Here is a 52,541-nt window from a genome sequence, read left to right on the forward strand (position 1 = left end):
CCAGCTCATCACTCCTCCGACACCTGCCGCACGGGCGCTGTGCGCCCCTGGTGCGCGATGATCTTCGACCAGGCATCCTCTACTGCGCTGTGCGCGTCTGGCGCGAGATGCGCGTACCGCTGCGTCGTCGCGAACGACGCGTGACCGAGCAACTTCTGGACGTCGTACAGCGGCACGCCCGCCTGGACCAACCAGGAGGCCGCCGTGTGCCGACAATCATGGGGGTTATAGGTGGGCACCGGTTGAAGCCGCTCCCCCTCCGGAAGCTGCCGGTTCTTCTCCGCGATGTCATCGTTGGCCTGCGTGATCGCACCGTTCCAGGTCCGCCACCAGTTGCTACCGCTCACCGTCGGATACTCTCCCCCTCGGCGACGTCGCGCGACGAACACCCACGCATCACGGGCCCGGCCCTCCAGCAGCGGCGCCAGCATGTCCAGGACATGCCGCGGCACCGGCACCTCGCGCCGGCTGCTGGAGCTCTTCGGGTACGGCTTCCACTTGCCCGCCTGGGTGATCGCCCCACGAATCTGGATACGGCCGCGTAGCCAGTCGATCGGGTTGCCCGTCTCGTCGTCGCGTTCCGCGCCAGCGACGCCCGCGGCCTCGCCCCACCGCAGGCCGGTGTGAACCATCAGCTCGGTCATGGCGGCGTGGCCCGCTGGAAGGTACGACTGGATGGTGGTCACATGCTCGCGGGTGAACCAGGCCGGGGCCTTGGGCGGGGTCGGCGGCAGGTCGATCTTCTGGCACGGCGACACCGGAGCGAGACCCTCGATCACCGCGTCTCCCATCAGGGCGACGAGCAGGTTGTAGGCGTGACGGATCGCGTGTGGACCGACACCGTTCTTCTGCAGGGTCCGCACCCAGGACTGGACGTCGATCCGGCCGATGTCACCCAGCCGCCATTCCCGCCAGTGCGGCTCCACGTGCAGCCGCCACGCTGTTTCGTCGTGGCGGCGTGTCTCGTCCTCCACGACCCGAGCGGCCGACCATCGGCTGTGCCACTCGGCCAAGGTGACCCGGCCGGCGCGCGGGTCGATCCGGTGTCCTTTGGCGATCAGCGCTTCTTGTTCGGTCGCCCACTGCTGCACGACTTTCTTCAGCTTGTCGCTCTTAGTGACGCGTTTGCCGGAGGGCAGCCGCACAGACGCCTGCCATAGCCCGGACGGCAACTTTCGGAAGGAGGGCATGGGGCCTTCCAGGGGATTGGGGGAATGGGGGTCAGCGGCGGAAGTGCCTCATGAGACGCGTCGCCGCCTCGCTCAATCCGACCGCAGCAGCGCGGCGGATCAGCTCGCCAGGCACCAGAATGTGCACGACCTGGTGGACGAACTCCGCAGCCACGAGTTGACCACCGGAGACCTCTCGGACCCGATGAATCTTGCATTCGAGCGCGGGTAACGCCTGGGGAGCGTCGAGCCGGGTGAACGGCTGGAGGATATCGGTGCCGACGCGACCGAGCTCCTCGGCCAGGAACTTGTCCATCTCCGGCTCAGGTACCCCAGCGATGATCAGGCCATCGGGTCGTAGTCGAATCGCCGGCCCGTACGGCAGTCGCTCGGGATGCATGAGTCGGTATTGAACCGTTCCAGACATGTCGCGCTCACTTCGCACCTCTCTACGCCGAATGGGGCACTAATCCGGGGAGAGGTGAGTATTACGCATGTCAATTACTCGGATGCATATAAAACAGACATTCGGATAGAGGGTTCTAACCTTTCGGCTAGTCCTCTTCGTCGAGCTCCCGGGCCCATTGCTCAGCCCAGCGCACGACCTTCGCGCGGTCAGCCGCAGTCAGGCCGGGCGGCACAGGCACGATCACGTGATCCCCGCTGCCCACCTGTACGTCCACCGTCTCGGCCGAAAAGCCGAGCCACTGCTGAGCGGCCATCAGCTGGAGCTGCTGCAGCGGGGCACTCATGCCGGCGGCCAGGGCGCGCAGTCTCCACAGCTCGGGGGCGCGGTTCATGTCCCCCTCGGCGAGCATGGAGAGCCACGGCCGTTTCAGGTCGAACCCCGTCTCGGGGTCCACGCAGCGTTTCGCGAGGGCGCGAAGGCTGTCGCCTTCCTGCGCCTTCTTCCGTTGCAAGTAGTCCCACACGAACGCGCTCAGTGGGTATCTGGCGTCGTCTGGCCGCGCCATCTCGGATTGCGGCGGCATTAGTGTTGTCGCCCTCCCATAACCCTCGCCTGGCCATGACGGAGCGTTACCGCTGGTCAATCATCAGCCACAGCCCAACATGCAGTGCATACACCCTCGCGCAGGTGACAACAATACTGCGCTACGGAACTCCTCCTCTCTAGTGAGGTTTCCGCAATTCCCGCCTTGGACTGGACAGCCACCACGAAGGGCGCCTATGGTGGCTGAATAATCAGCCACCATCCCCCAGGACCCTCCAGGAGCACCCGCACATGGCACGACCGCCCGGCATGGCCCTCCGCTCCCCCGAGCGACTGGAGTTGGCCATGGCGGGCCAGCACAACAAGTCCAGCTTGGCCCGGAAAGTCGGCATCACCAGGTCATATCTGGTGATGATCGCCGGAGGTCAGCGCACCTGCAGTCCGGATACCGCCGACGCGATCGCCGCAGCCCTGCACGTCCGAACCGATCTTCTTTTTACGCCCGCAATGGCTGATGATTCAGCCGCCACAACCCCGAAGGGGGAGTAAGTGCCCAAGCCCAAGCCGAAGGAGCCGAGCGACACCGCGCTCCTCACCATCCCCGAGACCGCCACCGAGCTACGCGTCGGCGACAACACCGTCTACCGGATGATCGCGCGCGGCGACCTCACCGCCGTGGACATCTCCGCCCCGGGCGCCCGGAAGTCCAAGACCCGCGTCCCCCGCGAGTCGATCCACGCCTACCTCAAGCGGCTCACCCCCGCCGCCAGCACCCGCTGACAGCACAACGCCCCCGGCCGGGCGAGACGGCACGGGGGCGCGGAAACCCGAATCCCGAAGGAAGGGAACCATGTCCAACCCTAGCAAGATCACACAGGCGGAGTCGCTGCTGACGCCCGCCGAGGTCGCCACGATCTTCCGCGTCGACCCCAAGACCGTCACCCGCTGGGCCAAGGCCGGACGGCTCACGTCCATCCGCACCCTCGGCGGCCACCGCCGCTACCGCGAGGCCGAGGTCCGCGCGCTGCTCTGCGGCACCGACACCCTCCAGGGCAAGCAGCCGGCGCCCGTTCCGGTCCGCGACGGCAAGCTCGACCCGCTGACCGAGGCCGAGTACCGCGCCTCGCAGGCCGACTACGACGGCACCGGGGCGGGTGTCTGATGAGCGACCGCGCCGAGTACATCAAGGGCCTGCGCGCCCTGGCGGACATCCTCGAAGCGCACCCGGAGCTGCCCCTGCCGTACGAGGGCGACGACGCCTCACTGAACTTCATCGAGGGCAACGCCGAGGAGGAGCGCCGTGGTGCTGCGGTGTTCGCCCGCGTCATGCCCGGCACGGTCCGCAAGGAGCCGCGGGGCGAGTACTTCGACCTGTTCGCCGAGATCCACGGCGTGAGGGTGCAGTGGATCGCGCGCCGCGAGAACGTCTGCGAGCGCGTGGTCACCGGCACCCGCGAGGTCGAGATCGAGGAGCCCGACCCGGACGCCCTCGCCGCCGTACCGAAGGTGAAGCGAACCGTGGTCGTCGAGGACGTGGAGTGGCAGTGCCACCCGATCCTCGCCGGGGCCGGTGAGAGCCGATGACCGGCATCCGCACCCGCCAGCCCACCGGCCGCGTCCCTTGGCCCCTCATCCTCGTCGAGGGGGCCGAGAAGTCTGGCAAGTCCTGGGCCGCCGCCACCCTCAGCGCCTCTGAGAAGGTCGGTCAGACCTACTGGATCGACCTCGGCGAGGGTGCCGCCGACGAGTACGGCGCCGTCCCCGGCGCCCGCTACCTCGTGGTCGAACACGACGGCACGTGGGCCAGCATCATGGGCCAGATCCGCGCCGTCCGCGACGAGGCCGCCCGCGCCGCCCAGGCCGGGGAGCCGCCGGTCGTGCTGGTGATCGACTCCATGACGGCCGAGTGGGAACTGTTGAAGGACTGGGCCGCCAACCGGGCCAGGACCTCGGCGGTCAACCAGAAGCGGCTCAAGGAGGACCCGAACGCTGAGGTCAGCGTCCCCATGAACTTGTGGAACGACGCGACCGCCCGGCACCGCCGCCTGATGACGACGCTGATGACCTTCCCCGGCATCGTCGTCGTCACCGCGCGCGGCAAGGAAGTCGCGGCGATGGACGCCAAGGGCTCCCCCATCCCCGGCACCCGGGAGTACAAGGTCGAGGGGCACAAGACGCTGCCCTTCGACGCGACCGTCTGGATTCGGCTGGCCCGCGACGCCGACGCCCGAGTGATCGGCGCCCGTTCCGTCCACGCGGGCGTCCGGCCTGGCCGGGACGCGGCCAAGCCGCTCCCGCAGGACTGGACCCTGGAGTGGCTCGTCTTCGAGGGCCTGAAGTGCGGCGACGGGTCGCACGCCCGGCAGCTCACCCAGCCGAAGGCCGGGGCCGAGTCGCCCGAGCTCGACGAGCTGTCCGAGATCGCGGTCGAGCTGCTCGGCCGGGCCGAGGACACCGCGACCACCGAGCAGCTCACCACGGTGTGGAAGGCGACCGGGGGCGCGCTCAAGGCCGGGCAGATCAGCCAGGCCGAGGCCGACCACATCGCCCGCCGCATCAAGACCCTGGCCGACGAGCTCGGGGCGGGTGAGGCCGCGTGACGCCGAAGGAGCAGGCGCTGCGCCTGGTCGTCATCCGGGTCCTGAAGGACATCCTCGGCGCGGCCGACGACACCGACCGCGCCGGGGTACGCACGGACTGGACGGTGGGAGACCGCCTCACCGCGACACTCGCGGCCGAGCCCGTGGGTGCCGTGCAGCTCCGCAAGGGCACCATCCGCCCGCAGGTCACGGACGCGGGAGCGTTCGAGGCGTGGGTGATGGCCAACCGGCCCGACGAATGGGAGACGGTCACCACGACCGTCACCCGTGTCCGGCCCGCGTACGTCACCGCGGTACTCGCCGCCGCGAAGAAGACCGGCGTCGCCGTCACGAAGGACGGCGAGGAGATCCCCGGCATCACCGTGGCGGCCGGAGACCCGACCGTCGCGGTGACCCTCACAGAGGACGCGGCGGAGCTGGTGGCCGAGGCGTGGCAGTCGGGCGAGCTGTGGGAGATCGTCGGGTCCCTGCTGCCCGCTCTGGAGGCCGCGCCCGCGGCCGGGGGTGAGTCGTCATGACGATCGCCCCCGCGCCGTACGCGCTCATCACGCCCGAGGGGGACCTGACCATCGGCGACCAGGCCGTGGACTTCCGCGACCTGCTCGGCCCGGAGGGCGCTGCCCGCGTCCCGCTCCGCAGCTACGCCAGCGTGCGCGGGGAATGGGCGGGCTGGGTCAACGACTGCTCCCTGCTCAACGGCATGCCCCACAACGTGGTCGGCTCGCTCGTGCTGCTCGGGTTCGGCGGGGTCGCCCAGCCGTACGCCGGCCCGGTCGTGCTCACCGGCTGGGAGTGGGGATACGGCAGCGAGCTCCGGCCGCTCCGGGTCGAGCAGATCGACGCGATCCGCGCCCTTCACGCCGACGCACGCCGCGCCGCCGACCTGGACGACAGCCCGTCGCCCACGCCCGGCTGGGTCGTGGAGGCGCGGAAGGTCGCGGCCGAGATCCGCGCCATGCCGACCCCGGGGATCACGTTCGGGGTGATCTCGTGACGGGCCCGGAGCACTACCGCGAGGCCGAGCGCTGCGCCAAGCATGCTGAGGGCCTGTTCGGCGAGTACGTCGAGGCTCACGGCGAGGACGGCAGCACGCCGGGCGTGGAGCTCATCCGCCGCCAGGCCGAGCACTGCCGCGAGATGGGCGTGCTGCACGCGACGCTCGCCCAGGCCGCCGCCACCGCTCTCAACGACCACGAGCACGCTGCCGACGACGGTGTGAACGTCGGCGGGATGCCCATCGGCGACTACAGAGCGTGGCGCGAGGTCGCCGGGGTGAAGCCCGATGGCGGCTGACGTCCGCGCCAAGGCCCTCGCGTACATCCGCGAGGGCCGGGTCCTCGTCACCACCGTCGCCACGCCGCCGGACGCCCGCTACCCGTGCCTGGTCGTCGCGACCGTCCAGGGCCACATGCAGCGCTACCAGGTGGTCCGCCACCCGGAGAGCGGCTGGTCCTGCGACTGCTGGCGTACCGAGCCGTGCGCGCACCTGGCGGCCGTGGCGATCTCCTGCGGAGCCCCCGGCTACGCCGCCCGCACCCCCACCCGCCCCGAGAACAGGGAGAACACGTGAGCGAGTACGACGCCGCCGATGACGCCGAGCGCGACTACTGGCAGGAGTACAAGGACGAGCAGCTCATGGGGCCGCCCCGGGAGGAGCCCGACGAGCCCGAGCTCGACCCGCTCGACCTGGACGAGGTTGAGCGCCTCTACAACCAGGCGATGGAGGCCGCGGACCACGACGCGGACACCAAGCTCATGGACGAGATCGTCCCCCGGTTGATCGGCGAACTGCGCTACGCCCGCGTCTCCCTCGACCAACTCCGTGAGGAGCACGCCCGCGCGACGCACGTCCACGAGTACGCCATCACCGAGGGCGACGAGCCGCCGACCGAGGACACGCCCCGGGTGACCGTCGAGCGCGCCGACTACGTGCACGACCACCCCAAGGCCGGCCGCGCGTGGGGGCGCACCATCTCCACCTCGCCGTGGGAGCCGCACGTCGCCCCGCCGTTCTGACCGCCCCCCGACCAGATGAAACCGGCCGCCCGCCGATGGCGCGGCGGGCGGCCCCCGACCAGCGAAGGAGCTGGACATGCACGACCCTACCGGCGCCCCGGAGACCTTCGAGGTCACCGGCCGCCTCAACCTCAAAGGCGCCGCCGAGTTCCTCGGCATCCGGCACCAGATGACCGGCAAGCCCGTCGCTACCCTGCGCGTCCTCGGCGTCGACCTCGACTTCACCGACACGGCCGAGGCCGACCGGTTCGCGCAGGCGGCGATGGTCATGGCCAACCAGCTGCACATCGCCCACGACCGCAACGAGATCGCCCGCGAGCCGCAGGCCGGAGACCCGGCATGAGCGAGATCCCCGCCGAGGCGTACCCCGTCGCCGTCTACAGCGCCCACAAGCACACCACCCCCGACGCCGTCCGCACGGAGGCCACCGAGACCGCGATCTGCATGTGGATCGACGGGCTGATGATCGGCGTCCCGCTCAACGCCGACGACACCCGCCTGAACGCCGCGATCAACACCGCGTACACGATCTCCCAGAACAGCGAGCGGTTCGCTGCGCTCGTCCGGGCCGAACTGGAGCGCCGCGACCGCGTCCGCAAGGCCGAGCCCACCGCCGCCGCACTCCGCGCCGCCGAGCACCCCCACGACCAGACCGCCGAGACGGAGGCCACCGATGCCTGACCTCGACCTCGCCGACCAGTTCCCGCCCTACAGCCGCATCCGCGGACACCGAGGCGGCGGCACCGTCGAGGACATCGGCACCCTCCGCGGGCAGCCCGTCGTCTACGTCGCCTGGGACCGCTCCAGCCTTGACCAGCCCCTCTCGAAGGAGGCCGTCGTCCCCTCGCAGCTCCTCCCGGAGGCGTGATGCGACGCCGACTCCCGCACGCCGAGCTCCTGGAGAAGCGCGTCCAGTTGCCTGGCGGCGCGTACCCCGACAGCTACACGGCCCGCCCCGACCCCACGGACGAGCTGCTCGCCGCGATGCACGACGAGCTGTGGCCGCGCGAGGAGTGGACCGACGTCGAGGACTGCCCGCGGCTCGACCTGTTCCCGTACGAGACGTACAGCGTGGCCCGGGGCGCGCTGCGCCGGCACCGCCGCGAGGGCGGCCTGTTCCGGCACGTGTTCTACCGGGTCCACGAGTGCCCGTGCAGCGCGTACCACGTCGGCCCGTGGTTCCTCGGGGCAAGGCCGTGACGACCACCAACCGCGCCGGGTCGTACCCGGCCACCGAGCGGCGGCGGTTCCGGAGGGGAAGCCGGGCCGCCGCTCTGGCGCACGCCGTACTGCTGGCACTCGCGGGTCTCGGTACGGCGTGCGCCCCCTCCCCCACCCCAGACCACCCGGTGGTCGTCCGGACTTGGACGCCGGAGACGCCGTTCATCAGCTTCACCCCGATCCCCACGGAGGAACCGTGAGCACCCACCCGATCTACCGGGACGGCGAGACGGTCCGCGTGACCGTCACCGGCACCATCAGCGGCGGTGAGGTGTCCCTCGCCGGGCACACCTTCCTGCCGCTCGACGACCCGAACCTGCCCGTCACCGTCGAGCGCATCGACCCCGCAGACGGCACACCGAAGCCCGGCCAGATCTGGGCCGACAGCGACGGCAGCGAGTACTACGTCACCAGGCCCCACAGCCGCATCGGCAGACCGGCTATCTACCTGACCGACGTGATCGGCAACACCTGGCAGTGGCGGGACATCCACGCCGGGCCCAGCGGGCCGATCACCCTCGTCCGCGACGTCACCTCGATTACCGGCGAGGACGCGCGATGACGACCACCACGTACGCCTACGTGCCATTCCCGGCGCCCACGCCCGCCGACCCGTGCGACACCTGCGGCGGCCAGGGCGTCACCGGCGACCGCTACGAGATGCCCACCGACACCGGGCAGCGCCTGCTCGTCGAGGTGTTCTGCCCGGCCTGCAAGGGCTGCGGAAACGGCAGCCACGAGCAGTGCAAGCACGGGGCGCACGCCGACGACGAGTTCGAGCTGGGCGACGTCGTCGCCGAGGACGCCTGCCCGTCCTGCGACGGCCGCGGCTGGACGCCCGTGCCCGGCTGGTCGGCGTCCGACCCCGGCGCCGTGGCGGTGGTTCTGATGCGGGTCCCGTGCGGCTGCACCGAGGGCCGCGCGCAGCTGGTCGACGACCCGGACGAGCTGGAGGAGCGCGCCCTGCTCGGCGCCTCCTGCTCCGACGAGGCCAACGCTCAGGGATGGGGCAGCCATGTGTGACCACCACTCCGGCAACGCCGCGACCCTGCTGATCGGCATCACCACGCCGGACGGCACCATCCACACCCGCACCTGGCACGTCTGCCCGGTCGGCGCCGAGCAGCTCGCCGTCACCCTCGGCCCGGCGATGCGCGAGTCCATCGCCACCCCCGACGCCCAGGAGGCGATCGGGGCGGCGCTCCTGGCCACCCCCGGAGTCGTCCTGGAGGACCACGATGCCTAACCGCACCGTCGAACCCGCCCCCACCGAGGACAGCCGCGGCCGGCCGAAGCGCCGCCGCCTGGAGCCGTCCCGTGCCGTACGCGACGAGCGAGGCGACATCGTCGCTGTCATCCACGGCGCCGGCCTCACCGCCGATGACGTCGAGCAGGCGCGGCTCCTCGCGACGTGGATGCCGGACTACACGGCCGCCATCACCGGAGGCGACCGGCGGTGACCCCCGATCACGAACAGCGGGCGCACGAGCTCACCGGCGGCGCGCTGAGCGCCGCCGTGGCCAACCTCGACGACCTCACCGAGGCCGCCGAGCAGGTAGCCGCCCTCTACACCGAGTGCGGCCCCGAGGGCATCGGCTACGCCGTGCTCGCCTGGTGCGACACCCTCATCGCGCACACCGACGCCCTGTCCAACGCCGAAGGCGCCACCATCCGGCTGTCCTTCCTCGACGCGGAAACCGGCATCAGGAGCGAGAACGCCGACGACGTCCCCCCTGTCGCCCGCTGGGCCGCACAGCTCATCGTCGCCCGGGCCCGCCTGGACGAGGCCATGTACGAGGCGCTTTGGGCCGCCCTCCCCGAGGACGCGGGCGAGCAAGTCATCGGGCTCCTGCATCTGGTCGCCGTCAACCTCCGGCACGCCCACGCGGGAGGCCCTCAGTGAGGCGGCTCCTGCGATGCCTTCGCCGTGGGCACTGGCCGAGGCTTTATCGCTTCGCCCTCACGTCGATCTGCCTGCGCTGCTTCCCGTGCCGCACCTGCGGCTCGTCGAGCCCGGCTTGCGTCGGCTGGTGCGCAACGGAGCGGCCGTCATGAGCGCGATCGGCCGCACCTACCTGGAGGCCGGCCAGCCCGTCACGGTGCTGGTCTGGCCGTACGAGCGGCGCGCCGATCTGCCTGAACCGCTGCCGCTCGTACGGCCGGGGCCGCGCGCCCCGCGCAACGTGCTGATCCGGCGCGAGTCCGGCGAGCTCGTCGTGCGCCCGTTCCGCGGCCTGCGGAGGTCCCGATGACGCCGCAGGAGCTGCACGCCGCTCTCGACGCTCGCCGCCGCGAGCTCGGCATGAAGTGGTGGCAGGTCGAGATGGCCGTGCAGGCGCCCGCCCCCTCGTCCATCCGGCGGATGCGCGACGGCACGCTCAGCGCCGCCCTGCGCGTCCGCGTTGAGGCGTGGCTGGAGACCGGCCGATTACCCGGGCCGCAGCGGAAGGAGTGACCACCCCCTAGGAAGGAGCACGACGCGTATGAGCGGCAAGCTGGTCGGCGAAGTCGTCGAATGGCTGCGCAGCCCCGCAGCAGACGGGATGAGCCTGGCCGAGCGCGTCGTGCTCCTGGTGGTCGCCGAGCGTGGCAACGACAACGACCGCGTGATGTGGCGCCACCGCACGGACACGGAGTCGCTGTTCGAGCGGATCCGGTCCGCTCTCGGCGTCACCGATGGCGCGCTCGGCAACGTCTTCGGCCGCCTCGCGAAGCGCGGCCTGGAGGTCCGCATCCCCACGGGCACCGATAAGCGGGGCCGCCCGACATTCGCCAACAACGGCCATTCGATGCGGTTCCGGCTGCCCGAGCTGCCGCCCTCCGTGACTCTCCCACCGGTTCAAAGGTCCATCGACGGGTGGGCCTTTCCTGTGGATAACGCCCCTCCCAAGCCTGTGGAAAACCCTCCCGCTGAGCCCGGAAAGGTCCATCAACCGATGGACCATCACGACGAAAGGCCCATCAACGAATGGACCTTCAAGCCGGGAAGGTCCATCGACGGATGGACCGTAAATCCCTCTAAGAACAATCCCTCTAAATCTGATCCCTCAACTCCGGTGGTTCCCGTCTCACAACCTGATGTGGAAGAGCGACCGGCTATCCACCGCGAGCCTTCGGCCAAAAGAGATCAGCGCCCCACCTACCGACAGCCGCCGATCCTCGCCGCCGTCCCCCAGCCCGGCCCGGACTCCCCCGAGTACACCGCCGCCCGCGACACCCTCACACGCCTCCCCGACCTCGGCGCCGCCTACCTCGCCCAGGCCCGCGACGCCCTCGGAGACAGCACCCCACGAATCCAGCTCGTCATTCACGCCGCAACCCTCGCCAGGAGGACCGCATGAAGCCCTGCGACCACGGAGCCGCCGACCCCAAGATGTGCGCCGACTGCCGCCGCGAACGCCTCGGCCCCGCCTCCGAAGACCCCGACATCCGCGCCGCTTGGACCGATCTCCGCAACGGCCTCACCCGAACCCTCCGCCCCTACGTCAGCGACGTCACCCTCGACGACCTCGTCCGGCGCATCGTCGCCGAGCTCGTGGCCGGACCCGGCTGGAAGCCACCGCTCAAGCCCCCACCCGAGTGGCTCAAGCAGTCCCGTATCCAGCGCGCCCTCGCCTCCGACGACCTCTCCTGACCAGCCGAACCCCTGACCTTCCGAACTGAGGAGCAACCCATGAAGGACACGACCGCCGACGAGCTGCGCACCGCCGTCGCCCGCCTGCGCTGCGAGCACTCGTTCCCCGTCCAACCGCCCCACGGCACCGCATGGGCGCCTGGCCCCTGCGAGCACTGCGGCATCGCCTGGGACATCGGGCTCCCGCTCACTGACGTGCCCGAGCGGTTGCGGGGGACCCTCGCCACCCTGCTGGACGTCATCGCCGACGAGTACGAGATGCCGCCCTGCGACCACCCGGACGGGGTGTGCACCCCCTGCGAGCGGCGTGACGACTTCGTGGCCGCCGTCGCCGCCGCCCGCGCCATCAACGGGGGCGGAAGTGACTAACCGCCCGGACTGGCGCACCCGCGACGGCCGCGCCCAGATCACCCAGTGGCTCACCGAGGCCGGCCACGACATGTCGCTCGTCTGGCACGTCGAGCTCGGCGACGGCACGGCGCGGCTGTTCCGCGTCGCGCGGCCGTCGACCGTCGTGCCGCTGCCCCCGGCCGCCGGGAGGCCCACGTGATCCCGGCGCCGCGCGAGCTGTCCCGCTGCAACATCTGCAACCGGCCCGTGCTGTGGACCGTCACCCGCGCCGGCAACCGCATGGCCGTCGACGCCAAGCCGCACGACGACGGCAACCAGGCGTGCTACCGCATCAGCCCGCGGACGTGGCAATCCCGCTCACTGGACGCGGCCGACGCGCTGCCCCTCGCCGCGTGGGAGCACCGGTACAAGCCGCACGTCGCGACCTGCCCCGGCCCGCCGAAGCCGAAGCCGCCGGAGCCGCTGCCGCCCAACGTTGTCCCGATCCGCCGTACCCGATAGGAGCGTCATGCCCGTCATCGACGTCTGGGCCGCCCTGATGGACCCCGAGGTCCCGGACGACGTCGCCCAGCGGCTCCTCGACCGCCAGGCCGCCCGCCGCCAGCGCCTCACGCCCGAGCCGTGCCCGGAGGAGGACAAGCCGTACCTCGCCCGGCACGTGATCCTCCAGTGCGCCGCCCACGACGAGATGATCCGGCAGGACGACGACGGGCAGTGGATCCACTTCGCCGATGGCCAGCTCTGTCCCCCGTCCAGCGAGCCCGCTCAGGAGCCGACCCAGTGACCCTTGCTCGTCGCGCCATCGAGGACCTCCGCTGGGTCGCCGCCTACTGGCCCGACCTCGCCGCCTCCCGCCTGCCAGACGTCATCCAAACCTGGCGGACCGGGACGCTGACGGCCGAGGCGCGGGAGGAGCGCGATGCCCTGGCCCGCGTCGAGCGGTACGAGCGGGCCGAGGACGCGCCCGGCCAGACCCCGGCGCCGGTCAAGGTCGCCGTGCTCGACATCCTCTCGGGCGTCCTGGCGGATGCGTACGCGCTGGCGTTCCACCTCGCGCAGGCCGCCTACTGCCCCGTGATGGAGCCCCCGTCTACGGCGTTCGCGGACGCGCGGCCGTATCTGGCGCGGTCCGTCGCCCTCCTGTACGCCCTGGACGACGCTGAGCGCATCCTGGACGGCCTCACACGGTCTCGCACGGCTGATGATTCATCAGCAACCACCTCGGAGGCTCACAGGCTCTCTGAGACGCTCGCGTGGGCCTACCGCACCACCCGCCGCATGATCGGCATCGTCGCCTCGGCCCTCGGGCTCCTCTACGACGGCCAGGCCCTCGACGTCGAATGCCCCTGGTGCCGCGGCGTCACCCCGCAGACTCCCGCCGGCGGCGCGCGAACGTGGCGCGTCCGCGACCTGCTCGGCACCAAGGCGTGCAGCCACGGCCACCCCGACCGCCGGTTCTGCGACCGCTGCCCCCAGCAGGTCGTGATCGTCTGCGAGAACGACACCTGCGAGCCCGAGAGCAAGTACGTCGGCACCTGGTGGCGCGGGCACCCCTGCTGGCCTGTCACCGAATGGGAGTGGCTCGCCAAGCAAGTGAGGAATGACGCGCAAATGTCCGCTAATTCACACTAGTCTGATCCGTCATGCCGGAGACGGAAATCCTCACCTGGGTGATCAAGTGGACGGGCGTCGCCATCACGTTGATCGGCTTGTTCATCGTGGCGCCACACGCCCTCCTGTCGATCTGGCGCCGCAGCAAGGACTGGATCAAGCGGAAGATCAGTAGCCTCCTCCAGCGTCCCCAGACCGTCCACGTGGGCCTCGTAGATGGCGGGGCCGTCGTCGAAGGCGTCACGGTCCTGCAAGTCGGCGGATTCACCTGGGACGAGAGCGTGCCCGTCGAAGAGCGGATCGCGCGGCTGCGCGCGTACGTCGAGTCCGTGGAGTCGCGGCTGAACAATTCGTTCGAGCGCATCGCCGAAGAGCGAACCGCACGCGAACAGGCCGTATCCGAACTTGAGGCACAGCTCCGGAAGGAGATCAACGAGCTGCGCGGGATCATCGAAGCCCAGGAGCGGGAGAGTCTGGTGATCGACACACGGGGTCTCGTGCCCATCGTCTTCGGTGTGATCTTCGGCAATGTCCCCGAGTTCCTCGCCACCTGGCCAGCCTGGCACCTCGCCTGGTTCTGGCCGTTCCTCGGGTTCGGCCTCACGGTCATGATCGCGACTAAGTCTTGGACCGAGCGCACAGCAGGTGCGTTGCACTGACCTGCGGCGCTGCGTATTATCCACAGCCAAGCGATCAACCATGCCCAGAGCCCGCCCTGTGCGGGCTCTTCGCGTTCCCAAGGACTGCCGCCCAGTAAGACCCAGGCGTGCCATGGGAGCGCCGGCCCTAACCCGGGCTATCCACAGAACGCGGCTCGGCTTCACCGCGGGCCGGTCGCCTCGCCCACCATTGGCGCATGACCACCGACCTGCACGCCGAAGCCATCGCCTACCTCGACCTGGCCCGCGACGCGCTCACCGATCCCATCAGCGACCCGCGCGCCGGCGCCCTGGCGGCCCGGCAACTCATCCGCACCGCCGAACAGGCGCTCGCCCAGTTCATGGCCACGTAGGGGGTGACCGTGTCCGACGTCCGCGCCGGCAACGGGCGCTACGACCGCGACCCCAACGTGGCCCGCCGCGACGCCGAAGCCTGCCGCCTCCGCGCCCAAAACCTCACCTACCAGCAGATCGCCGACGAGCTCGGCATGTCCTCGAAGGGCCAGGCGTACGAGGCCGTCCAGCGTGCGCTCAAGGAGACCGTCCAGGAGCCCGCCGACGAAGTCCGGCAGCTCGAACTCATGCGCCTCGACGACCTCGCGCAGGCCGCCCGCGAGGTCCTGAACGCCACGCACTACGTCGTGTCCCAAGGCCGCGTCGTACGGCTCACCCGCGGCGGGGCACCACTCGAAGACGACGCGCCCAAGCTCCAGGCGATCGACCGGCTGCTGAAGATCCAGGAGCGGCGGGCCCGCCTGCTCGGCCTCGACTCCCCGCAGCGGGTCTCGATCGACGCGCAGAACCTCGGCGACGACATCAAGGGCCTGATCGCCGCACTCGCCGGGGGTGACGAAGACGACCTCGACGACGAGCAGCCCGACGATGACGGCCAGGACGAAGACGACGCCTGACCTCGCCCACCTTCTCGGCTCCGTCGACGAGCTCGTACGCGCGGGCGATACCCGCCGTCTCCGCCAGGTCCACCGTCAGCTCAAGTCCGCGGTCGACCGCAAGCGCGTCGCCGAACGTACTCGCAAGTACTCGAGTAACCCGGTCAGCTGGGTCCGCCGGCGGCTCCGCCAGTTCATCTGGTCCAAGCAGCGGGAGGTCCTGGAGTCCATCCGGGACCACCGGCGGACCGCCGTCCAGTCCGGGCACGGCGTCGGCAAGTCCCACACCGCCTCCCTCGCGGCGGGCTGGTGGCTCGACACCCACCCGCCGGGCGAGGCCTTCGTCGTCACCACGGCCCCGACGTACGCGCAGGTCCGCGCGATCCTATGGCGGTACATCCGCCGCATCCACAAGGCCGGAGACCTGCCCGGCCGGGTCAACCAGACCGAATGGTGGATCGACGACGAGATCGTGGCGTTCGGCCGCAAGCCCAGCGATCACGACGAGTCCGCGTTCCAGGGCATCCACGCCCGGTGGGTGCTCGTCATCCTCGACGAGGCGTGCGGCATCCCCGCGCAGCTCTGGGTCGCGGCCGACGCGCTGACGACGAACGCGGACTGCCGCATCCTCGCGATCGGCAACCCCGACAACCCCGCGTCCGAGTTCCGGAAGGTGTGCCGTCCCGGATCCGGCTGGCACGTCATCAAGATCTCGGCGTTCGACAGCCCGAACCTCACCGGCGAGGACGTCCCCGAGGACGTCGCCCTGGCCCTCGTTGGCCGGGAGTGGGTCGAGGAGAAGCGCGCCGAGTGGGGCGAGGACAACCCGCTCTACAAGTCCAAGGTGCTCGGTGAGTTCTCGGAGGACTCGCAATGGCAGGTCGTCCGCACCTCCGACGTGGCCGCGTGCCGCCTCGACCTGGAGACGCCCTACGCCGCCTCCGAGCTACTCCCGGTCGAACTCGGGGTCGACGTCGGCGGCGGCAGCGACGAAACCGTCATCCGCGAACGCCGCGGCAAGGTCGCCGGCCGGGAGTGGCGAGAGCACACCGACCGGCCCGAGGTCATCGCGCCGATGATCCTCCAGGCGATCCGGGAGACCGGCGCCACCTCGGTCAAGGTCGACTCGAACGGGGTCGGTTTCGGCGTCGTCGGCGAGCTCCGCAACATGGCCGCCCGAGGCCTCCACTCGGCCCGGGTGTACGGCGTGAACGTCGGCGAGGCGAGCCGCTACCCCGACCGGTTCGCCAACCTGCGCGCCGAGATCTGGTGGTGCATCGGCCGCGAGCTCTCCGAGGAGCGCGGCTGGGACCTCTCGACCATGGAGAACGCGGACACCACCGTCGCGCAGCTCCTCGAACCGCAATGGTCCCTCGACCCCAAGGGCCACGTCCTGGTCGAGAAGAAGGAAGACATCATCGAACGCCTGGGCCGCTCGCCGGACAACGCCGACGCGCTGCTGCTGGCCTACTTCGTGCCCACGGACGCGGCGACCGAGTACATGGAACACCTGCTCAGGAGAGGGGCGTAGATGACACGTCGGCGTAGACGCCCCCAGGTCACGAAGGCCGCAGGGCAGGCCCTGCAGGGGCGCGTGGTGACGTTCACCCCGGAGCAGGTCCAGGCGCTCATGCAGGGCCAGGGCGCGAGCCAGACCGTGCAGCCCATGCCGCGGCCCGAGGAGTGGTTCCGCGCGCCGTTCGGGCCTGGCACTCCCCTGGTGCCGTCGCCGATCAACGCGCCGCGCCCGGACACCGGACGCCCAGAGCCGCGCCTGTGGGACTACCCCGTCTCCTGGAACCTGCAGACCGGCGGGCAGCGGCTCGTCCCGTGGGCGACCCTGCGCGCCGCAGCTGACGCCCCGCTGATCCGGCAGTGCATCCAGGTCCGTAAGCGCGGCATCACTGACCTCGGGTGGGACATCACCATCAACCAGTCCGCGATCGAGGCTGCGCAGGCGGAGGGCACCAGCCGCGCGGAGGCCGAGGCCGGGCTACGCGACAAGCTCGCGGGGGACATCGCCCGCCTGGTCGACTTCTGGGCCTGCCCGGACCGCGGCAACGGGTTCGAGCTCGCCGACTGGCTCGGCTCGCTCCTGGAGGAGCACCTGGTGCTCGACGCCGTCGCCATCTACCCGCGCATGACGTACGGCGGTGACCTGTTCGCGGTCGAACTGCTCGACGGGTCCACGATCAAGCCGCTCCTCGATGAGCGAGGCGGCCGGCCCCTGCCGCCGTACCCGGCGTACCAGCAGCTCGTCCATGGGTTCCCGCGCGGCGAGTGGACCGCGGACGCGGGCGAGGACGGCGAGGTGTCAGGCTTCCCGGCCGACCAGCTCGTCTACAAGCGGTACACGGTGCGGACATGGACGCCGTACGGCTACAGCCCGACCGAGCAGGCCCTGATCGACATGGACATCTACCTGAAGCGGCTCGCGTGGATGCGGGACGAGTACACCCCGGGCGTGCAGCCAGAGGCGTTCATGGAGAACACCGGCACAGTGCAGTGGACGCCTGAGCAGCTGCGCGAGTACGAGCGCGCGTTCAACGACGACGTCAGCTCGAACCGGTCGCGGTGGCGGTTCCTGCCGCCCGGCCTGACGCCCACGGACAGCCGTGACCAGAACGAGCGGTACAAGCCTGACTATGACCTGCACCTGATCAAGCTCGTCACCAGCCACTTCGGCGTCACCCTGCCCGAGCTCGGCTTTTCGGAGGCGAAGGGGCTCGGGTCGTCCGGCTGGTCCGAGGGCCAAGAGGCCGTGCAGCACCGGCAGTCCGTCCTCCCGACCGCGCGCTGGCTGGAGGCGCTCCTTACCGGCATCTCCCGCAAGTTCCTCGGCATGCCCGCCGAACTCGAGTTCACGTTCCTCGGGCTGGAGGACCAGGACGAGGAGGTCGCGGACAAGGTCGCGGCCGAGCGGGTGAAGTCCGCCCGGATGACGCTGAACGAGGACCGCGACCGGCTCGGCCTCCCCCGCTTCGCAATCCCGGAGGCCGACAAGCCCGCGATCCACACCGCGTCGGGGCCGATCTTCCTGGAGGGCACGCTGGCCGCTCAGGAAGCCGGGCGGGAGGCGGCCGAGCGGATGGCCCGCGAGGGCGGACAGCCCGGCGGCCAGAATCCGCCGAAACCCGGGCCTGACCAGGAGCAGCCGGAGGACACCAGCGGGGACACGGCGAAGGCCGCGGCCGAGGTCGAGACGTTCCGCCGCTGGGCCCGCAAGCGGGTCGAGCCGGGCCGGCGCTTCGAGTTCGAGACCGACCGCGCGCTCATCCTCGCGCTGGCGCCGGACCTCGCCGACGACGACCGGGTGACCTGGAAGGCGGCGGGCCCCGCCCCAAAAGCACGGTGGGCGGGCTGGGAGCACGATGAGGCCCTGGCCGCGCACTACGCCCCACTGATCGCCGACGCGCTCGCCGGTGCCGTCGACGCCGAGCAGCTCGCCGCGGACTGGGCAGCAGCGCGCGGCCTGAAGGCGGCCGACCCGTCCGACGCCCGCAACTGGCTCGACGGGCAAGGCATCTTCGGGCGGCTCCGGAGCGCCCTGTCCCGCGTGCTGCGGCGACTCTGGACCGAGGCATGGCACCTCGGCTCCCGCTCCGCCCAGGCCGCCGCCACGCACCAGCCGGTCGACTGGGGCGAGTGGACACCCGGCGACGCCGACGCCGCCGCCCGCCTCTACTCGGGGCACCGCGGCCTCCAGGACCTGCTCGACCGGGACGGCATCGCCACCATCCGCTCCATCTCAGCAACGCGGATGAACGACCTCGCGGCGATCCTGTCCGAGGGCCTCGGCGAGGGCTGGTCCGTCGATCGCACCACGCGCGAGATCCGCGGGCTGCTGTCCAACCGAGAGCGCGCGGAGATGATCGCGACGACGGAGATCGCCCGCGCCGTCTCCACTGCCAGCCTCGACCGGTACGAAGAGGCGGGCCTGGAGTTCGTCGAGTGGGACACCGCCTACGACGCCCGCGTCTGCGCGATCTGCAAGGAGAACGAGGACGCCGGACCCGTACGGATCGGGCAGCCGTTCCCCGGCGGCACGTTCGCCCCGCCCCAGCATCCGCACTGCCGATGCGCGCCCCAGCCCGTGCTCGACCCGCCCGACATCGAGAAACGGGCCTGGGACCCGTCCAAGCACCCGCGCGGCCCAGACGGCAAGTTCATCGGCCGTACGGCCTTCGCCAGCGCGGCAGAGCGGGCCATCGGCAACGAGATCCTCGGCGAACGCCCGCGCCGCTTCACCAACGCGGAGGCCACCCGCTGGCTGCGCGACCACACCCCCAAGCTCAGCCACGAGCAGCGCGCGGCCGTCGAGCGCTACACCGGCGACGGCTTCCAGGAGACCAACCAGGCACTCCGCGCTGGCAAGGCGAACGCCTCCGACGTGGCCGCGCTCGACAGCGCGATGAAGCCCACCGAGCACTCGATGATCCTCACGCGGGTGGTGCAGCCCGACGCGTTCGGCTACAAGAAGCCCGCCGACGTCAAGGGGCTGGTCGGCCGGAAGGTCACCGATCGGGCGTACATGTCCACCGCGGCCGGGTCACCTTACGCTGGCGGTTTGGGCGGTGTGACGATGCACCTGGTCGTCCCGAAGGGCACCCCGCATATCCCTGTGGCCGCCCTGTCGGAGAACAAGCACGAGCGGGAGATCCTGCTCGGCCGCGACTTGGAGATGGTCGTCGCGAAGGTCGAGCCCAACGACCGGTACGGCGTGGACATGTTCGTCATCGTCCTGCCGAAGACCACGGAGAAGGCCGCCAAGCCGGACCCGCGCCAGGCGGACGCGCAGTTCACCGACGCGGGACCGGCGCCGAAGTTCCTGCTCGATCCCGAGGTGATCGACGTCCTGTTCGGCGAGGACACGGTCACGAAGGCGGGCGGCGCGGACCGCAACCGCGGCAACGCCGAGCAGCTCCGGCACTGGTACGTGCGCGGGGAGGGCGCCGCCCGGATCGGCTGGGGGACGCCGGGCGACTTCGAGCGGTGTGTGCGGATCGCCGGGGAGCACATGGCCAACCCGCAGGGCTACTGCGCGAACAGACACAGGGAAGCGACGGGCGAGTGGCCCGGCCGCGGACGGAAGCACTGAGAGGAACGCGATGGACATCACGCACGCCTACGCGGCGACCGTCACGAAGGCCGAGCGGGATGCCGCCGGCGACCTCATCGTGTACGGCAAAGCCACCGGGCCGGACGTCGACCTGGACGCGCAGATCTGCGACCCGGCGTGGCTCAAGACCGCCATGCCGAAGTGGATGACGTGGGGCAACCTGCGGGAGATGCACCAGCCGATCGCGGCCGGCATCGGCATCGAGTTGGCGGCCGAGGGCGACGACTGGATGCTCAAGTCCAAGGTCGTGGACGACGGCACCGCGAAGAAGATCGAGGCCGGGGCGCTCAAGGGCTACTCGGTGGGGATCAAGAACGCGCAGGTCGTCAAGGACGCCGCGGCGCCGGGCGGCCGCATCGTCGGCGGCGAGATCGTCGAGGTGTCGTACGTGGACCGGCCGTGCAACCCGACCGCGACGCTCGCCCTCGCGAAGGCCGCCGGCAACGAGGCGCTCGCGCCGGTGGACGTGGCCGGTGAGCCGATCGTCGAGCTCGACGGCGTCACGCTCGCCCAGGCCGACGAGACCAAGGCCGCTCTGTCGTCGCTCGCCGACCAGGTCAGCGAGCTGACCACGGTCATCAAGGGCTTCCTGGTGGGGACCGGGAAGGTTGGGGGATCGGGAGAGGGCGGCGGGGTTGGCACGGGCCCCGCCGCCCGCCCCGATGAGGGAAAGGGCTCGCCGAAGTCCGCCGCCCCTGACATGATCAAGCGTGATGAGCTCGACGGGCTCGTGAAAGCCGCCATTGCAGAGGCCACGAAGCCGCTGGAGGAGCGCGCGAAGGCGCTCGAAGCGGAGCTGGCGAAGGTCAAGGCGACTCCCGTCCCGGGCGGTCCGGTCATCCGGGCGACGCCCACCACCACCCCCGCGCCGCAGGGCAACGCCGAGAAGGCCACCTACTACCGGCAGATGGCCGACCAGGTGCAGGACTCTGCCGCACGGCAGGGCTACCTCCAGATGGCCGCCGACGCCGAACGCGCGGGTAACTGACCTTCACCAGCAGAGGAGCATGACCATGGGCTACGCAGCCCCTACCCCCTCGGAGATGTTCTCCGACACCCAGGACCCGGCCCAGGTCGCGGCGCGGTTCGAGGACTACAAGGGCAAGCTCGCCGCCTCGCACGCCAAGGCCGCGCAGGGTGACACGGCGTTCGTCCCCGGGCAGGGCATCGTCGTGGACGGCTCCCGCCGCCAGGCCGCGCTCGCCGAGCGGGTCGAGGCCATCACGAAGGGCCTGTCCGCCGACCAGCTCACCGCGATTCAGGGCGACCTCGACGCGCTGAAGGGCACCCTCGCCGACATCGGCAAGGACATCACCCTGACGTCGCCGCTCTCGTCCGGACTGGTGCCGTACGACCTGGAGGCGCCGGCCAAGCTGCTCGTGCCGCGCATGACGCCGCTACGGAACTCGATCCCGCGTGGGAAGGGGCAGGGCACCGCCCGCCAGTTCAAGCGCATCCTGGGCTGGACGAACTCCGGCGTCGGTGGGGTCGCGGACGCGATGGCGTTCATGGACTCCCAGAGCATCAGCACGGCGTTCGGGCCGATCTCGCTGCGGCGCGGCGCGAAGATCGCGTACGCGGCCGACGAGAAGTCCGTGAAGTACGTCGAGCAGGGTCTCAGTGACATGGTCACCTGGAAGGCGCAGTTCGCCGGCCAGGGCTTCCAGGACGTGCGCTCGCTGTCCCAGACGGCGCTGCTGTGGGCGACGATGGGCGCCGAGGAGCGGGCCATCCTGTTCGGCCGTGGCGGCTCCGGCTACGCGGGTGCGGTGGCGGCTCCGACCACGACCGTGGCGGCGTCCGGCACGGGTGCGACGATCCCGGCGGCCACCTACGGCGTGAAGATCACCAGCGTGGCGGGTGGCGGCGAGTCCGCGGCGGCGACCGTGTCCTCCAGCCTGGCGGTCACGCTCGGCCAGTCCATCGTGATCACGTTCACGGGCGGCACGGAGCCGACCGGCGCCCTCGCGTACAACGTGTACGTCGGCCCCGCCGGTTCGGAGACGTTCCAGGGGACGTTCTCCCCGACCACGGCGGGCGGCACGACCACGATCACGCTGTCCTCGTACGCGGCGGGCGGCGCGGCTGCCCCGGCCGTCGACACGACGTTCAACAGCCAGGGCTATGACGGGTTCCTGGCCGTTCTCACCGACCCGGCCCAGACCGGCTACCTGAAGCGCGTCAACGGGAAGATCTTCGACTCGGCGACCCCGGCCAACAGCCTCGGCGACAAGCCGTTCCAGGACGCGTTCGTCCGCCTGTACGGCGCGGACGCGGTCGGCACCATGGACAAGCGCCTGGCCGACCCGGACGAGATCTGGCTGGACGGCAACGCGAGGCGGGCCCTCGGGGACTACCTGAAGCTCAACGCCAACAGCAACTCCTACCGGATCGCGCTGACCGAGGGCGAGGCGCTCGGCGGGGCGCGGATCGGCTCGGTCGTGGCGGGTATCGCCAACCAGGTCACCGGCAAGATGGTCGACCTGAACGTGCACCCGTACATGCCGAAGGGCGCGTCCATCATCCGGTCGCGGAACCTGCCGGTGCCCGAGTCCGAGGTGTCCGCCACCTCCGAGGTCATCAACGTCCAGGACTACATGGCCGTGGACTGGCCGGTGATCCAGTTCACCTACGACGCCTCGACGTACATGTTCGGGACGCTCGTGCACTACGCGCCGGGCTGGTCGGGCGCGCTGCTCGGCCTTCAGTAACACCCGTTCGTGAGGCCCCGAGTTCCTCCAGCTCGGGGCCTCGCCCATTCCCGAAGGAGCCCAGTGAACCTCGAAGGCCGCCACCCGAGCACCGCGCAGATCGCCCGCTTCTTCGAATGGGAGCACCTGCCGCCTCACCTCCAGACGTTGTCCCGCCCCTGCGGCGAACTCGCCGAGCAGATGATCGAGGCCCTCCCGGACGGCCCGGAGCTGACCGCCGGTCTGCGGAAGCTGCTGGAGGCCAAGGACTGCTTCGTCCGGGCCGCCCTGCCGCCGAGGAACTGACGTGAAGGTCGTCGCCCCCGCCAAGGCTGTGACCGAGGTCGACGGGCTGTCCGGCCGCCGCTACCGCGCCCCTGACGGCATCTACGAGATGAGCGACCGCGACGGTCGCGCCCTGCTCGCTGCTGGCGGATTCCTGCCCTCGCTCTCGGGGCCCACCTCCCGAACGACCGGCTACCGCTGCACGTGCGGGTTCGGCTCGTACTTCACCACCTGTGGCCGCTGCGGCGGCACCTGCACCAAGGAGTCCTGATGGCCTCGAACACCGCGAAGGCGAAGAAGAAGGAAACGCCGCTGCCGCCCGTCCCCGACGTCGAGGAGCCGGCCGCCACGCTATGCGCGGGCTGCTTCCCTCACGGCCTGGCCGAGGTCCCCGAGGGCGCGACCGTCGTGTCCTGCGCGCACGGCGCGTGGCGCGTGGCCGACCTGGTCGAGCAGCAGACTCCCGAGCCCGTCGAGGGCCAGGGCGACGACGAGACGCCACCGGCCGAGTAGATGTACCTGCTCACCGCGCCGTACGTCACTCCGGCCGAGTTCGAGGCGTCGCCGACGTGGCTGGACACGCAGAACCTCGTCCCGAACGGCGACCAGCTCGCGCAGGACTCCGAGCTGGCGAACGTGCTCCTGCGGGCGAGCTCGTGGGCGGACGGCTGCATCAACCAGCCTCTTGGCGCCCACGTCCGGACCGAGAGCGCCCGGGTCAACCTGCAGGGCGGCCGCCTGTCGTTCCACGCAGCAGACCGTCCCGTCCGCCGCGTGACCGCGCTCTCGTACGGCGCCGACCCGGGATCGCTCACCCCGGTCGGTGACCTGTCCGGGCTGTGGATCGAGGACGACGTACAGATCCTCACCAGCCTCGCCGTGGTGAGCGGCTGGGGCGGCGTCCTGGAGTTCGGTCCACGCGCGGGCCGCGACACCGAAGTGTTTGTCCGCATCAGCTACGTGGCCGGCCACACGTGCACGGTCCTCACCGCGGCGGCGAGCTCGGGGACGACCTCGGTGACGGTGGCAGACCCGACCGGCATCTACCCCGGCGACGTCCTGCGCTTCTGGGACCCGTCCCGCGAGGAAGCTGTCACGGTCGCGCCGGGCTACGTCCCCGGCACTGCGACCGTGCCCCTCGCGGGGTCGACGACGAACGCGCATGGCGCCGGAGCCGGGATCTCGAACCTGCCCGCCGACGCCCGCCAGGCCGTCATCCTGCGCGCCTGCTCGATGCTGCTGCGCGGCGAGACGGCCGGGCAGGGCGACTACCCCGAGGCGGCGTACGGGCCGACCGCAGCCAGGAGCGAGGGCAAGAGCCGCGGGTCCGAACTGCTCGCCGAGGCGAAGCACCTCTTGCGGCCGTACCGGAGGGTCCGGTGACCCGGGCGGCCGTGCGCGACGGCATCGCGAAATACTTCGGCGGGCCCTACGTGCCGGAGTTCCGCTGTTATCGGCCGGGCCCGCTCCTCGCCTACGGCTTGGCGACGGTCAGGCCCTACTTGGCCAAGCGCGTCCCCGATCAGGACTACACGATCGGTCTGCCGCCGGGTCGCGGCATGGGCACGTACGCCGTGGTCCACCTGGAGGCCGCGAACGAGCGGCGCGAGGCGTGGGGCGGCGCGACGTCCGGCTGGAAGCACATCACCCACGCGGTGACGCTCCAGCTCTTCCACCTGTCCACGCAGCCGCTCGCCGAGGACGCCCAAGCCGATCTCGACGCGCTCCTGGAGGCGATCGGCGACCTGATCCACGCGGACCGCACCCTCGGCGAGGCCGTCCTTCAGGCGGGCGAGTCCACGAACGGCATCCGCTACTGGCTCAGCCAGCCCACCTACGACCAGGGCAGCGAGCACGTCCGCACGCTCGCGACCGTCTCGTTTGACGCCGACGTCTACATCCAGGCATAGGAGCAGCCATGGCCTTGTGGGCCTACCTCGGATACGAGGAGATCACTTACCCCGAGTATGTGTACGAGGTGGGCGGGGAGCCGACCGTGCTCGTCGGCCGCCCGGGGCTCGTCATCGACCTGCCCTCTGACCCGCCCGGGGACGGCCGCTGGGAGCCGGTCCAGAAGCCCAAGCCGACCAAGCCCGCGCCGGCTGAGGAGCCCGCGCCCAGCCCCCAGGAGGACTGATGGCAGTCAACCCGGTAGCCCGCCGGTTCGTGGGCATTGCCAAGGAGGTCACGCCCGGCACGCCGGTGGCGATGGCGTCAACTCTGCCCGTGGACAAGTTCGACCCGTCCGACGACGTCACGATGCTCGACGACCAGGCGCTGCGCGGCTCCATGTCCAAGCAGTACGGCCAGATCGCAGGACCGATCCTGTCGAGCTGGGACATGGGCGGCCCGATGTTCGGCGACGGCCTCGGCCATCTGCTGTACAACCTGCTCGGCGAGCTCGCGACGACCGGTGCCAGCGCCCCGTACACGCACGCGTTCACGCTGCTCAACAGCGGGAACGGGCAGCCGCCGACGCACACGTTCACCGACCGGACCGCGCTGCCCGCCACAAGCGGGGCCCGCCAGTACCCGTACAGCTGCATCTCCGAGCTGACGCTCAACTGGAACGCGGAGCAGCTGTGCACGTGGGAGGCCAAGGCCCAGTGCTGGCCGTCCGTGGTGCCTGCCGTGGCGCCGACGAACGCGCTGTCCTCGGTCGTTCCGGTGCCGTCGTGGCGTGCAGCGTTCGGCATTGGCGGCCCCGCGTCCGCTGGCACGAAGGTCGACAACATCACCGAGATGTCGATCACCATCTCTCGCGAGGTGACGCCGTACCACACGGCGGACGGCACCCAGGCGCCGTACGTGATCGCGCGCGGCCCGATCGACGTCACCGGCAAGTTCACGCGGATCGCCGAGGACGAGTCGCAGCTGCTCGACTACCTGGCCAACGCACAGCCGCAGCTCCAGATCCTGCTGTCCAACGGCGGGGCGGCCGGCGGCCTGGTGTCGGTCCAGGTGGACATGGCGAAGGTCGGCTACCGCACCAACAAGATCAACAGCGGTGGAACCGTCTTCGTCTACGACGTCGAGTTCCAGGCCATCGCCAACACCACCAACGTCGGCACCTCCGGCGGCCTGGCCCCCGCGAAGGTCACCCTTCAGAACGCCGTCACCAGCTACTAAGGAGATCCCTCCCGTGCCACGTATCCCCCTGCCCGGCGACGCCTGGGCCGATCTGATCGCCGTCGAGGACCTGCGCGCCGGCGACCTGAAGGCGTACCGGCGTGCGATGCCGGTCGGTGTCCCGCTCACCATGGGCGTCCTCGACGACATGAAGGACGTGCTGCTTCGCCGCGTCATCGTCAACTGGTCGTTCGAGCTGCCGCTGCCGAAGGACAACCCCGGTGACGGCGAGCAGGCGGGCAGTCTCGACATGCTGCCGCTTCCCGCCTTCCGGGCGCTCCTCGACGAGCTCGACACCTACACCGACGCTTTCAACGCGGAAGCCGACCCAAAACCCTCCAGCGAGTCCGCTGGTACCTCTCCGGACAGCCCGTCGAGCTCGACGAGCGACTGACCGACGCCGTCGAGTACGCCCTGTACGCCGACCGCTTCGGCTGGACCCCCGCCCAGGTCGACGACCTGCCGGCCACGGTCGAGCCGTGGCTGCTGCCCATCGCATCCGTGATCGACCAGGTGAGGAGCGGCCATGGGTGACGTGGATGCGCGGGCGCTGATCGTCGCGCTGCAAGGGTTCGGCGACCGCGCGAGCGACGGGGCGCGGGCGGCGGCCGACGTCATGGCCCTCGGCTCCGAGCGGGAGATCAAGAAGACGCTCCGCACCTTCTCCCACCCGAAGGGAACACAGACGCCGTCCCCGCCGGGCTCTCCCCCGGCGCTCGTCTCCGGCTCCCTGCGACGGTCAGTGAAGGCGGGCAGGCCGCGGCAGACCGGCGCGGCCCGGTGGGAGGCGCACACCGCCCCCACGATCGTCTACGCCCGCATCCAGGAGCTCGGCGGCAGGACCGGCCGCAACCACGCGACGTATCTGCCGCCACGCCCGTACGTCGCGCCGTCGCACGCCAAGCTCATCGCCTCCGGCCAGCTCGCCGAGTGGGCCAACAGGGCGTTCGCGAAGAAGGTAGGTCTGGCCTGATGCCCGAGCTGCCTCCCGCAGTAGCGAAGTACGTCGCCGACGCCGACCCCTTCGTGCGCGGCACGAACAAGGCCGTCGCCGAGGCGAAGCGCTTCCAGAACAGCGCGGACAAGGCCGCCCTCGCTGCCCGCAAGATGGGCGTCGAGGCCCGCCAGGCGGGCGAGAAAGCCGCCATCGCCGGGAAGGTCGCGGCCGAGGCTGCGGAGAAGGCCGCCAAGGGCCTCATCAAGGAAGCCGAGGCCGCGCGGCTCGCCGCCAACGCCGTCGAGAAGCTGGAGCGCGCCGAGCTCAAGCAGATCGCCGCCGCGATCGCCATGCGCGAAGCCTCCGAGAAGGCGATCAAGGCTCACGGCGCCCATCAGAGCGCGCTCAAGTCCCTCGCCAAGGACGGCGAACGGGCAGGCGGGATGCTCGCCCGCGCGATGCAGTCCGCCGGCAACGCCGCCACTGGCGCGCTGGACTCGGTGGGGACCTCCGGGGTCGGGATGGCCGCCGTCGTCGCGGCCGGGATCGGGCTCCTGCCGGTGGCGGGAGTCGCCGCCGCCACGGTCATCACCGGCGTCCTCGGCGGGTCGCTGGTCGGGCTCGGCCTGCTCGCCTCGAAGGGGTCGAAGGAGGCCCAGGCTGCGATCGGGCACCTAAAGACGGTCGCCAAGTCCGAGGCCCGGCAGATCGGCCAGCCGTTCGAGCACGTCTGGGTCACCATCGGCAAGGTGGCGGAGCGGGAGCTGAAGCGGCTCCGCCCCATGCTGCGGAACAACCTGGCCGAGCTGGCGCCCGAGGTCGAGTCCTTCGTCGACCTGGCCGGGGCGAGTCTGGGACGGCTCGAACCGGCCGTGACCGGGGCTCAGCGCGCTTTCTCGGCGATGCTGCGCAGCCTCGGCCCACAAATGCCGTCGATCATGGACAGCTTGGCGCGGGCGATCACGAACGTGACGGACGCAGTCGAGGAGAACCCGGAAACGATCACGGCCATGGTGCAGGGCCTGGCCACCCTCGTGGAGTGGGCGGGCAAGGCGGTCGGCGACCTGGTCCGGCTCGCAGGGACCATCCGGGAGAACGCCGACGCGTTCCAGGCCGTGTTCTCCACCCTCGTGCCGATGACGGGCGTCCTGCACGAGCTCGGCCTCGGCGTGAACGAGACCGGCGTCCGAATGGGCGAAGTCACCACGATCACGACCAACCTCGGCACCGCCCAACGGGGCGCCGCGACCGCCGCGAACGCCCAGAAGTCCGCTCAGCAGCAGCTCAACAGCGCTATGTCCAACGGCGCGACGACCGCCGACCAGCTCAAGGCCGCGATCGACCGGCTGACCAAGGCCCACCAGGACGCCGACTCAGCGGAGATCGCTTTCAAGCAGGCCATCGCCGACGCCACCAAGGGCGTCAAGGAGCACGGCAAGGGCCTGGACCTGAACACCCAGAAGGGCCGCGACAACAAGCGCGCCTTGATCGAGGTCGCCCAAGCTGCTCAGGCCAAGATCGAAGCCATGCGCGCCGACAACCGGTCGATGCAGGCCGTCAACAAGGCGTCCGGCGCCGCGCGCAAGGAGTTCATCAACCTCGCCATGTCGATGGGCTACAGCGAGGGGAAGGCGAAGGCCCTCGCAAACCGGCTGCTCGGCATCAAGTCCCGCAAGGTCAAGGTCGAGGTCAACACGAGCCAGGCCACGGGCGCGCTCAGCCGCTTCCTGGGGATGCTCGGGTCAGTGCCGTCCTTCAAGACGGTCAGCGTCGGCGTGATGGGTGGCTACTCGCCGATCGGCGGCAAGCGCGCGGACGGCGGCCCGGTCGTCGGCCCCGGCGGACCGCGCGACGACCAGGTGCTCATCGCCGCGTCCAACGGCGAGTTCGTGGTCAACGCGGCCAGCACCGCCAAGCACCGGGGGCTGATCGAGGCCATCAACGCCGACCGCTACGCCGATGGCGGCCTGGTCGGCTACGCGTCGGGCGGCCAGGTCCGCGTGGGCGGCGTCTCCGTCTCCGCCTCCCAGTGGCGGTCCCTCGGCCAGCAGCTCGGCAAGGACTTCCTGAAGGTCATGAGCGACGGGAGCGCGAAGGAGATCGCGTCCTTGTCCTCCCGCCTGGAGAAGGCGATCGCCAAGCTCTTCGGTGGCAAGCGCACGACGCTCGACAACAAGCTGATCGCCTACCTGGACAAAAACAGCGCGAAGCTGGAGAAGCTCGCCACCCAGCGAGACGCCGCGACCAAGGCCCTCGCCGAGGCCAAGGAGTACGCGACGAGCGTGACGGGCAACGCCCGCAGCTTCGCCGGGCTCACTTCGCTGGACGGGCCGATGGACGCTGGCGGCATCCGGACGGGGCTCACGCAGAAGGTCGGCCGGCTGAAGGCGTACGCCAAGGCCATCCAGCAGCTATCGAGCCGCGGCCTGTCCAAGTCGCTGCTGCGGCAGGTCATCGACGCCGGGCCCGAGCAGGGCCTGGAGCTCGCGCAGATGCTTCTCTCCGCGGACCGCTCGACCTTCGCCGGGATCAACAAGGCCCAGGCCGAGATCGACTCCGTGTCCAAGAGCCTCGGACGGTCGAGCGCGGACATCCTGTACGACGCGGGCAAGAAGGCCGGCGACGGCTTCCTGACCGGCCTCCAGGCCAGCCTCAAGAGCCTGGACAAGGAGATGGACGCCCTCGCCAAGAAGATGGCCAAGAGCATCAAGAAGGCGCTGAAGATCAAGAGCCCGAGCCAGCTTCCCGCGATCCGCGAGTCCGGCGCCATGACCGTCGCCGGCGTCGCTGCCGGGATGGCCGACAACCTCGGCGCGCTGGACCGGTCCAGCGCGCTGATGGCCGCCCGGCTGTCCCGCCCGCGCGTCCGTCCGGCCATCGCTCCGCTGATCGCTCACGGCGGGGGCACGACGGCAGCCGGGTCCGCCGAGGCGCCGACCGTGCTGGTGCAGGTCACCCTCGACGGCCGCGAGCTCCGAGCCGGAGTCCAGTCCGAGACGCTGCGCTACCAGCGGCGTAACGGCGGCTCCAACGGCCTGAACAAGAGGACCTGATGCCCGCCACCATGGTCAACCAGTGGACCGACTCGTTCGCAGTCGCGAGCGCGTTCGTCATCCCCGACCCGGTCAACTCCAGCCGGACCGTCTTCACCTCGACGCACACGGCGGGAAACTGGCTCGTCTGCTGCGTGAGCTGGCACACGGGAGCCGGGGCAACGACGGTCCCGACCGTCCACGTCGCCGACGATGCGCACAACTGGTGGGTGCCGCTCGCGAGGGTGAACAGCGCGGGCGGCGGCTGCGCGATCTGGGTGGCCCCGAACCCTCGCAAGGCTCGCCGGGTGTACGTCGCGGCAACGGACTACATCACCGCGCTGGCGACCCACGTTGCCGAGTACGCCGGGATGGGGTCGTATCTCCAGCTCGCCAGCACGCCCGTGAAGGGCTTCACGAATGGCGGCACGTCACTCGCCCTCGGGGCGCTCACCGCGCCCGCCTCCGAGGCGCTCACGCTCACCTGCGCGGGCACGGACAACGCGACCGCGACCCTGTCCAGCGCGACCGCGGGATGGACGTCGGGGACCGCCGTGTCCGCGACCAACGGGTCCGACACCACCTCCGACGCCCGGCTGCTACCCCGCTGGCAGTCCACGACCGGCGGCCCCTCCGTCACCTACACCACGTCGGCGGCCTGCAACATCCACGCCGTCTCCGTCGCGCTCCTGGTGGCCGCGCCGACGCCCGCGCAGCCGAACCCGAACTGGCCGCTCGTCCGCTTCGAGGCTGGGTTCGGGGCCGGGCAGCGCACCCCGCGCGACGAGATCACATGGACGGACCTGACGAAACGGCTGCTCTCCCTCGACACCTCGCACGGCAAGCAGTTCGAGCTCGGCGGCGTCGAGGCCGGAGTGAGCAAACTGCGGCTCCGCAACAATGACGGCGCGCTGTCCCCGACGAACACCGCGTCGCCGTACTGGCCCAACGTGCTCGACTACACCCCCGTCCGGATCGCCGCCACCTGGCAGGGTCGCACGTACGGCGTGCTGCACGACTTCGCCGAGCGCTGGCCCCAGTCGTGGCGGGACCCGCACTGGGGCGAGGTCAACATGACCTCGATCGACGCCTGGGCGACGCTCACTACCCGCCTGCCGGGCATCCTGCAAGGCGAGATCCTGCTGGACGCTCCGTACGGGTACTGGCCACTATCGGACCCGTCTGAAGGCACCACCGGCAGCAACCTCGCCGCCGGCAACACCAAGCCCGTCACGATGACCCCGTCCAAGGAGGGCATCGGCTCTGCCGTCCAAGCCGCATTCGGCGCCGACGCGGGCACCCTCACCGGCTCGGCCGGCACCGTGTGGTCGCAGTCCGGCCTCACCTCGCTCCAGGGCCTCAACGGCTACTCATTGCAGTACGCGCCCACTCTCGACATGCCGCCCCTCACCGGGGAGGGCATCACTGTGGAGGTCTGGGCCCGATACGACAACGTCACGCAGCCCAGCAACATCGAGGGCCAGGTCTTCGTCCTCAAGGAGACAGCCGGGGCGATCGTCAGCATCGTCGTCAACACCTCCGGCTACGTCGTCATCGCGAGCTGGGACGCGGTCGCCCACACCAGGACCGACATCACCACCACCCAGTACGTGAAGGACAGCGCCTGGCGCCTCTACACCCTGGCCGTCACCCCGACCAGATGGGATCTGTGGGTCAACGGCACCTTCATCATCGGCGCCGGATCGCTGAACCACGCCCTCCAACCGAACTGGTTCTCCCTGAACGGCCAGGCCGACCAGCGATACCACGGCCGCATGTGGAACGGCGCTCTCGCCCATGCGGCGATCTACCCGCGCAAGCTGCCCGAGGGCCGGATCATCGCCCACTACTGGGCCGGAGCCGCAGCAATGTCGCGGGACTCCGCAGACCAGCGGATTGGGCGGCTGCTGTCATACGCCGGGTGGGGACAGGCCCGCGCGATCTCCTACACCGCGTACTCGCCGTACGTGCCCGCCACGTCGATCGAGGGGCGGCCGGTCAGCTCGCCCGTGCAGGACACGGCAGACAGTGAGGGCGGATACCTCTGCGTCGATAGCCACGGATACCTGTGCTTCACAGCGAAGCAGTACCGGTACGACCAGACCCCGAAGTACACCTTCGGTGACCGCCCCGACCTCGGGGAGATCCCGTACGACGAGGGGATGGAGACCGACCAGGACCCGGCCCAGGCGTACAACGACATCACCGTCACGCAGCAGTACTACGGCGCTCAGGTCCGCGTGACCGACGCGGCGTCCATCGCCCGGCGGGGCGTGATCGACGTCGAGCGGACGTCCGAGCAAGCGGACATCGACTATGTGGCCGACCAGGCGCGCTACCTGCTCGCCAAGTACAAGGCCCCGAGTCAGCGCATCAACCAGGTCATCCTCGACCCGGCGTCCAACCCGGCGATCTGGCCCGTCGCGCTCGGCGTCGAGCAGGGCGACGTCGTCCGGGTCGTGCGGCGGCCGATCGGCGCGCCTCAGATCTCCGGCACCTACGAGGTGATCGCCAAGGCGCACTCGGTGGACTTCGCCGCCGGCAAGTGGCGGACGACCCTGAGCCTCGGCCCCGGCGACCCGGAGGTGCTCACCGCGGATGACCCGGTGTACGGGCAGCTCAACGGCTCGAACGTGATCGGATGGTGAGGTAGTGCCGTACGCCGTTCCGAACCCGCGGACGTGGGGCAACGAGTTCATCACTGCCCCCAAGCTCAGGGACTTGGGCAACAGCATCGGGTTCCTCCGGCAACGCCCGCTCTTCCAGGGCTATCAGGCGACCGCGCAGGCCGTGGCGGACCAGACGTACACGCCGGTCAACATGGACGTTGAGACGCTCGACAACTGGGCCGTCCACTCGACCACGATCAACCCGTCCAGGTATCCGGTGCCGGTGGACGGCTGGTACCTCGTCATGGGGCACCTGTTCTTCGACTACGCGGCCTCGTCGTCGAACTTCAGCCACTCGATCAGCTTCCGTGCCACTACGAACAACGGCGGCACGGTCACCGACTACCGCGGCGAGACCCGCCCCGGGGCCAGCACGCACCAGCCCGGCGTGTTCGGCGCCGAGCTCCTCCAGCTCCGCAAGAGCACGAACGACTACGTCGAGATGCTGGCCTGGCAGAACACCGGTGTCACGCGGAACCTGCTCGCCGACGTCTCGGCGGCGAGCATCAAATCCAGCGTGATGAGCGTGTCGTGGGTGGCGTCGCTCACGGGCACGACCGGCCTCGCGGTTCCGTCCCCGGCCTCCTGGACGTCGCCGATCAGCAGTGCGCAGCTCAACGCCTACCGCGACCACGTCAGGTTCCTGACGTATCCGCCGATCGCCCGGCTGACTCTCAACTCCGCCCAGGGCATCCCGTCGCAGACGTGGGCGGCCAGCACGCCGATCCAGTTCGACAGTGCGACCGTCGACAACTACGGCGGTTGGAACGCCGGGATCAACCCGACCCGCTACTCGTTCCCGCGGAGCGGCGTCTACTACATCTACGGCATGTACTCCTGCTCAAGTAACGCGTCGGGCACGCGCGGCGTCGGCCTCCAGATCAACACGAACGCCGTGCTCTGGGGGACGCACGACATGCCCTGCACCGCCACCGCGCCCGCCCACCGCATCACCGTCGCCCGCACCCGCCGCGTCAACGCTGGCGACTACGTCCAGCTCGTCGTCACCCAGAGCAGCGGCGCGACGCGAAACACGCAGGCACCGCACGCCACCTTGATCGCCGTCTGGCAGGGGGTCTGATGCCGCTCCAGCCGCCCGACGTTCCCGTCTTCCCCGCCCGGTACGGGCCGAGCCCAGCCGACTTCGACGCGTGGCTGCGCGACCCGATCAGTTTCTTGACAGCGCCGCCGGTCTGCTCCGTCCGCCGGGCCGCCGCCCAGGCCATCCCGTCCGGCGTGTGGACGACCATCCAGTTCGACACGGTCGACGAAGACAACTACAGCGGATGGAACGCGGGCAGCTACCGGTACGCCGCCACCGCGCCCGGCTGGTACATCGTCACGGTCAAGGCCGCCGCCAACGTCGCCGCGGCCGGCACCACGCACGCGCTCCTGCCCGGCATCGTCACGACCGGAATCCTCTACCAGGGCAACGAGTCGTGGCAGGTCACGCAGGATGGCGCGGGCATGGTGACCACGCAGCAGTTCGTCTACCTGGCCCCCGGGATCGACTACGTGCAGGGCCAGATGTACATCGCCTCGGCGGCTTTGAACACGCCGACCCCGAACGGCCAGCAGTGCACGATGGACATCTGCTGGTGGAGCGTCTGATAGGAGCACCATGGCCCTCCGCATACCCACAGCAGCCCGCAACGCCGCCGCGAACGGCGTCGCCGCCTTGGCGAACGGCGGCAGCATCGAGATCTACACCGGTAGCCAGCCCGCGAACGCCGACGCCGCAGCCTCGGGCACGCTCCTGGCGACCGTCCCCCTCGCGGGCACCGCGTTCGGGGCCGCATCCTCGGGCGTGGCCACCCTCGCAGGTACGCCGCTGTCCGCTACCGGCGCCGCGGCGGGCACAGCCGGATGGTTCCGAGTGAAGGGCTCCGGCGGCGCGACCGTCATGGACGGGGCGATCGGAGCTGAGCTCACCCTGAACACCACCACGATCTCGGTCGGGGTCACGGTCCAGATCACCGGCGGCACCATCACGATGCCCGCAGGCTGACCGTGGCCATCCCGGGCAACCTCCTGACCGCAGATCAGGAGGACATCGAGACGAGCGCCACCGGCTGGACAACCGGGGCCGGCACATTCACCCGGTCGACGGTCAGGGCGAACACGGGATCCGCCTCCCTCCAGATCGTCTCGGCGGGCGCAGGCGATACGTTCTGCTACTCGAACGGGAACGTGACCGGCCTGACCGCAGGTCAGACCTACAAGGGCGCCCTGTACGTCTACACGAGCCTCGCCGGACGCACCGCCAAGATCGGCTGGGAGTGGCGGACCAGCGCAGGAACCTACGTCGCAGACGTCCAGTCCTCAAAAGCCCTCGTCCAGAACAGCTGGACGCTGGTCGAGTACCAGGCCGTGGCCCCCGCCACCACGACCCAGGCGCTCCTCTACCTGCCGTGGGTCACTGCCGGGGCCGCCTCAGAGACGTACTGGTTCGACACGATCTTCTTCGGCCCCCTGTCCACGGCGGTCACGGGCACGCTCGCCGGGGCACTGCCCTCCCTAGGCGCGTCCGTCTCCGGCACGCTCGTCGCCCCCGGCGTCCTGTCCGGCGCCCTGCCCCCGCTCGGGGCGTCCGCCTCGGGCCAGGTCCGGGTCTCCGGGTCCGCCGCCGCGGTGCTGCCCGCCCTGACCGCCAGTCTCTCGGGCGGCCTGGCCGCCGCTGGCAGCATGGCGGCCGCGCTGCCCCCACTGGCTGGGACTCTCGCGGGCGCGGCCATCGCCTCCGGCGCCCTGACCGCGAGCCTGCCCCCACTCGCCGCCGACCTGGCGGGCGCCATACCGCAGGACGTGAGCGGCGCCCTGGCCGCCACGCTCCCCGCACTCTCCGCCGGCATCGTCGGCGAGATGCTGGCGCGCGGTACGGCCGCCCCCGTCCTGCCCCCGCTGGGCGCGAGTCTCGCGGCCGAGGCGACCGTCGCGGGCACGGCCGCCGCGACGCTGCCCGTCCTCTCCAGCGGCCTGTCCGGCGCCCTCACCGTCTCCAGCGAGCTGGCCGCCACGCTGCCCGCACTGGCCGCGAACCTGCACGGCGGCGTCCTGGTGCTGCGCGGGATCAGGGCCGAGGCGCACGGCCCCGGCCTCGCCGAGCTGCCGATCGCCGGGCCTGCGGTGCGGCGCGTCCTGGACGGCCCAGCCGCGCGCCACGAGCTGGACGGCGCGTCGCTCGTCCCGACGCCCGTGGACGGGCCCGCCCGCGTGGTCCAGGCCCTCGAGGGCCCCGCCGCCCGGCGCGAGTTGGACGGGCCGGATGTGAGCCGCGAAGTGACAGGAGTGGGGATATGAGCGTCGTGCTTCAGCACGAGAGCACTGAGTATCTGTACTTCGGCGTGACGGGGGAGCCGCCGAGCTCGGGGGCCGAGGTGGCGCTTCTCTCCGGCGGGGCCCGGCCGACGTCCGGCGATTGGAAGCCCGCCGTCGTGGTCGGTGACTCCGGACACGCCCTGTGGGCCGACGCCGTCGCCTCCGGGGTCAAGGGGGACTACTACGTGGCGCTGCTCGTCGGTTCCTTCGGCGGCAACGTCGTCGCGCCCCCGCAGGGCGACTACCAGCCGTGGCTCAGGCTCACCGACACGACCGAGCAGCCGGTCCGGATCGCGCCCGTCGCTCTGGAGATCGCATGAAGCTCACCGTCTCCTACGAGCACGACCCCGCGGACCTGTCCACGATCTACCTCGCGGTTGTCCCGCGCGGCGTACGCCCCTCGGCGTCCTCCTGGCGGCCGGCGCTCCGGGACACGGTGGCCGGGCAGCGGGTCGTGTGGATACGAGTCACAGACGTCTCGGGCGTGGTCTGGCTACGGGACCGCGACGGGGAGCGCCAGGCGCAAAGGCTCGGCGCCTAGTTGGTGCCTGCGTCGAGGATCGATCCCCCGAACATCATGACCGCCAAGGCGACGGCAGGGATGACGACCACGTAGCCGAGGATCAGGCCGGCGATCGCCATACCGCGGCCTCCCTTACGGCCGCTCTTCGTCTCGACCAGGGCGATGTGCCCGAACAGGACGGCGAGCACGCACGGGATACCGAAGGCGCACCAGCCGCCCACCACGCCGAGGATCCCGAAGACCAAGCTCGCGGTCGCGTACCCCGACGTCGGCGGCGCCTGGATGTAGATCGGCTGCGCGCCGTACGGCGGGTACTGCGGCCCGCCCTGCCAATGCTGCTGCGGAGGCGTGTAGGGCCGGCCGTACGGATCGCCCTGGTAGGGCTGCATGTCGCTCATCGGGGCCTCAAGGGTCGGGGGAACCGGGAGGAATCTCAGCGTCCTGCAAGACGCGCAGTAACGCGAGCAGGTTGACCACAATCCGACAACAAGGAGTCACCGTATGACGGTCCGCAGCTTGGGGGACCTGATCATCTACAGCGGGACCGTCGCCGCCGCACTCGCGGCGATCGGCGCCATCGTCCGCTGGGTCGTCCTCCGCCCACTCAAGAAGTGGATCGCAGAGCAGATCCGCAAGGTGCAGCAGAGCACGCAGGCCGTCCAGGAAACCGCCGACAAGGTCCACGCCGAGGTGTCGCCGAACCACGGCCACAGCCTGAAGGACACAGTCGTGCGAACCGAGGTGAAGGTGGATCTGCTGACGAAGCGGTTCGAGGACCACCTGACCAACCACCCGAGTGGAGGCTGACATGGCCATAGATCTCGTCTCCCGCTCCGAGTGGGGCGCCCGCGCCCCTCGAGGTTCCTACTCCCCGCTGGCCTCCACTCGCGGCGTGAAGGTCCACTACACCGGCGGCCGCGAGGACCCCCGGATGATGGACGACCACGACCTGTGCGTGGCCCGGGTGCGCGCGATCCAGCGGCAGCACATGGACGGCAACGGCTGGATGGACATCGGTTACAGCGCGGCCGTGTGTTGGCATCGGCTCGTCTTCGTCGGCCGCGGACCGCACCACCTACCCGCAGCCAACGGACCCGGGCGCAACTCCGGGCACTACGCCGTGCTCGGCCTGCTCGGCAACTCCGGACTCGTCGAACCGAACGACGACATGCTGCTCGGCATCCTCGACGCCATCGCGTGGCTGCGGCGCGAGGGCGGCGCCGGGACCGAGATCAAGGGCCACCGCGACGGCTACTCCACGGACTGCCCCGGCGGCCCGCTGTACGCCTGGGTTCGCGCCGGAGCGCCCCGCCCGTCCACCACGCCCACGCCCGCACCGCAGCCCACGAAGGAGGAAGAGATGCCCGAGATCGTGTCCCTCGGCCTGGAGAACGAGGTCGTCATCCCGTCCGGCGAGAACTACCAGCCGTGGTGGACCGCAGAGTGGCGCGACACCGCGGGCTGGCACCCGGCCGGCGGCCAGTCCATCGCCCCCAACGCGGACATGTGGGCGGATCTCGCCGCGCACGTCGCCCTGGCTGGCCTGGCGCCCGGCGAGGCGGTCGAGCTCGGCCTGACCCGGCACGCGGCGGACGGGTCCCTCGTGGACATCGCCTGGCCCAACGGGCAACTCAAGACCGTCCGGGCCGACGCTGACGGCCGCGTGGAGACCGACCTGACCGGCCACTTCAAGCTGAGTGCGGCCAACCGGGGCCGCCTCACCATCCGGCACACCTCGACGGGGACGGTCCGCCTGGAGACGGCCTCTCTCTTCAAGGCGATCCTGCACCGCTACCAGTGACCTGCGAATTCTCGCCGGTCTTATAGATCCTCGACCTCATTGGAGGGGTCATGTCCAACGACACGAAACGCTCGCTCCGAACGATCCTGCAGACGGTCGTGGCGATCGCCATCGTGCTGCCCGCGGTGGTCGACACGGCGGGCATCCCGAGCACCCTTCCGTGGGTCGCCGGCGCGCTCGCCGCGGCTGGTGGGCTGGCGCGGGTGATGGCACTCCCCGGCGTTCAGGCGATCCTGCCGGGCTGGCTGCGGACCAGTGAGCGGGAGCCCGGCCAGCGGTAGCCGAGCGCGAGCCGAACAACACGACGCCCCCGTCCTCCTTCGGGAGGGCGGGGGCGTTTTCGGTGCGTGTAGGGCTAGATGGCGGCGACGCTCGCGGCGAGGCGGGCGGTGGGCAGTTCGGAGGCGGGCCGCCAGGCGAACGCGGCGACCTCCTCGACCTGGAGGGCGATCGTCGTGTCCTTCACCCAGAAGGCGAAACGGAAATCGGCGTGCAGGTGCGCGGGCTCGTCCTTGGCAGGGTTGGCCGGGATCTCGTGGACGTCGATGTCCACCGGCGCGACATCGTGGGCGGGCGGGGAGACGGCGTGCTGCCAGGGGATGCCGGTCTCCTCCTCCAGCTCACGCAGGGCCGCGCCGTACAGGCTGACGTCCTGGTGTTCGACGTGGCCGCCGGGTAGGAGCCAGCGGTCCAGCGCCCGGTGGTGGATCATCAGGACGCGGCCGGTGACGTCGATCCCCGCCGCGCTGGCGGTGACGTGCAGGGGGAAGGTCTTGCGCGAGGCAAGGTCCTGGCCGCCTGCGAGCGCCTCGGCGAGGGGCGCGACGTCGACGGCACGGTCAGGGTGGGCGGTGAGGTAGCGCGCCAGGACGGCGCTGATCTCCTCGCGGGTCACGGTCATGACACCCCATCGAAGTGCCGGAGCCAGATCGCTGCCACCGACTGCCGGACATCGGACGGAACCTCCCACATGCCCGGGTCGTGGTCGCGGGAGGCGAGCAGAGCGAGCGCGGCGAGGATCTCGGCCTGCACCAGCAGGATGAAGTTCCCCACTGACGCGCCGTGCAGGAAGTTGACCGCGTTCCCGTCCGCCAGCACGTAGAAGTAGTGGCCCGTGCGCGTGTACCGGGTGACGTGCGGCTCCACGACGGTGCGCGCGTATAGGCCGGTGAGCGCCGACAGCTCCAGCTCGTCATCGGAGCTGGTGACGCTCGCGATGTATGCGCCGTTGGCGACGTGAGCGAAGTCGTCTTCCCGGAGAGCGAAGTTCCCGGTGGCGCACACCACGATCCCGGCTCCGGCGAGCGCCTCGGCCAGCGTGGCGGCCGTCCGGAAGCCCATGGAGAGCGCCTGGACACGGCGCACCGGATCGACGTCGTACACGGTCACGCCGACGTGCTTGGCGTGCAGCATCGCCGCGATGGAGCGGCCGAGCTTGCCGTAGCCGATGACGCAGGCCGGGCGGCCGTTCAGGATGTCGTCACGCGAGCGCACGAGGGCCTCAGTGGAGAAGACGACGGACTGGCCGACCAGGTAGTCCTCGGGATCCTTCAGCGGGCTCCTCGCGACGCTGTAGACCGGGCACGGGACCTTGTCGAGCTCGGCGTAGCGCTGGTGGCCGTTTTCGGTGTCCTCCACCACACCGATGATCTGGCCGGAGAAGCGCGCGCACAGGTGCTCCAGGGCGGGGGCGAAGTATCCGCCGACGTCGAGCAGGGCCAGGCGCTTCCCGGCGGCGCGGGATTCGACGTAGGCCAGGACCTGGTCGGGGTCGGCGAAGGTTCGCCGGTCGAGGGCGTCCACCTGCATGGTGGGGCTGATCTCGCGCAGGGCCCCCTCGTTGATCGAGCGGGGCTTGGGCAGCACGGCCGCGACGTTGGAGATGCGGGCCACGGCGTGAAGGAACGCGGGGCGTTCTGCGAGCAGGTGGGTGATGACCAGGCTTGCGGGCCGGTCGGGGATGGGGATCGTGTCGGCGACCCGGCGGAAGAACGCGGTGACGCGTCCTCGCTCGAAGTCCTCTAACATCCGTACCACCTCCGGATTAGGTAGTTATCTATTCGGAGTGTGAGCGCGGGTATCCATCCCGTCAATAGATAGTGATGTAATGGCAAAACTGAGGAGGAGGGGACGTCATGGCCCGATGGGAGGAGGTCGCGGCGCAGCTCCGCGACGCAATCATTACCGGCCGCTACCCGCCCGGCACGAAGATCCCGCACGAGTCGAAGCTTGAAGAGCAGTACGGGTGCAGCAGGACCACCATCCGGCGCGCTGTGGCAGCGCTCACCGCTGAGGGCCTCGTCCAGCCCGTCCGTAAGGGGGGCACGACCGTACGGCCTCAGCCCGCCCGCCAGGCCCTCACCCTGGACACGGTGGCTTACCGGGATGAGCTCGGCTACTACTTCAGCCAGACAGTGCAGTCGCTGCGGCCCGTCCAGCCGCCCACCGTCACCACAGGGCCGTGCCCGCCGGACATCGTCCCCATCCTCGGCCTGGACCCCGGCGCCGAGGTCATCATCCGCGACCGCGTCATGGGCGACCCCGCCACGGGCCGCACCGTGCAGCTCGCCACCTCCTACCTCCCCGCGGACCTGGCCGCCGGCACCGTCCTCGCGGCAACTGACACGGGGCCGGGCGGCATCTATGACCGCATGGAACAGGACCTCGACTGGGGCATCCTCGATTGGGAAGGCGTCATCACGGCGCGGGCCGCCACTCCAGAGGAGGCCCGGCTTCTCGCGCTCGCGCCTGGTGTGCCGGTGCTGTGCGTCACCCGCATGACCATCGCCACGGCCGGCAGCGCCGAGGGGCGGGTGGTCGAGGTCAATGTCACCCGCAGGGACGCGAGCCGGCATGAGGTGCGGTACACCATCGGTCGGCACCGGCCGCCAACCTCATGACTCGCGCGCGTACGGCTGCGCGTGGGATGCGCCCGGCGCGCTTGTTGATCTTGCTGCCAGGGGTGCCACGCCCGGGTGCCACACTCCTGCCACGCAGGTGCCACGAAGGGGTGCCACGAACCGTGGCACCCCTCCTGACCTGTAACTCCCTCCCCCAGCCCCCTACCGTGGCACCCCGAGGGGTGCCACGCGATCAAGGAAGCTCGGGCCGCTCCGGCATCAGGTACATCTGCCGTTCGTCGTCATAGCCGCCCAGCACCCCGGCCGCGTCGAGCTTCTTGAGCTGCTTCTGGATCCAGGCACGGGAGATATCCGTCGACTCCCACAGCGGCTTGAAGTCCCCGGAGGAGAACTCCCTCGCTCCCTCATCCCACAGCTCTTGCAACCGAGCCATGAGCGCCGCGCCGCGCTCCTCCGCAGTCATCCGGCGGCCGGGCGGGGCGAACTCCCACGGCGGGTCGCCCTCGGGCAGTTCCTCGATCTCGTCGTCGGCGTCCGCCTGGACGGTCGGATCGGGGTCGTCGGTCTCCAGGTACTCGGTACTCACGTTCTTCACCTCCTCGTCCTCCTCCTGGTCCTCGCCGGGCTCGGTGGTCCCGGCCGCCGGAGAACTCGAGACCTGGGAGAGCGCCGCGGTGGTCGTGTCCACCTTCTTGGCGGCGGCCGGCCACTTCGCAGCGTGCTCGCGCATCGCCGCGGATGCCCGCTCGTCGTCGAAGTCCCCGTCCTTCATGCCCCAGGCGTACGTCCGGAGCGGCATTGCGATCCGCTCCCGCGCGATCGTGGGCGCCCCGAGGTAGGCCATACCGGGCTGGCCGTTCTCCCACAGCTCAGGCCGGGCCCCGGCGTCTTGCATCGCCTCGGACAGGCCGAACGCGGCATCGGATGACGACTGGACGCCGAAGCACATGTTGCCGAGCTGGCCGCGCGCGATGGTCGGCATCTGCGTGTAGTCCGACCGCTGCAGGGACAGGAAGATCGAGCCGCCGCCGGACCGGAGCGCCTTCGCCAGAGACAGAAAGGACTCCATCTCCTTGTCCGACATGGTGTCGAAGATGTCTGGGCACTCTTCGAGCCAGATCACCCAGTAGGCGAGCCCGCACCCGGGCTTCCACTTCTGGAGGCCCTTGGCGGCGAGCTGGCTGGTGCGCTCCTTCACCTTGCTCTGGAGATCGCGGAGCATCGCGCGGGCGCCCTCCGGCGTGGTCTCCAGGCGGTGCAGCGCGGGGGCGAGCGGCCCGAGCGTCTGCGTGCCCTTGGTGACGTCGGCCGCGAACACCGCCACGTCGGTGCGGGTGATCGCCTCGCCGAGGATGTTCCAGCAGCCGCCGATGGACTTGCCGGCACCGGTCATGCCCATCAGCTGCAAGTGGTGCCCGAGGATGCAGTACTCGACGACGTCCAGGTCCTGCCAGACGCCGACCCGCAGCGGGTCCGCGATCGAGCCGCCGGGCCAGGCCGGGCCGGGCCACGGGATCGGCTTCTTCATCACGCGCGGGTCGGACAGGACGACGTCAGCCCGCGACGCATCGTCCGGGTCCACAGTGACGGTCAACGAACCGGGCGGCAGATGCATCCCGGACTCCATGTACGGCGCTTTCTTCTGCGCGTCCTCGGCGATCTTCTCCCCGGCGGGCAACTCCAACTTGGCCTTGATCTTCGCGTCGCCCTGCTCGACCGTCTTCATCTTCGCGCCGGGCATCGCGTGGGCCTGGTCGAAGAGGAACCCGAGCTTGTCGTGGATGACGCCGGGGGCGTCCCAGCCCTTGCGGCGGATCGCGGTGCGGATGTCCCAGGTGAGCGCCACGGTGATGCCGCCGATGACGCCGAGACGCCAGATCAGCGGATGGCCGGGACCGGCGATCACGCAGGCGACTACCCACATGCCGGCCAGGAACGTGGACAGCGTGGTGTGTGCCTTGCCCCAGGGGCCGCGGGCGTGGGACTGGCCGTACGTCACGCCCGTGAGGACGAGGACGCCCATGGTGGTGAGCACTGCCGACCAGGCGACCCACTCTGTGGTGCCGCCCAGCGTGTAGTACAGGGCGACGCCGAGGCCGAAGACGAGCACGCCGACGAACCACGGCGTCGCGTAGAGCATGACCTTGCTCACGGCGCGGGCGGCCAGGCGCTCCATGCTCGTGTCGGTGACGTCGGGGACCGCCGGAACGGCGGCCGTTCGCGTGGAGGCCATCAGTCGTCGTCCTCCCAATTGAACTCCACCTTGCGCTGCTTCTCCGGCTTGGCCTGCGGGAGCACGTCGACGAACTCCTTGCGGAACTGGGCGTGGAACTTCACCAGCTCGACGGCCGCGCCGCGCTGCAGCTCGGCCGCGCGCTTCAGCCGCTTCACCGTGCGCCGGGCGCGCATCCGAACGTCGGGGGCGCCGAACAGCGCCAGCACGGAGTGGCCCTTGTAGGAGCGGACAAGCACGGCGTACAACTCGTCCGAGCCCATGTTGAACTCCTCACCCAGATCGCGGGTGAGCGCGCGGCCGATCTTCGCGTACTCCGTGATGGACTTTGGCCCCGCCCACGGGATGTTGGACAGCTCGGGAATCCGGTTCCGGGTACTCATGAGAAGTCCTCTCCGAGGATCTCCCGCCACTGCGCGCGGGCCTCCTCGACGATCGGCCGCGCGCACCAGGCGAGACGCGGCACACCAATGGCGGCCATGACCAGCGCGTCGGCCGCGCCCAGGACGAGCACCAGGAGGTGCCCGAGGACGGCGAGCGCCAGGAGCAGCGGCCCGAGCGCAGTCAGGACCAGCCGCCGGACCTCCGCGCGCCAGGTGCCCACCGTCGTCACGACGTAGACGGTCCTCACAGCCGATCACCTCCCGTGCTGCCGTTCCGGGCCGTCCCGTTCACGGCGTGGTACTCGCGACGCAGCGCGCTGATCCCCGGACCGGTGAGCGTCTCGGCGGGCGTCATGCCGGCGGTCAGTTCTTCGTCGGTCGGCTCCTGGTCGCCGCCCACCTCGACGTCGGTCTTGATGTAGCCCGCCTGCCGCTCACTGATCCGAGCGACCTCGGAGAGCTTCCGACGCGACAGCTCCACCCCGGCCTCCAGGCACGCGGCGTACACCAGCCGTGCGACCTCGCGCGGGTCCGGCTCGGCCCCCTCCGACTCCTCCAGGTTCGTGTTCGGATCGCCTTCGGGAGCCGTCCCAGCGCGCTCCTGGCCGCCCTCGGCCGCCGTCTCGCTATCGAGAGATTCGGAATCCAAATCATGCCGATGGCCGTGGCCAACGCCCGGGAACAGGTGCCGGAAGACGTGCACGAGGATGTGCGACCCGAAGAAGATCGCCGCGATGACCTGGAGAGCGACGAGCGCGACGACGCCCCACGGGAGCGGCGTCACGAGCTCGGTCGTGCCCGGCCGCATGGCGAACCATCCGAGTCCGTGCAGGTGGTTGATGACGTACGACGTCGCCGTGAAGATCCCGACGACGGTCAGGCAGTAGAACCGCGCGCCCCGGGAGTGCCGCAGGACCATCGCCGCGATCAGGGCGATGATGATCAGCCCGTCCGGGGCGAACGGGTAGAGGTCTGCCCCGGCTCGGTCGAAATGAGCGCTCAGAGCCGCGTCCCGGTGCGCTGTCCAGGAGCCGCGGAAGGCGACGGCGATGAGGCCGACGAGGAGCACGCCGAGGGCGGCCACTGCGATGGACTCGCCGCGAGATGGACGGCCCCGGCGGGGCGCCGGGACGGAGCGGGACGGCTTCTCGGAGGCGATCCGCTCGCGACGGAAGGGCCGGAGACGGGACAGGAAGCGGCGAGGCTGCTCGGCCTCGGCCTCGATCAGGTCTGGCGCGTCGATCACGCCGTCGTTAGGGTCACGCATAACCCGGGACTCCTCGTTGGTAGGTCGTTCTGGGCGAGGCCCTCGGCCGGTGTTTTGGTCACCGGTCGGGGGCCGTTCTTGTTGTTGGGGGTGGTGGCCCCGTCTTCCCCCCTCGCCCCCCAGCGAGGCCCGGGGCCACCAAAGCTCCGCGGTCGCGATGGCCAGGCGACCAGCGGAGCAGCTCAGCAGGGGCTACCTGATGCAGTCACATGGCCGGCGGCCTGGCGGCGGCTCGTAGACCTCCACACCGGCCACCCGGAGCACCGGGTCCCGGCTGTCGGTGACCGTGTACTTCATCCGCCACCAGTGGTGCGGGGAACACCGGGCGATCTGGTGGAGCATCTCGGTCGCGACCGCCTGGTGGTCGTCACGGGAGCGGATGCCGCGTCGTGTCTCGTAGGTGGCCATGGTGTAGTCGCGCTCCCAGATCTCTCCATCGCAGGAGATCTCCACGCTCCAGCCGCGGACCTCCTTGGTCTTGCGTTGTGGCGGCTGCCGGGTCATCGGGCCTCACCGGACAGGATCCGCATCCACAGCTCCTCGGCCTGGCGGTAGGGCAACCGCGTGCTCTCGTGCCAGCCCCGGCCGTCTAGCCGGCCGATGAAGAGACGGCCGCCGCCCGTGTACAGGAAGTAGCGCGGCGCCCGGCACTTGCAGGTCCACCGGAGAGCTCGGCATCGCGGGCCCGGAGCAACCGCCTCATGCCACTCGATCGCCTCGCACGTGGCGAGGGCGTGCGCGACATGCGGTCCATGCTCCGCGTAGCCCATGAAGCTCACGCGCGGGCCTTCTCCAAGAGCCGCTCCTGCTCGGCCAGCTGCTCGCCGAGCTCCACGGCGTCGGCCGCCCAGAGGTTCATCGTCAGGTCCGGCTGTGCCTTGCGCTCCCAGTCGTCGAGCTGCTGGCGCCGGGTCGCTGATGGCGTCGGGTCGTCACGGATCACCCATTCGGAGCCGTACCGCTCCCTCAGATCACGGAAGGTCATGGTCCGGACCGTAGCACATGTACGTACAGGCAAACAGACTGTATAAGTGTCTATGCGGACAGGCGCACAAGATCACAATTTGGCTGTCTGCCCCTACCCTCATGTCTGTGGAGATCAATGTGCGAAGCCACACACCGGTTTACCTGCAGCTCGCCCACGGGCTGCGGGAGATGATCCGCGCCGGCGAACTGGCGCCCGGCACGGTGTTCCCCGGCGAACACGAGATGGCCACGCAGTACGGCGTCGGCCGCGAAGCCGTCCGTAAGGCGCTCGGCGTACTGCGCGCCGAGGGACTGGTCGCCACCAAGAAGGGTGAAGGGTCACAGGTTCGCGTCCAGCCTGAGCGTGAGACGCTCGCGATCGACTCCAAGACGCGGGTCTGGTTTCGCCAGACCACTCCGGAGGAGCGGATCACGATGGGGCTCGACGAAGGAGTGGGCCTGGTCGTCGTTGAGACCGAGGGCGTTGCGCCCCGGCTACTTCCCAGCGATGAGGTCATCATCACGGGTAAGTGATTGATGGCCCCGCCTCCCCCATGGAGGAGACGGGCCCATCCCCGGTTGGGCCGCCTCGGCGTGAGCTGGCCCACATAGGAGACGAGCGCCACTCATAATCGGTTTACTGACCTACCCCCTGTATCTTCTCAGCGCTGGGATGTAGCAGCTCAGGGGACCGACGAGATAGATCAATAGTCTCCCAGCGTGCTTGATCATGGATCATCGACACCCGTCTACGCCCAACTGGCGGCACTGCTGCGGGCCCAGATCAAGTCCGGCGAGCTCGCGCCCGGCCAGGCGATCCCCTCCGAGCCAGAGATGGTCCGCCAGTACGGCATCGCCCGCACGACCGCCCGCCGCGCCATCGGTGCCCTGAAAGACGAGCAGCTCGTCTACACGCTCCCCGGCGAGGGCACATTCGTCGGCTCATCGCCAGAGGCGGCCCCCCGGGAGCCGGCCAACCTCCCGCCGTACCGGAGGGTCGCGGCCGATCTCGTCGAGCGCATCCGCGCCGGCCGCTGGCAGCCGGAGCGCCCGCTGCCGAGCGAGCAGCACTTGATGCAGGAGTACGGCGTCGCGAAGGAGACCGTACGGCGGGCGGTCGCGCTGCTGCGCGAGCAGGGCTGGGTCTACACGGTGGCCCGGCGCGGCTCGTACGTCTCCCCCGTCGACCACTGGCCGGCCGAAGGCTGAACCCCGCGCACGACTGCGCCCCGTCGCCTTCTCGGCGGCGGGGCGTTTTTCATGATCGTGCGTCACGCATGCGCGGTGATCTTGGCTGACACTGGAGGACACTGGGGGACACTGGAGGATTCACATTGAGATCACACCAGCTCAGAGGCCATGTCGGCGCCTCTAACAGGGCCGACTCGAATAGGACAAGGTCCCGGTCGTCGATCACGTCAACGACATCATCCAGACCGCCGTGCGTCCCGCGTCCGGCGGCGTGGTCTTCAGCGCCACCACCGCCGCGGCGGAGCTGGACAACTCGGCCTGGATGGCCGAGCATCCCGCCGTCGGCTGGATCCTCGGCATCGCCGTCGCCCTCGCGGTGCACGCCGTGAAGGCGAGCGCCCGCCCGGTCGTGAACGTCACCACCGCCGGAGTGGGCGCCCCTGTCGTCAGCACGGTGGAGGACGCGGGCGCGCTCGGCATGAGCCTCATCGCGATCTTCCTGCCGGTGCTGGTCGTCGTGGCGGTCGCGGTGCTGGCCTTCGTCGGCTGGCGCCTCACCCGCCGCGTCCGCCGGTATCGCGCCTCGCGCAGGGCCGCCCGTACGGCGGAGCCGACCTGAGGGCGCTCGGACCCGCTCAGAGGTCGGCCGTGTCCGCCAGGAAGTCGAAGAGACGGGCCAGCTCCGCGTACGTCGCGCCCTTCTTGATCAGCGCGCCCATCCGCTGGGCGGCCTCCGTCGTGAAGTGGTGACCGGCCAGCGCGGGCGCCAGCGCCGCCCGGCGGCCCAGCAGATCGGCAGCCGAAGTGCGGTGCGGGTTGCGGACGATCGAGACGCTGACCCGGATGGCGTGCTCGTTGCCCCAGTGGACGCCGGGGCGGTCGGTCTCGACGGCCGAATAGCGGAAGCCGTGAGACCGGTCACAGGTGGGGCAGCCGACCGGCCCCCCGCCCAGGCTGCTCCCGCAGTCGGCGCAGACCAGCCGGTCCATGGCGGCGTCCACCACCCGCCAGTCATGCCGGTCGGGCTCGTCCACGACCATCGCGGCGATGCCGGGCTCCTCCTTCAGCGTGATCATGCCGAACTCCCGGGAGACGAACTCCCGCCAGCCGTCGTCCACGATCTCGTCGACCAGCACCCGGCACCGCGCGCAGTCCGGAGCCCCGCCGTACTCCCAGCAGTCGCACGCCGAGCAACGCCGGAGCCGATCACCCACCGCCGGCCGCATGTCCGTCACCCCGTCCTGTAGATCACCTGCGGACGTACCGTATCGGATCGGTCATTTCACCCCGGCTTCGCGCATGTCGCGAAGCTCGCGCTTGAGCTCCTTGATCTCGTCGCGCAGCCGGGCCGCGACCTCGAACTGCAGGTCGGCGGCCGCCGTGTGCATCTGCTCGGTGAGGGATTCGACCAGGGCCTCCAGCTGGGACCGGGGCATCTCCCCGACGATCGCCTTGGCGTGCTGGCCGGCCGTGCGGGACGCGAGTCCGGGCACCGGCGCCTTGCCGCGCGACTGCTGGCGCCCTCCGCCGCCGAGCAGTTGGGCCGTGTCGGCGTCCTCCCTGGCGAGGCTGTCCAGGATGTCGGCGATCTTCTTGCGCAGCGGCTGGGGGTCGAGCCCGTTCGCGGAGTTGTAGGCCATCTGCTTGGCCCGCCGCCGGTTGGTCTCCTCGATGGCCCGCTCCATGCTCGGGGTGACCTTGTCGGCGTACATGTGGACCTGGCCGGACACGTTTCGCGCGGCACGGCCGATCGTCTGGATCAGCGAGGTCTCCGAGCGCAGGAATCCCTCCTTGTCGGCGTCCAGGATGGCCACCAGGGACACCTCGGGCAGGTCGAGGCCCTCACGGAGCAGGTTGATGCCGACCAGCACGTCGAACTCGCCCATGCGCAGCTCGCGCAGCAGCTCGATCCGCCTGAGGGTGTCGACCTCGCTGTGCAGGTAACGCACGCGGATGCCGTTCTCCAGGAGGTAGTCGGTGAGGTCCTCCGCCATCTTCTTGGTCAGGGTGGTGACCAGGACCCGCTCGTCCTTCTCCGTGCGCACCCGGATCTCGTGCATCAGGTCGTCGATCTGGCCCTTGGTCGGCTTGACGACGACCTCAGGGTCGACCAGCCCGGTCGGGCGGATGACCTGCTCGACCACGTCGCCCTTGCTGCGGCCCAGCTCGTACGGCCCCGGCGTGGCGGACAGGTAGACGGTCTGCCCGATCCGCTCCAGGAACTCCTCCCACTTGAGCGGGCGGTTGTCCATCGCGGACGGCAGCCGGAACCCGTGCTCGACGAGGGTGCGCTTGCGCGAGGCGTCTCCCTCGTACATCGCGCCGATCTGCGGCACGGTCTGGTGCGACTCGTCCAGGACGAGCAGGAAGTCCTCGGGGAAGTAGTCGAGCAGGGTGTGCGGAGCGGTCCCCGGCCCCCGCCCGTCGATGTGGCGGGAGTAGTTCTCGATGCCGGAGCAGGTGCCGATCTGGCGCATCATCTCGATGTCGTAGGTCGTGCGCATCCGCAGCCGCTGGGCCTCCAGCAGCTTGCCCTGCTGCTCCATCCGGCTGAGGGACTCGGCCAGCTCCGCCTCGATGTCGCGGACGGCCCGCTCCATCCGCTCGGGACCCGCGACGTAGTGCGAGGCCGGGAAGATGTACAGCTCCGGATCCTCGGTGATCACCTCGCCGGTCAGCGGGTGCAGTGTGGCGAGCTTCTCGATCTCGTCGCCGAACATCTCGATGCGGACGGCGAGCTCCTCGTACTGCGGGATGATCTCGATCGTGTCGCCGCGCACCCGGAACGTGCCCCGCGTGAAGGACAGGTCGTTGCGCGCGTACTGCATGTCGACGAGCTTGCGCAGGAGCTGGTCGCGCTCGATCTCCTGGCCGACCTTGAGCCGGACCATGCGGTCGACGTACTCCTGCGGGGTGCCCAGGCCGTAGATGCACGACACCGAGGCCACCACGACGGTGTCACGGCGGGTCAGCAGCGAGTTGGTCGCCGAGTGACGCAGCCGCTCGACCTCCTCGTTGATCGAGGAGTCCTTCTCGATGTAGGTGTCGCTCTGCGGAACGTATGCCTCGGGCTGGTAGTAGTCGTAATACGACACGAAATATTCGACGGCGTTGTTCGGCAGCATCTCGCGCAGCTCGTTGGCGAACTGCGCGGCGAGCGTCTTGTTCGGCTGCATGACCAGCGCCGGGCGCTGCAGACGCTCGATCAGCCAGGCGACCGTCGCGGTCTTGCCGGTGCCGGTGGCGCCCAGCAGGACGTTGTCCTTGTCTCCCGCCTTGACCCGGCGCTCCAGGTCCGCTATCGCGGACGGTTGGTCGCCGGAGGGCGTCATGTCGGTGACCACCTCGAAGGGCGCCACTTTACGCTGCAAGTCGGTTACGGGCCTCACGTCTGCATAACCTACGCCGGGCCACCGACATTTCCGTACCCGAGCCGGACCTTCCCCTCCGCCACCGCGCGGGCGGCCCTCAAACGGCCCTCACACGGCCCCGGCAGGGGCTACGCCGCCTTGGGAGGGCTACACGGCCCTGGCCCGCAGGTCCTCCCAGAGCTCGGCCACCCGGGCGTCGAGATCCTCAAGAGGGCCCTCGTTGCCGATCACCACATCGGCGATCTTCAGCCGGTCGTCCCTGGCGGCCTGCGCGGCGATGCGCGCCCGCGCGTCCCGCTCGGACATGCCGCGACATCGCGTGAGGCGGTCCAGGCGGATCTCGTCGGACGCGTCCACGACGACGACGACGTCGTACATCGACGCGAGGTTGTTCTCCGCGAGCAGCGGGACGTCGTACACCACGATCGCGTCCTCGGACGCGGCCTCCTGGAGCTCGCTCACCCGTTCGCCGACCCTGGGGTGGACGATCCCGTTGAGCACGGCCAGCTTCCCCGCGTCCGCGAAGACGATGGAACCGAGCCTCTCGCGGTCGAGACCGCCGTCCGGGCGGAGCACGGTCTCGCCGAACGCCTCGACGATCTCCTTGAGCCCCTCGGTCCCGGGCTCCACCACCTCACGCGCGATCTTGTCGGCGTCGATGACGACCGCCCCGTACTCCGCGAGGCGCCTGGAGACCTCGCTCTTACCCGACCCGATGCCGCCCGTGAGGCCCACCTTCACCACGCCCGCAGCCTATCGGGAGCCTTCCGCCCCCGGTAGGCGGGCCCATATTGGGCAAAGAATGGCGCTTTATCGGGAGATCGCCTCGCGCCGCAAGTGGATCAGGGTGAGGTGATCCTGGACGCGCTCCCTGCGGGTCTCCCGGTACCCCAGGCGGCGGTAGAGCCGCAGGTTGCCCTCCGACAGGTGCCCGGTGAAGAGGTCGAAAGCGGTGGCCTCGGGCACCGCCGCGTGGAGAGCCTCGAGCAGGGCGGTGCCGATGCCCGTGCCCTGCCGGTCCGGAGCGACCACGAGGCGGCCCACGAGGCACGCACGGCCGGGCCGCCCGCCCGCCTCGTGCTCCGGCCTTCTCGTGGGTCCACGCCCCGCACCGCCGTCCTGAGCTCCGTCAGGCAGCCGTCCGCGCACGGAGCCGACGATGCGCGTGCCCTCGACGGCCTTGAGCACCACGCCGGTCTCAATCACCTTGCGGAGCTGTTCGAACGACTCGACGAGGGGGGCGATGAAGGGATCGCCGTACATCTGGGCCTCGGTCACGTACGCCGCGCGTTGCAGGGTGAGGATCTCCCCGGCGTCGGCGGGCGACGCCCTCTCGATGTCCGCCACGCCGCCACCCTATCGGCAGCGGGGCGGTGAAGAAGATCACGGAGAAGACGGCGGGAAACGCGAGAGAAGGAGGAAAACGCGAGAAGGCCCCGCCGAAGCGGGGCCTTCCCGTGCTTACTTCACATCCCGAGCGGTCAGCTCTGGCCGCCGGCCAGCTTCTCGCGCAGGGCGGCGAGCGCCTCGTCGGAGGCGAGCGCGCCGCCACCGGTCTGGGACGGGGTGGCGGTCTCGCCGGAGTAGGACGACGGAGCGGCCTCGCTGGCCTCCGCCTCCTCCTGGCGAGCCTTCTCGACCTGCGACTTGTGGGCCTCGAAGC

The 52,541-nt window shown here is 70.3% G+C and carries 77 protein-coding genes and 2 pseudogenes (2 of these 79 running past the window's edge); 61 read left to right on the forward strand and 18 right to left on the reverse strand.

The genetic code is table 11. From position 1 onward, the window contains the following. Positions 1-61: the 3' portion of a DUF4126 domain-containing protein gene (locus AB0I59_RS07530; protein ID WP_358131139.1), read on the forward strand. 230 nt of this gene lie to the left of the window's left edge; the window shows 61 of its 291 coding nt (coding positions 231-291); its start codon lies beyond the left edge, outside the window; it ends in the stop codon at positions 59-61. On the opposite strand, the gene AB0I59_RS07535 is transcribed toward AB0I59_RS07530, so the two are convergent. From AB0I59_RS07535 to AB0I59_RS07545, 3 genes are all read right to left on the reverse strand, one after another. After that, complete coding sequence (locus tag AB0I59_RS07535) at positions 9-1,190, reverse strand: tyrosine-type recombinase/integrase (protein ID WP_358131142.1); 1,182 nt, start codon at positions 1,188-1,190, stop codon at positions 9-11. The two genes, AB0I59_RS07530 and AB0I59_RS07535, sit on opposite strands and share 53 nt — an antisense overlap. Positions 1,191-1,221: 31 nt before the next feature. Next, the gene (locus AB0I59_RS07540; protein WP_358131144.1) at positions 1,222-1,485 is read right to left on the reverse strand and encodes a hypothetical protein; all 264 of its coding nucleotides are present in this window, start codon (positions 1,483-1,485) and stop codon (positions 1,222-1,224) included. A gap of 238 nt (positions 1,486-1,723) precedes the next feature. After that, on the reverse strand, positions 1,724-2,101 hold the full coding sequence (locus AB0I59_RS07545) for a hypothetical protein (protein WP_358131146.1): 378 nt from the start codon (positions 2,099-2,101) through the stop codon (positions 1,724-1,726). A 365-nt stretch (positions 2,102-2,466) separates the two neighbouring features. Between AB0I59_RS07545 and AB0I59_RS07550 the strand changes: the two genes are divergently transcribed. The 53 genes and pseudogenes from AB0I59_RS07550 (at position 2,467) to AB0I59_RS07810 (ending at position 36,823) form a co-directional block, all read left to right on the forward strand. After that, positions 2,467-2,670 carry a helix-turn-helix transcriptional regulator gene (locus AB0I59_RS07550; protein ID WP_358131149.1) on the forward strand — a complete coding sequence of 68 codons (204 nt, stop codon included), beginning with the start codon at positions 2,467-2,469 and terminating at the stop codon, positions 2,668-2,670. Next, complete coding sequence (locus AB0I59_RS07555; protein ID WP_358131152.1) at positions 2,671-2,901, forward strand: helix-turn-helix domain-containing protein; 231 nt, start codon at positions 2,671-2,673, stop codon at positions 2,899-2,901. A 70-nt stretch (positions 2,902-2,971) separates the two neighbouring features. Next, a pseudogene (locus AB0I59_RS07560) lies at positions 2,972-3,157 on the forward strand (BldC family transcriptional regulator); the annotation flags it as partial. Between the two features lie 125 nt (positions 3,158-3,282). Then, positions 3,283-3,705 (forward strand): hypothetical protein, encoded by a 423-nt coding sequence (locus tag AB0I59_RS07565; RefSeq protein WP_358131154.1) that lies wholly within the window; start codon positions 3,283-3,285, stop codon positions 3,703-3,705. Continuing rightward, positions 3,702-4,721 (forward strand): AAA family ATPase, encoded by a 1,020-nt coding sequence (locus tag AB0I59_RS07570; protein ID WP_358131156.1) that lies wholly within the window; start codon positions 3,702-3,704, stop codon positions 4,719-4,721. Before AB0I59_RS07565 ends, AB0I59_RS07570 begins: the two co-directional genes overlap by 4 nt. Further along, entirely contained in the window at positions 4,718-5,239 is a 522-nt protein-coding gene (locus AB0I59_RS07575) for a hypothetical protein (protein ID WP_358131159.1), read from the forward strand. The genes AB0I59_RS07570 and AB0I59_RS07575 overlap by 4 nt, the downstream gene beginning before the upstream one ends. Continuing rightward, on the forward strand, positions 5,236-5,715 hold the full coding sequence (locus tag AB0I59_RS07580; protein WP_358131162.1) for a hypothetical protein: 480 nt from the start codon (positions 5,236-5,238) through the stop codon (positions 5,713-5,715). The genes AB0I59_RS07575 and AB0I59_RS07580 overlap by 4 nt, the downstream gene beginning before the upstream one ends. After that, positions 5,712-6,014 carry a hypothetical protein gene (locus AB0I59_RS07585; protein ID WP_358131165.1) on the forward strand — a complete coding sequence of 101 codons (303 nt, stop codon included), beginning with the start codon at positions 5,712-5,714 and terminating at the stop codon, positions 6,012-6,014. Before AB0I59_RS07580 ends, AB0I59_RS07585 begins: the two co-directional genes overlap by 4 nt. Then, a complete protein-coding gene (locus tag AB0I59_RS07590) occupies positions 6,004-6,291 on the forward strand; it encodes a hypothetical protein (protein WP_358131167.1) in 288 nt (95 codons plus the stop codon). Before AB0I59_RS07585 ends, AB0I59_RS07590 begins: the two co-directional genes overlap by 11 nt. Beyond that, positions 6,288-6,737: a hypothetical protein gene (locus AB0I59_RS07595; protein ID WP_358131170.1), complete on the forward strand. Its 450-nt coding sequence runs from the start codon at positions 6,288-6,290 to the stop codon at positions 6,735-6,737. The genes AB0I59_RS07590 and AB0I59_RS07595 overlap by 4 nt, the downstream gene beginning before the upstream one ends. Positions 6,738-6,813: 76 nt before the next feature. Then, positions 6,814-7,080 carry a hypothetical protein gene (locus AB0I59_RS07600; protein WP_358131172.1) on the forward strand — a complete coding sequence of 89 codons (267 nt, stop codon included), beginning with the start codon at positions 6,814-6,816 and terminating at the stop codon, positions 7,078-7,080. Beyond that, positions 7,077-7,418, forward strand: coding sequence for a hypothetical protein (locus AB0I59_RS07605; RefSeq protein WP_358131175.1), 342 nt, complete (start codon positions 7,077-7,079; stop codon positions 7,416-7,418). The genes AB0I59_RS07600 and AB0I59_RS07605 overlap by 4 nt, the downstream gene beginning before the upstream one ends. Further along, positions 7,411-7,605 (forward strand): hypothetical protein, encoded by a 195-nt coding sequence (locus AB0I59_RS07610; protein ID WP_358131178.1) that lies wholly within the window; start codon positions 7,411-7,413, stop codon positions 7,603-7,605. The genes AB0I59_RS07605 and AB0I59_RS07610 overlap by 8 nt, the downstream gene beginning before the upstream one ends. Then, positions 7,605-7,937: a hypothetical protein gene (locus AB0I59_RS07615; protein ID WP_358131181.1), complete on the forward strand. Its 333-nt coding sequence runs from the start codon at positions 7,605-7,607 to the stop codon at positions 7,935-7,937. Before AB0I59_RS07610 ends, AB0I59_RS07615 begins: the two co-directional genes overlap by 1 nt. Further along, a complete protein-coding gene (locus AB0I59_RS07620; RefSeq protein ID WP_358131184.1) occupies positions 7,934-8,158 on the forward strand; it encodes a hypothetical protein in 225 nt (74 codons plus the stop codon). The genes AB0I59_RS07615 and AB0I59_RS07620 overlap by 4 nt, the downstream gene beginning before the upstream one ends. Next, on the forward strand, positions 8,155-8,520 hold the full coding sequence (locus tag AB0I59_RS07625; protein ID WP_358131186.1) for a hypothetical protein: 366 nt from the start codon (positions 8,155-8,157) through the stop codon (positions 8,518-8,520). Before AB0I59_RS07620 ends, AB0I59_RS07625 begins: the two co-directional genes overlap by 4 nt. Then, positions 8,517-8,981, forward strand: coding sequence for a hypothetical protein (locus AB0I59_RS07630; protein ID WP_358131189.1), 465 nt, complete (start codon positions 8,517-8,519; stop codon positions 8,979-8,981). Before AB0I59_RS07625 ends, AB0I59_RS07630 begins: the two co-directional genes overlap by 4 nt. Then, on the forward strand, positions 8,974-9,204 hold the full coding sequence (locus tag AB0I59_RS07635) for a hypothetical protein (protein WP_358131192.1): 231 nt from the start codon (positions 8,974-8,976) through the stop codon (positions 9,202-9,204). The genes AB0I59_RS07630 and AB0I59_RS07635 overlap by 8 nt, the downstream gene beginning before the upstream one ends. After that, on the forward strand, positions 9,197-9,418 hold the full coding sequence (locus tag AB0I59_RS07640; protein WP_358131195.1) for a hypothetical protein: 222 nt from the start codon (positions 9,197-9,199) through the stop codon (positions 9,416-9,418). Before AB0I59_RS07635 ends, AB0I59_RS07640 begins: the two co-directional genes overlap by 8 nt. Further along, positions 9,415-9,861: a hypothetical protein gene (locus tag AB0I59_RS07645; protein WP_358131198.1), complete on the forward strand. Its 447-nt coding sequence runs from the start codon at positions 9,415-9,417 to the stop codon at positions 9,859-9,861. The genes AB0I59_RS07640 and AB0I59_RS07645 overlap by 4 nt, the downstream gene beginning before the upstream one ends. An 85-nt stretch (positions 9,862-9,946) precedes the next feature. Next, positions 9,947-10,210: a hypothetical protein gene (locus tag AB0I59_RS07650; RefSeq protein WP_358131201.1), complete on the forward strand. Its 264-nt coding sequence runs from the start codon at positions 9,947-9,949 to the stop codon at positions 10,208-10,210. Beyond that, positions 10,207-10,413: a hypothetical protein gene (locus tag AB0I59_RS07655; RefSeq protein ID WP_358131203.1), complete on the forward strand. Its 207-nt coding sequence runs from the start codon at positions 10,207-10,209 to the stop codon at positions 10,411-10,413. Before AB0I59_RS07650 ends, AB0I59_RS07655 begins: the two co-directional genes overlap by 4 nt. Positions 10,414-10,441: 28 nt before the next feature. Then, entirely contained in the window at positions 10,442-11,299 is an 858-nt protein-coding gene (locus AB0I59_RS07660; protein ID WP_358131205.1) for a hypothetical protein, read from the forward strand. Then, complete coding sequence (locus tag AB0I59_RS07665; RefSeq protein WP_358131208.1) at positions 11,296-11,592, forward strand: hypothetical protein; 297 nt, start codon at positions 11,296-11,298, stop codon at positions 11,590-11,592. Before AB0I59_RS07660 ends, AB0I59_RS07665 begins: the two co-directional genes overlap by 4 nt. A 39-nt stretch (positions 11,593-11,631) precedes the next feature. Continuing rightward, positions 11,632-11,961, forward strand: coding sequence for a hypothetical protein (locus AB0I59_RS07670; RefSeq protein ID WP_358131210.1), 330 nt, complete (start codon positions 11,632-11,634; stop codon positions 11,959-11,961). After that, positions 11,954-12,142 (forward strand): hypothetical protein, encoded by a 189-nt coding sequence (locus tag AB0I59_RS07675; RefSeq protein WP_358131213.1) that lies wholly within the window; start codon positions 11,954-11,956, stop codon positions 12,140-12,142. Before AB0I59_RS07670 ends, AB0I59_RS07675 begins: the two co-directional genes overlap by 8 nt. Continuing rightward, positions 12,139-12,444 (forward strand): hypothetical protein, encoded by a 306-nt coding sequence (locus tag AB0I59_RS07680; protein WP_358131216.1) that lies wholly within the window; start codon positions 12,139-12,141, stop codon positions 12,442-12,444. Before AB0I59_RS07675 ends, AB0I59_RS07680 begins: the two co-directional genes overlap by 4 nt. A 7-nt stretch (positions 12,445-12,451) precedes the next feature. Then, positions 12,452-12,727, forward strand: coding sequence for a hypothetical protein (locus AB0I59_RS07685; RefSeq protein ID WP_358131219.1), 276 nt, complete (start codon positions 12,452-12,454; stop codon positions 12,725-12,727). Continuing rightward, complete coding sequence (locus tag AB0I59_RS07690; RefSeq protein ID WP_358131221.1) at positions 12,724-13,575, forward strand: hypothetical protein; 852 nt, start codon at positions 12,724-12,726, stop codon at positions 13,573-13,575. Before AB0I59_RS07685 ends, AB0I59_RS07690 begins: the two co-directional genes overlap by 4 nt. An 11-nt stretch (positions 13,576-13,586) precedes the next feature. Further along, a complete protein-coding gene (locus tag AB0I59_RS07695) occupies positions 13,587-14,213 on the forward strand; it encodes a hypothetical protein (protein WP_358131224.1) in 627 nt (208 codons plus the stop codon). 197 nt (positions 14,214-14,410) lie between these two features. Continuing rightward, the gene (locus AB0I59_RS07700) at positions 14,411-14,566 is read left to right on the forward strand and encodes a hypothetical protein (protein WP_358131227.1); all 156 of its coding nucleotides are present in this window, start codon (positions 14,411-14,413) and stop codon (positions 14,564-14,566) included. Between the two features lie 9 nt (positions 14,567-14,575). Continuing rightward, complete coding sequence (locus tag AB0I59_RS07705; protein ID WP_358131229.1) at positions 14,576-15,124, forward strand: hypothetical protein; 549 nt, start codon at positions 14,576-14,578, stop codon at positions 15,122-15,124. Further along, positions 15,096-16,634: a hypothetical protein gene (locus AB0I59_RS07710; RefSeq protein ID WP_358131232.1), complete on the forward strand. Its 1,539-nt coding sequence runs from the start codon at positions 15,096-15,098 to the stop codon at positions 16,632-16,634. Before AB0I59_RS07705 ends, AB0I59_RS07710 begins: the two co-directional genes overlap by 29 nt. Further along, entirely contained in the window at positions 16,635-20,201 is a 3,567-nt protein-coding gene (locus tag AB0I59_RS07715; RefSeq protein ID WP_358131235.1) for an ADP-ribosyltransferase, read from the forward strand. It abuts the gene before it with no gap. Positions 20,202-20,211: 10 nt separating this feature from the next. Continuing rightward, the gene (locus AB0I59_RS07720; protein WP_358131237.1) at positions 20,212-21,210 is read left to right on the forward strand and encodes a hypothetical protein; all 999 of its coding nucleotides are present in this window, start codon (positions 20,212-20,214) and stop codon (positions 21,208-21,210) included. A gap of 25 nt (positions 21,211-21,235) precedes the next feature. Then, positions 21,236-22,933, forward strand: coding sequence for a hypothetical protein (locus AB0I59_RS07725; protein WP_358131239.1), 1,698 nt, complete (start codon positions 21,236-21,238; stop codon positions 22,931-22,933). A 63-nt stretch (positions 22,934-22,996) separates the two neighbouring features. Beyond that, positions 22,997-23,218, forward strand: coding sequence for a hypothetical protein (locus tag AB0I59_RS07730; RefSeq protein WP_358131242.1), 222 nt, complete (start codon positions 22,997-22,999; stop codon positions 23,216-23,218). A gap of 1 nt (position 23,219) precedes the next feature. After that, positions 23,220-23,468 (forward strand): SprT family zinc-dependent metalloprotease, encoded by a 249-nt coding sequence (locus AB0I59_RS07735; protein ID WP_358131245.1) that lies wholly within the window; start codon positions 23,220-23,222, stop codon positions 23,466-23,468. Beyond that, the gene (locus tag AB0I59_RS07740) at positions 23,468-23,710 is read left to right on the forward strand and encodes a hypothetical protein (protein ID WP_358131247.1); all 243 of its coding nucleotides are present in this window, start codon (positions 23,468-23,470) and stop codon (positions 23,708-23,710) included. Before AB0I59_RS07735 ends, AB0I59_RS07740 begins: the two co-directional genes overlap by 1 nt. Next, positions 23,711-24,580 carry a hypothetical protein gene (locus AB0I59_RS07745; protein ID WP_358131250.1) on the forward strand — a complete coding sequence of 290 codons (870 nt, stop codon included), beginning with the start codon at positions 23,711-23,713 and terminating at the stop codon, positions 24,578-24,580. Further along, positions 24,577-25,107 carry a hypothetical protein gene (locus AB0I59_RS07750; RefSeq protein ID WP_358131252.1) on the forward strand — a complete coding sequence of 177 codons (531 nt, stop codon included), beginning with the start codon at positions 24,577-24,579 and terminating at the stop codon, positions 25,105-25,107. The genes AB0I59_RS07745 and AB0I59_RS07750 overlap by 4 nt, the downstream gene beginning before the upstream one ends. A gap of 8 nt (positions 25,108-25,115) precedes the next feature. Further along, the gene (locus AB0I59_RS07755) at positions 25,116-25,334 is read left to right on the forward strand and encodes a hypothetical protein (protein ID WP_358131255.1); all 219 of its coding nucleotides are present in this window, start codon (positions 25,116-25,118) and stop codon (positions 25,332-25,334) included. Beyond that, positions 25,334-26,326, forward strand: coding sequence for a phage tail tube protein (locus tag AB0I59_RS07760; protein ID WP_358131258.1), 993 nt, complete (start codon positions 25,334-25,336; stop codon positions 26,324-26,326). The genes AB0I59_RS07755 and AB0I59_RS07760 overlap by 1 nt, the downstream gene beginning before the upstream one ends. 13 nt (positions 26,327-26,339) lie before the next feature. Continuing rightward, complete coding sequence (locus AB0I59_RS07765) at positions 26,340-26,720, forward strand: hypothetical protein (protein WP_358131260.1); 381 nt, start codon at positions 26,340-26,342, stop codon at positions 26,718-26,720. Positions 26,721-26,852: 132 nt separating this feature from the next. Beyond that, the gene (locus AB0I59_RS07770) at positions 26,853-27,299 is read left to right on the forward strand and encodes a hypothetical protein (RefSeq protein ID WP_358131263.1); all 447 of its coding nucleotides are present in this window, start codon (positions 26,853-26,855) and stop codon (positions 27,297-27,299) included. After that, positions 27,299-30,316, forward strand: coding sequence for a BAR domain-containing protein (locus AB0I59_RS07775; protein WP_358131265.1), 3,018 nt, complete (start codon positions 27,299-27,301; stop codon positions 30,314-30,316). The genes AB0I59_RS07770 and AB0I59_RS07775 overlap by 1 nt, the downstream gene beginning before the upstream one ends. Further along, positions 30,316-32,943: a LamG-like jellyroll fold domain-containing protein gene (locus tag AB0I59_RS07780; RefSeq protein ID WP_358131268.1), complete on the forward strand. Its 2,628-nt coding sequence runs from the start codon at positions 30,316-30,318 to the stop codon at positions 32,941-32,943. The genes AB0I59_RS07775 and AB0I59_RS07780 overlap by 1 nt, the downstream gene beginning before the upstream one ends. 4 nt (positions 32,944-32,947) lie before the next feature. Continuing rightward, complete coding sequence (locus AB0I59_RS07785; protein WP_358131271.1) at positions 32,948-34,045, forward strand: hypothetical protein; 1,098 nt, start codon at positions 32,948-32,950, stop codon at positions 34,043-34,045. Next, a complete protein-coding gene (locus tag AB0I59_RS07790) occupies positions 34,045-34,575 on the forward strand; it encodes a hypothetical protein (RefSeq protein ID WP_358131274.1) in 531 nt (176 codons plus the stop codon). Before AB0I59_RS07785 ends, AB0I59_RS07790 begins: the two co-directional genes overlap by 1 nt. A 10-nt stretch (positions 34,576-34,585) precedes the next feature. Next, positions 34,586-34,972, forward strand: a complete 387-nt coding sequence (locus AB0I59_RS07795) for a hypothetical protein (protein WP_358131277.1) — start codon at positions 34,586-34,588, stop codon at positions 34,970-34,972. 2 nt (positions 34,973-34,974) lie between these two features. Beyond that, a complete protein-coding gene (locus AB0I59_RS07800; RefSeq protein WP_358131280.1) occupies positions 34,975-36,264 on the forward strand; it encodes a hypothetical protein in 1,290 nt (429 codons plus the stop codon). After that, positions 36,261-36,602, forward strand: a complete 342-nt coding sequence (locus AB0I59_RS07805) for a hypothetical protein (protein ID WP_358131283.1) — start codon at positions 36,261-36,263, stop codon at positions 36,600-36,602. The genes AB0I59_RS07800 and AB0I59_RS07805 overlap by 4 nt, the downstream gene beginning before the upstream one ends. Further along, positions 36,599-36,823 (forward strand): hypothetical protein, encoded by a 225-nt coding sequence (locus AB0I59_RS07810; protein WP_358131286.1) that lies wholly within the window; start codon positions 36,599-36,601, stop codon positions 36,821-36,823. Before AB0I59_RS07805 ends, AB0I59_RS07810 begins: the two co-directional genes overlap by 4 nt. Here the strand turns inward: AB0I59_RS07810 and AB0I59_RS07815 are convergent. Next, entirely contained in the window at positions 36,820-37,203 is a 384-nt protein-coding gene (locus AB0I59_RS07815) for a DUF4190 domain-containing protein (RefSeq protein ID WP_358131289.1), read from the reverse strand. The genes AB0I59_RS07810 and AB0I59_RS07815 overlap by 4 nt on opposite strands. A gap of 103 nt (positions 37,204-37,306) precedes the next feature. Between AB0I59_RS07815 and AB0I59_RS07820 the strand changes: the two genes are divergently transcribed. The 3 genes from AB0I59_RS07820 to AB0I59_RS07830 are packed head-to-tail and all read left to right on the forward strand — an operon-like array spanning position 37,307 to position 38,887. Beyond that, positions 37,307-37,612 carry a hypothetical protein gene (locus AB0I59_RS07820; RefSeq protein ID WP_358131292.1) on the forward strand — a complete coding sequence of 102 codons (306 nt, stop codon included), beginning with the start codon at positions 37,307-37,309 and terminating at the stop codon, positions 37,610-37,612. Between the two features lies 1 nt (position 37,613). After that, positions 37,614-38,606: a peptidoglycan recognition protein family protein gene (locus tag AB0I59_RS07825; RefSeq protein WP_358131295.1), complete on the forward strand. Its 993-nt coding sequence runs from the start codon at positions 37,614-37,616 to the stop codon at positions 38,604-38,606. A gap of 50 nt (positions 38,607-38,656) precedes the next feature. After that, positions 38,657-38,887, forward strand: a complete 231-nt coding sequence (locus tag AB0I59_RS07830) for a hypothetical protein (protein WP_358131298.1) — start codon at positions 38,657-38,659, stop codon at positions 38,885-38,887. 74 nt (positions 38,888-38,961) lie between these two features. Here AB0I59_RS07830 and AB0I59_RS07835 read toward each other — a convergent pair whose 3' ends face one another. Next, on the reverse strand, positions 38,962-39,507 hold the full coding sequence (locus tag AB0I59_RS07835) for an NUDIX hydrolase (protein WP_358131300.1): 546 nt from the start codon (positions 39,505-39,507) through the stop codon (positions 38,962-38,964). Continuing rightward, positions 39,504-40,634: an adenosylhomocysteinase gene (locus tag AB0I59_RS07840; RefSeq protein WP_358131303.1), complete on the reverse strand. Its 1,131-nt coding sequence runs from the start codon at positions 40,632-40,634 to the stop codon at positions 39,504-39,506. The genes AB0I59_RS07835 and AB0I59_RS07840 overlap by 4 nt, the downstream gene beginning before the upstream one ends. A 107-nt stretch (positions 40,635-40,741) precedes the next feature. Between AB0I59_RS07840 and AB0I59_RS07845 the strand changes: the two genes are divergently transcribed. Beyond that, positions 40,742-41,506 (forward strand): GntR family transcriptional regulator, encoded by a 765-nt coding sequence (locus tag AB0I59_RS07845; RefSeq protein ID WP_358131305.1) that lies wholly within the window; start codon positions 40,742-40,744, stop codon positions 41,504-41,506. 193 nt (positions 41,507-41,699) lie between these two features. Here the strand turns inward: AB0I59_RS07845 and AB0I59_RS07850 are convergent, their stop codons facing one another. The 7 genes from AB0I59_RS07850 to AB0I59_RS07880 form a co-directional block, all read right to left on the reverse strand. Then, positions 41,700-43,700, reverse strand: coding sequence for a hypothetical protein (locus AB0I59_RS07850; protein WP_358131308.1), 2,001 nt, complete (start codon positions 43,698-43,700; stop codon positions 41,700-41,702). Next, on the reverse strand, positions 43,700-44,083 hold the full coding sequence (locus AB0I59_RS07855; protein ID WP_358131311.1) for a TraA-like protein: 384 nt from the start codon (positions 44,081-44,083) through the stop codon (positions 43,700-43,702). The genes AB0I59_RS07850 and AB0I59_RS07855 overlap by 1 nt, the downstream gene beginning before the upstream one ends. Then, on the reverse strand, positions 44,080-44,331 hold the full coding sequence (locus AB0I59_RS07860) for a hypothetical protein (RefSeq protein WP_358131314.1): 252 nt from the start codon (positions 44,329-44,331) through the stop codon (positions 44,080-44,082). Before AB0I59_RS07860 ends, AB0I59_RS07855 begins: the two co-directional genes overlap by 4 nt. Then, a complete protein-coding gene (locus AB0I59_RS07865; protein ID WP_358131317.1) occupies positions 44,328-45,350 on the reverse strand; it encodes a DUF2637 domain-containing protein in 1,023 nt (340 codons plus the stop codon). Before AB0I59_RS07865 ends, AB0I59_RS07860 begins: the two co-directional genes overlap by 4 nt. Before the next feature lie 192 nt (positions 45,351-45,542). Further along, on the reverse strand, positions 45,543-45,854 hold the full coding sequence (locus tag AB0I59_RS07870; RefSeq protein WP_358131320.1) for a hypothetical protein: 312 nt from the start codon (positions 45,852-45,854) through the stop codon (positions 45,543-45,545). Next, positions 45,851-46,129 (reverse strand): hypothetical protein, encoded by a 279-nt coding sequence (locus AB0I59_RS07875; protein WP_358131323.1) that lies wholly within the window; start codon positions 46,127-46,129, stop codon positions 45,851-45,853. Before AB0I59_RS07875 ends, AB0I59_RS07870 begins: the two co-directional genes overlap by 4 nt. Beyond that, positions 46,126-46,335 carry a hypothetical protein gene (locus AB0I59_RS07880; protein WP_358131325.1) on the reverse strand — a complete coding sequence of 70 codons (210 nt, stop codon included), beginning with the start codon at positions 46,333-46,335 and terminating at the stop codon, positions 46,126-46,128. Before AB0I59_RS07880 ends, AB0I59_RS07875 begins: the two co-directional genes overlap by 4 nt. Before the next feature lie 107 nt (positions 46,336-46,442). On the opposite strand from AB0I59_RS07880, the gene AB0I59_RS07885 reads away from it, so the two are divergent. The 3 genes and pseudogenes from AB0I59_RS07885 to AB0I59_RS07895 form a co-directional block, all read left to right on the forward strand. Further along, a complete protein-coding gene (locus AB0I59_RS07885; protein WP_358131328.1) occupies positions 46,443-46,850 on the forward strand; it encodes a GntR family transcriptional regulator in 408 nt (135 codons plus the stop codon). A gap of 186 nt (positions 46,851-47,036) precedes the next feature. Further along, entirely contained in the window at positions 47,037-47,525 is a 489-nt protein-coding gene (locus AB0I59_RS07890) for a GntR family transcriptional regulator (protein ID WP_358131331.1), read from the forward strand. Between the two features lie 196 nt (positions 47,526-47,721). Further along, positions 47,722-48,126: pseudogene (locus AB0I59_RS07895) on the forward strand (DUF4126 domain-containing protein); the annotation flags it as partial. Positions 48,127-48,142: 16 nt separating this feature from the next. On the opposite strand, the gene AB0I59_RS07900 reads toward AB0I59_RS07895, so the two are convergent. The 5 genes from AB0I59_RS07900 to rpsA all read right to left on the reverse strand — a co-directional run. Then, positions 48,143-48,733, reverse strand: coding sequence for a hypothetical protein (locus AB0I59_RS07900; protein ID WP_358131333.1), 591 nt, complete (start codon positions 48,731-48,733; stop codon positions 48,143-48,145). A 51-nt stretch (positions 48,734-48,784) separates the two neighbouring features. Further along, complete coding sequence (uvrB, locus tag AB0I59_RS07905) at positions 48,785-50,896, reverse strand: excinuclease ABC subunit UvrB (RefSeq protein WP_061252416.1); 2,112 nt, start codon at positions 50,894-50,896, stop codon at positions 48,785-48,787. A gap of 129 nt (positions 50,897-51,025) precedes the next feature. Next, positions 51,026-51,622, reverse strand: a complete 597-nt coding sequence (coaE, locus tag AB0I59_RS07910; RefSeq protein ID WP_061252415.1) for a dephospho-CoA kinase — start codon at positions 51,620-51,622, stop codon at positions 51,026-51,028. A gap of 66 nt (positions 51,623-51,688) precedes the next feature. Continuing rightward, positions 51,689-52,225, reverse strand: a complete 537-nt coding sequence (locus AB0I59_RS07915; RefSeq protein ID WP_061252414.1) for a GNAT family N-acetyltransferase — start codon at positions 52,223-52,225, stop codon at positions 51,689-51,691. A 134-nt stretch (positions 52,226-52,359) separates the two neighbouring features. Next, positions 52,360-52,541, reverse strand: partial view of a 30S ribosomal protein S1 gene (rpsA, locus tag AB0I59_RS07920; protein WP_061252413.1) — the final stretch only. The gene runs 1,288 nt beyond the window's last position; the window shows 182 of its 1,470 coding nt (coding positions 1,289-1,470); its start codon lies off the right edge, out of view; its stop codon occupies positions 52,360-52,362.

Origin of the sequence: Microtetraspora glauca, assembly GCF_040656155.1 — a bacterium.
Taxonomy (GTDB): Bacteria; Actinomycetota; Actinomycetes; order Streptosporangiales; family Streptosporangiaceae; genus Microtetraspora; species Microtetraspora glauca.

Bases quoted from the DNA above. Each gene is read 5' to 3' on its own strand.
- AB0I59_RS07760 (WP_358131258.1), top strand. From the start codon at position 25,334: ATGGCAGTCAACCCGGTAGCCCGCCGGTTCGTGGGCATTGCCAAGGAG.
- AB0I59_RS07590 (WP_358131167.1), top strand. From the start codon at position 6,004: ATGGCGGCTGACGTCCGCGCCAAGGCCCTCGCGTACATCCGCGAGGGC.
- AB0I59_RS07770 (WP_358131263.1), top strand. From the start codon at position 26,853: ATGGGTGACGTGGATGCGCGGGCGCTGATCGTCGCGCTGCAAGGGTTC.
- AB0I59_RS07840 (WP_358131303.1), bottom strand. From the start codon at position 40,634: ATGTTAGAGGACTTCGAGCGAGGACGCGTCACCGCGTTCTTCCGCCGG.
- AB0I59_RS07830 (WP_358131298.1), top strand. From the start codon at position 38,657: ATGTCCAACGACACGAAACGCTCGCTCCGAACGATCCTGCAGACGGTC.
- AB0I59_RS07900 (WP_358131333.1), bottom strand. From the start codon at position 48,733: ATGCGGCCGGCGGTGGGTGATCGGCTCCGGCGTTGCTCGGCGTGCGAC.
- AB0I59_RS07820 (WP_358131292.1), top strand. From the start codon at position 37,307: ATGACGGTCCGCAGCTTGGGGGACCTGATCATCTACAGCGGGACCGTC.
- AB0I59_RS07600 (WP_358131172.1), top strand. From the start codon at position 6,814: ATGCACGACCCTACCGGCGCCCCGGAGACCTTCGAGGTCACCGGCCGC.
- AB0I59_RS07845 (WP_358131305.1), top strand. From the start codon at position 40,742: ATGGCCCGATGGGAGGAGGTCGCGGCGCAGCTCCGCGACGCAATCATT.
- AB0I59_RS07565 (WP_358131154.1), top strand. From the start codon at position 3,283: ATGAGCGACCGCGCCGAGTACATCAAGGGCCTGCGCGCCCTGGCGGAC.
- AB0I59_RS07780 (WP_358131268.1), top strand. From the start codon at position 30,316: ATGCCCGCCACCATGGTCAACCAGTGGACCGACTCGTTCGCAGTCGCG.
- AB0I59_RS07640 (WP_358131195.1), top strand. From the start codon at position 9,197: ATGCCTAACCGCACCGTCGAACCCGCCCCCACCGAGGACAGCCGCGGC.
- AB0I59_RS07795 (WP_358131277.1), top strand. From the start codon at position 34,586: ATGGCCCTCCGCATACCCACAGCAGCCCGCAACGCCGCCGCGAACGGC.
- AB0I59_RS07630 (WP_358131189.1), top strand. From the start codon at position 8,517: ATGACGACCACCACGTACGCCTACGTGCCATTCCCGGCGCCCACGCCC.
- AB0I59_RS07725 (WP_358131239.1), top strand. From the start codon at position 21,236: ATGGGCTACGCAGCCCCTACCCCCTCGGAGATGTTCTCCGACACCCAG.
- AB0I59_RS07635 (WP_358131192.1), top strand. From the start codon at position 8,974: ATGTGTGACCACCACTCCGGCAACGCCGCGACCCTGCTGATCGGCATC.
- AB0I59_RS07580 (WP_358131162.1), top strand. From the start codon at position 5,236: ATGACGATCGCCCCCGCGCCGTACGCGCTCATCACGCCCGAGGGGGAC.
- AB0I59_RS07825 (WP_358131295.1), top strand. From the start codon at position 37,614: ATGGCCATAGATCTCGTCTCCCGCTCCGAGTGGGGCGCCCGCGCCCCT.
- AB0I59_RS07835 (WP_358131300.1), bottom strand. From the start codon at position 39,507: ATGACCGTGACCCGCGAGGAGATCAGCGCCGTCCTGGCGCGCTACCTC.
- AB0I59_RS07670 (WP_358131210.1), top strand. From the start codon at position 11,632: ATGAAGGACACGACCGCCGACGAGCTGCGCACCGCCGTCGCCCGCCTG.
- AB0I59_RS07870 (WP_358131320.1), bottom strand. From the start codon at position 45,854: ATGACCCGGCAGCCGCCACAACGCAAGACCAAGGAGGTCCGCGGCTGG.
- AB0I59_RS07605 (WP_358131175.1), top strand. From the start codon at position 7,077: ATGAGCGAGATCCCCGCCGAGGCGTACCCCGTCGCCGTCTACAGCGCC.
- AB0I59_RS07850 (WP_358131308.1), bottom strand. From the start codon at position 43,700: ATGGCCTCCACGCGAACGGCCGCCGTTCCGGCGGTCCCCGACGTCACC.
- AB0I59_RS07775 (WP_358131265.1), top strand. From the start codon at position 27,299: ATGCCCGAGCTGCCTCCCGCAGTAGCGAAGTACGTCGCCGACGCCGAC.
- AB0I59_RS07715 (WP_358131235.1), top strand. From the start codon at position 16,635: ATGACACGTCGGCGTAGACGCCCCCAGGTCACGAAGGCCGCAGGGCAG.
- AB0I59_RS07815 (WP_358131289.1), bottom strand. From the start codon at position 37,203: ATGAGCGACATGCAGCCCTACCAGGGCGATCCGTACGGCCGGCCCTAC.
- AB0I59_RS07615 (WP_358131181.1), top strand. From the start codon at position 7,605: ATGCGACGCCGACTCCCGCACGCCGAGCTCCTGGAGAAGCGCGTCCAG.
- AB0I59_RS07535 (WP_358131142.1), bottom strand. From the start codon at position 1,190: ATGCCCTCCTTCCGAAAGTTGCCGTCCGGGCTATGGCAGGCGTCTGTG.
- AB0I59_RS07655 (WP_358131203.1), top strand. From the start codon at position 10,207: ATGACGCCGCAGGAGCTGCACGCCGCTCTCGACGCTCGCCGCCGCGAG.
- AB0I59_RS07740 (WP_358131247.1), top strand. From the start codon at position 23,468: ATGGCCTCGAACACCGCGAAGGCGAAGAAGAAGGAAACGCCGCTGCCG.
- AB0I59_RS07660 (WP_358131205.1), top strand. From the start codon at position 10,442: ATGAGCGGCAAGCTGGTCGGCGAAGTCGTCGAATGGCTGCGCAGCCCC.
- AB0I59_RS07865 (WP_358131317.1), bottom strand. From the start codon at position 45,350: ATGCGTGACCCTAACGACGGCGTGATCGACGCGCCAGACCTGATCGAG.
- AB0I59_RS07710 (WP_358131232.1), top strand. From the start codon at position 15,096: ATGACGGCCAGGACGAAGACGACGCCTGACCTCGCCCACCTTCTCGGC.
- AB0I59_RS07570 (WP_358131156.1), top strand. From the start codon at position 3,702: ATGACCGGCATCCGCACCCGCCAGCCCACCGGCCGCGTCCCTTGGCCC.
- AB0I59_RS07755 (WP_358131255.1), top strand. From the start codon at position 25,116: ATGGCCTTGTGGGCCTACCTCGGATACGAGGAGATCACTTACCCCGAG.
- AB0I59_RS07880 (WP_358131325.1), bottom strand. From the start codon at position 46,335: ATGACCTTCCGTGATCTGAGGGAGCGGTACGGCTCCGAATGGGTGATC.
- AB0I59_RS07790 (WP_358131274.1), top strand. From the start codon at position 34,045: ATGCCGCTCCAGCCGCCCGACGTTCCCGTCTTCCCCGCCCGGTACGGG.
- AB0I59_RS07810 (WP_358131286.1), top strand. From the start codon at position 36,599: ATGAAGCTCACCGTCTCCTACGAGCACGACCCCGCGGACCTGTCCACG.
- AB0I59_RS07610 (WP_358131178.1), top strand. From the start codon at position 7,411: ATGCCTGACCTCGACCTCGCCGACCAGTTCCCGCCCTACAGCCGCATC.
- AB0I59_RS07695 (WP_358131224.1), top strand. From the start codon at position 13,587: ATGCCGGAGACGGAAATCCTCACCTGGGTGATCAAGTGGACGGGCGTC.
- AB0I59_RS07805 (WP_358131283.1), top strand. From the start codon at position 36,261: ATGAGCGTCGTGCTTCAGCACGAGAGCACTGAGTATCTGTACTTCGGC.
- AB0I59_RS07550 (WP_358131149.1), top strand. From the start codon at position 2,467: ATGGCGGGCCAGCACAACAAGTCCAGCTTGGCCCGGAAAGTCGGCATC.
- AB0I59_RS07665 (WP_358131208.1), top strand. From the start codon at position 11,296: ATGAAGCCCTGCGACCACGGAGCCGCCGACCCCAAGATGTGCGCCGAC.
- AB0I59_RS07700 (WP_358131227.1), top strand. From the start codon at position 14,411: ATGACCACCGACCTGCACGCCGAAGCCATCGCCTACCTCGACCTGGCC.
- AB0I59_RS07540 (WP_358131144.1), bottom strand. From the start codon at position 1,485: ATGGACAAGTTCCTGGCCGAGGAGCTCGGTCGCGTCGGCACCGATATC.
- AB0I59_RS07855 (WP_358131311.1), bottom strand. From the start codon at position 44,083: ATGAGTACCCGGAACCGGATTCCCGAGCTGTCCAACATCCCGTGGGCG.
- AB0I59_RS07745 (WP_358131250.1), top strand. From the start codon at position 23,711: ATGTACCTGCTCACCGCGCCGTACGTCACTCCGGCCGAGTTCGAGGCG.
- AB0I59_RS07720 (WP_358131237.1), top strand. From the start codon at position 20,212: ATGGACATCACGCACGCCTACGCGGCGACCGTCACGAAGGCCGAGCGG.
- AB0I59_RS07685 (WP_358131219.1), top strand. From the start codon at position 12,452: ATGCCCGTCATCGACGTCTGGGCCGCCCTGATGGACCCCGAGGTCCCG.